The sequence below is a fragment of the Streptomyces viridifaciens genome, from assembly GCF_001888885.2.
GTDB classification, from domain to species: Bacteria; Actinomycetota; Actinomycetes; order Streptomycetales; family Streptomycetaceae; genus Kitasatospora; species Kitasatospora aureofaciens.
In genome coordinates, this window is the sequence record NZ_CP090841.1 from 6381910 (window position 1) to 6439062 (window position 57153).

Here is a 57153-nt window from a genome sequence, read left to right on the forward strand (position 1 = left end):
GTCAACGCGTATGTATACGGCTACCCGCTGGTCCTGATGCGGGCCACCGAGCAGGCGTCCACCAACGTCGTCAAGCCCGATCCGGCGACCATGCGAGCACCGGTGAACCAGTTCGCCAAGGCGGACACCACTCCAAGCCCGCAGTTCCACACCGTGGTGGCCCCCAACGTCGACACCCTGTACACCTCGGCGTGGCTGGACCTGAAGGCCGGGCCCATCGTGCTCCATGTACCGGACACCCACGGCCGGTATTTCCTGATGCCCATGCTCGACGACTGGACCGACGTCTTCGCCTCCCCGGGCACCCGCACCACCGGCAGCGCGGCCGGCGACTTCGCCATCACCGGTCCCGGCTGGCACGGCCGGCTGCCCGCCGGAGTCAAGCAGATCAAGGCCCCCACCCAGACCGCGTGGATCATCGGCCGAACCCAGTACAACGGCCCCTCCGACCTGCCCGCCGTCGAGGCCCTGGTGAGCCACTACACCCTCGAACCGCTGAGCGCCTACGGCCACCCCTACACCCCGCCCGCAGGCCACGTCGACCCGACCGTCCCCGCCACAGCGCCGGCCACCCGCGTCGCCGAAATGAACGCGCAGAGCTTCTTTGTTCAGCTGGCCTCGGCCATGGCCACCAACCCGCCCGCGAAGAAGGACGCCCCCATGGCGGCCACCCTGGCCCGCCTGGGCATCGTCCCCGGCCGGCCGTTCGGCATCAACGCCAAGGGCCCCGCCACAGCACGAGCCCTGCGCCAGGCCGTACCCGCGGCCCAGCAGCAGATCCAGGCCGCACTCGCCACGTCCGGAAACAATGCGAACGGCTGGCGCGTCATGCGCAACCTGGGCGACTACGGCACCGATTACATGCTGCGCGCGGTCACGGCCTGGTACGGACTCGGCGCCAACCTCCCCCAGGACGCCGTCTATCCGCTGACCCGCACCGACAGCCAGGGCAAGCCGCTGACCGGAGCCGACCGGTACGTCATCCACTTCGCCCCCGGCCACACCCCGCCGGTGAACGCCTTCTGGTCCCTCACGATGTACGACGCATCCGGCTTCCTGGTCCCCAACCCGATCAACCGCTACGAGGTCGGGCACACCGTCAAGCCGACTCTCAACCCTGACGGTTCCATGGACATCTACATCCAGCACGACGCCCCGGCGGGCAAGCAGTCCAACTGGCTACCCGCACCCAGCGGCCAGTTCTCCCTGATGCTGCGTATGTACTGGCCCAAGCCCAGTGTCCTCGACGGCACCTGGACCCCGCCCCCGGTCACCATGACCAGCTGACGCAAGCCTCGAGGCAGCAATCCTGCAACCAGATCGTGAGATTGCCCCGCCTCGCTGCTTGTGGACGCGAACGCATCCTCCGAGGACACCACGGATCGGTGGCGGCTGAACAACGGTTCACCCGCCACCGAGGGGCGTATACGTCCGGGGCGGTTCCCGGCGCGACCCGGGGCGCGTATCGGATGGCGATCACCGTGGTCGGGGAGATGGATCGGACCGGCTGCCAGCCCGGGCCGCCCTCGACGGCCGGCCGCAGCAGGCCGACCCGCTAGACCCAGATAGGCCAGTCGCAGCAGCACGTTGATCACCATGCCGGGCCAATCGCCAGTCTCGCCAGAGCGCCGACTCGGCAACGCGGTCGACATCTGGTGGATCACCGCTCACCGGCCCTCACCAGGGCGGATGAGGTTATCGGCAAGGGCAGCGTCCGAAGGCGGGCTCCAAGACCCTCTGGGGAAGATGCTTTTGGGCCTCTCGCGAAGATGCGGTCAGGCTCCGGCCGCGGTCGCCATGTCGGTGAGGGGGGCGGACTCCTGGCTGCCAGGACCGGTGTCCGACCGGTTGCGCATCGGCCCTAGGGCGCGGATCGAGCGGAGGGTGGGTGGGCGTCCGCGCCGCTTCGGCGCACAGGTTGCGGTGTGGCGCCGTTTGGGCAGGTTGCGGTCCCGGCGGAGAATCGTGTCCGGGCGCACCAGGGTCAGGAGTTGGCACAGTCTGTCCCTCGGGAGGCGGTGGAGCGGGCCGGTGAGCGTCGCGCGGTCGGTGTCAGTGAACGATGGCGTGCCCACCTGGAGTTGCAGGACCAGTAACTGGTGCCGCAACGCGAGGAATGCGATGCCCTTCTCCTGATCGCTCATGTGGCCCCGGAACGATCTCGGGGCCCCGAGCCTGGTCAAGCGGGTCACCCACGACCGCCGGTGACGGCGGCTTGGGCACCGCGCAGTTCACCGGAACGTCAGCGCGCCACGTACGGATCCACGGGCTGCAGCGCGGTACCAACTGGGGCTATTCGCTGTACGAGGCCGGCGTCTACGGCAGCTGACGCCACCGATGGCTGACCCGACGGCCGGGGCCGGCGGCGTGCCCCGCATCGCTCGAAGCGCGGGTGATCGGTTGTCGTCCGGTCAGGCGAACTCCGGCGTCATAGCAGCAGCGACCTTCAGGTGCGGAGCGGCCTGCTCGTGCAAGCTCAGGCGCTGAAAGGTGCGACCGAGCATGAGCCGGAGGTAGGAGTCGTCCGGCAGGTCGGTGACCAGCTGTTCCAGAGCTTGCCGGGCGCGGCCGAGCTGGGCGGAGGTGAAGTACGCGCGGGCGGCGAGGCGACGTACGTTGAGGTCGTCGCCGTGATCGTCGAGCAGCGGTTGGAGCAAGGTGAGCGCTCCGAGCGGGTCGCGCGTTCCAGGAGGGACTCGGCGTAGCGCAGGCGCCCGACCTCTTCGGGTACGTCGCGTTCGGGGCCTGCGGTGGCGAGGAAGTCGGCGATGACGTCGGGTGGTTGGGCGCCGGCCAGGGCCCGGGCCCCGACGACGATCGTCGGGGAGGTCTTGATACCCCGCGCCTTGCCGACCAGGCGAAGCTCCCGGACGGTGCGGTCGGCCGCGTCGGTGTCGAGCAGCGCGGCGGCTTCGGCGAATCCGGCGGTGGCCGCAATGGTCCGGAGCGTCTCACGCGCGCTGATGTCATGGCCCTCGACGAAGTGCGCCCGCATCAGGTGCTCGGCCACGGTGTCCTGCAGTGTGCTGCCGCCGTGCTCGTGGGCGAGGGCGAGGAGGCGCTGGGCGTCGTGGCTGCTGGATCGCCAGGCCGGGCCCCAGTTCGGTCCGAGTCCTTCCGTGGCTGCGATTCGGGAGATGGGCACCCGGTCGTCTGCCGTCCCCGAGCTCCCTGTGGTCGGCGGGTCCACCACGCACCGGGCTGCGGCGTCGTCGACCATCGGGTCGCGCTGGGCCGGTTCCGTCGGGGCGGCCTGGGGCGGGGCGGTCGGGTCGATCCGGTAGGGGCGCCAGACGACCTCGATGTCGCGGGCGGACAGCGCCGGGTCGGCGATGGCTGCCTCCAGTCGGCGTTTGCCGATGTAGGCCCAGGGGCAGACCACGTCCGCCCAGATCTCGATACGCATCCTTGCCCTCATGTCCTCTCTGGGGCTCTTGCTCGCCGTGCGGGTGTGCAGGCCGGTGTGGGCGCCGGGCGCCCACACCGGCCCGCGGAGTGGGTTGACGACCGGGGCCGGTGCGGCCCCACGTGCGGGGCGGTCAGCCGATGAAGTCGACGAGGTTCCGCTTGAGCTCGTCCTTCGGCAGGGCGCCGACGATGGTCTTGACGGCCTTGCCGCCGGCGAAGACCGACCTGAACGGCGGCCACGCCGAGAAGACCTCCAAGCTGCCGGACTACAACGGCCTGCTCTCCTGACGCTTCTCACCGGAGTGGACTCACGCTCGCCCGGAGCCCGACCAGTGTGCCGGGCCCGGGCGGGCTCTTGTGGATACGGGTGACCTCGAGGTGCTGCTTGGCGATGGCGGAGGCATACGAGGCTCTGCCGCCGTCGTTCACACGCAGGTCCGCGAAGCGGGGGACGACGGTGTCACCGGTCGGGTTCAGGTCGCCGGGCTCGACGTCCTCGCTCGTGCTGTCCGTCGCGAAGTGGTTCCTGCGGTGGCGGACGGCGTCTCCACGCTGCCGACCACCTGGTGATCACTCCGGCCGGTCAGCGGGATTTGCCGCCGATCCGGCCTCGAAGGACCGCAGAGCGGTACGTGTCGACTACGGCTGTGTGGATCCGGGGTCAGGTCGGGGCTTGGGCGCGCAGACGGGGGAGGGGCTGCTCGGCCCAGATGGTCTTGCCGGTGCCGGTGTGCCGCGTGCCCCAGCGCTCGGTGAGCTGGGCGACCATCATCAGGCCGCGTCCGCCCTCGTCGAAGATGCGGGCGCGGCGCGCATGCGGTGCGGTGCTGCTGGCGTCGGAAACCTCGCAGATCAGCGTCCGGTCCTTGATGAGCCGCAGCTGGATGGGCGGGGCGGCGTACCGGATCGCGTTGGTCACCAGCTCACTGACCGCGAGTTCGGTGACGAAGGCCAGCTCGTCCAGCTTCCACGCGTGGAGCTGTGCGGTCGTCCGCGTGCGGGCCTCGGCGACGACGGCCGGATCGGCGGGCAGGTCCCAGCAGGCGACGTGCCCGGCGTCCAGGGCGCGGGTGCGGGCGATCAGCAGTGCGACATCGTCGGCGGGCCGCTCGTCGAGCATCGTCTTCAGGACGGCGTCACAGAGGGTTTCGAGGTCGCAGGCCGTGTCCGGCGAGGGGACAGGGCCGGCGAGGGCCGCGCGCAGCGCGTGCAGGCCGGTGTCGACGTCGCGGTGGCGGGCCTCGATCAGGCCGTCGGTGAACAGCGCGACGATACTGCCTTCGGGGAGCTCGGTTTCGACGGTCTCGAACGGCAGCCCGCCCAGGCCCAGTGGCGGGCCGGTGGGCAGTTCGATGAAGTCCACGGTGCCGTCAGGGGTCACCAGAGCGGGCCATGGATGGCCGGCGCTGGCGAGCGAGCACCTGCGGGAGATGGGGTCGTAGACCGCGTACAGGCAGGTGGCTCCGAGTTCTCCGGGCGGCGCGTCAGCGCACTCCTTCCCCGTGCCGAGCTGGATGACGAGGTCGTCCAGATGTGCGAGCAGCTCGTCCGGGGCCAGATCGACGTCGGCGAGGGTGCGTACGGCGGTGCGCAGGCGGCCCATGGCGGCGGAGGCGTGGATGCCGTGGCCGACGACATCGCCGACGACGAGGGCGACCCGGGCGCCGGAGAGCGGGATCACGTCGTACCAGTCACCGCCGATGCCGGCCTTCGAGTCCGCGGGCAGGTAGCGGCCCGCGATGTCGACGGCGGCCTGCTCGGGAGTCCCCTGTGGCAGGAGGCTGTGCTGGAGTGTGAGGGCGGTGGTGTGCTCGCGCGTGTAGCGGCGGGCGTTGTCGATGCAGACCGCGGCGCGCGCCGCCAGTTCCTCGGCGATCGGCAGGTCATCCCGCCCGTACGGCGGCGCGGACGGGTCCAGACGGGTGAAGAGGACGACGCCGAGGTTCGTACCGCGGGCACGCAGCGGTACCGCGAGCAGCGAGTGCGCACGGTGCCGGCGTATCCAGGCGGCCCGGTCCGGGTCCTCGGCCAGCCAACGGACGATCTCGGGATCGGTAATCCGGTGCGCCGTGCCCCGGCCGGTGGCCAGGCAGAGGGTATGCGGTGAGAACTCCGGATAGCGGGCCGGATCGCCGACCGCGACGACACCCGGCACATCGGAGCAGACGGCCACGCGCCGCAGAACCAGGGGGCGGTCGGTGGGGATCGGTGCGGGCTCATCCCCGTGCAGCACGGCATCGAGCAGGTCGACCGAAACGAAGTCCGCGCAGGCGGGCACGGCCACGTCGGCCAACTCCTGGGCAGTGCGGGCCACATCCAGGGTGCTGCCGATCCGCCTGCCGGCCTCGTCGAGCAGCGCCAGACGTTCGCGGGCCGCGTGCTGCTCGGAGAAGTCGAGTGCGGTCATCTGCACGCCGTGCACCAGCCCCGCCGGGTCCTTGAGCGGCGTGAAGTGGACGATCCAGGCGTGCGGGAAGGCCTCTCCCGGCACCCGCAGGTAGTTCTCGAGGTGCTCCGGCCGACCGGTCGCCGCCACTCGCTCGACACTCCGCTGGGGGACGCCGAACAGCGGATCCGGCATGTGCTCGGTGATCCGGCGCCCGCGAAGCTCCCCCTCCGGGGCTCCGAGCTGCTGCACCATGGCCTCGTTGACGTACACGAACCGGCCCTCGGTGTCGTAGATCGCCAGAGAGAGCGGGGACTGGTCGAATGACCAGTGGAGCAGCGGATCGTTCTCGCGGTCGTTATCCTGCCCCAGTGGGGCGGCCTCGAGCAGCCAGCCCGCCTGGCCGTCACCGGCGGGCAGCGGACGGGCACACAGTCGGCATTCCGCGGGGTGGCCGTCGCGGTGGCGCAGGACCACAGGTCCGACCCAGCCCTCCTGCCCGGCCAGCCGCTCGCGAGCGGATGTAGGGAGGGGCGACGCGAGCAGATCCGCTGCGGGCCGGCCCACGGCCTCGGAGTCGGAGTATCCGAGCAGCCGTTGTGCGCCGGTACTCCAGCCCGTCAGTGCTCCGTCCGGAGCCGCGGTGGCCACGGCCGCACCCGTGGCGAAGGAGCCACCGGGATGGCCCTCACCCGTCGCTGGTGTGTCCATGCTGATCATCTCGCTTCACGCGTCCGTTGACTCAAGGATTCCTCGGGAACGGCACCAGTTCACATCGGGCCGCGGAAGCCGGGCCTGGGGCACGAGAACCGCCCCGCGAAACCCGGCACTTGCACCATGGGCGACCTGCTCCGGCAGCACAGGAACGCCCGCCACCCCCGACGTGCCGACCGTCCAGCGCCGCGAGCTCTCCCGCGTCCGCAGCGAGAAGGGAATCGGCTGGGGCGGGCGACTGGCCACGTTGCCGGCAGCTCTGGGACGGCCCTGGGCCGGGGGGGGCTGGTCTGACTACTCTGAGTAATATCGGGCCGATCTCGGGGGCGGACGTTGATCGTCTGGAGGCTGCCGTCCGATTGCCGTCAGGTTGGGTGCTGTCGCTCTGAGTTGCCAAAGAGGCTGGATGGCTGACGCGCTGCCCGTCACACTCTTGATTGCTGACGCGGTTGTGCCGAGCCGTCGGGGTGGGCTCGGAGCTGCTTGTCACGGGGTGGAGTCGACCCTGGCGCGGCGGTTGGTCCGGGTATGAGCGCCGTCGGCTGCCGGGTGGATGCGGTGTCAGACGAGTCGGTCGCGGTTGTCTGCGGCGATGGCGCGGACTAGTGCGGCGAACTGGGCGCGGCTGTGGTGCTGGTGCCGTTCGGCTGTCTCGTCGTCCGATTCTTCCTCGTCGTCGTCCCGATCCTCGTCCTCAGCGTATTCCTGGTGGAGGAGCCAGCAGCCGTTGATGCCGGTGAGGAGGTCTTCGAGGAGGTCGTGGGCGGGGCGTCGTGGGTCCAGCGGGGTGAGGCGGATACCGGTGAGCACGTCGTCCGCCTCCTCGGAATCGTCGTCGTACTCGATGATCATCTCCTCGTCCTCGTCGAGTTGCTCGCGGACAGCGGCCGGGTCGGGCAGTACGCCGTCGGCGACCCGCATGGCATGGCGCACCAGCCCGGTGACGGCGTCGTAGGGGGAGACACCGTTGTCGAGGAGTTCCAGGACGAGGGTGGGTGTCGCGTGGGGGAGTGCCTCGATGTTGTCCGCTTCCCGGATCACCTCGGTGGGTGCGTACCCGGATGCCTCCGAGACGGCTTCGGCGGCGGCGTAGAGCCAGTGGGCGGCTGCCACGGCTGCGGCGGTGGGGTCGATGTCGGAGTAGAGCGCGGCCGGGCCGAACGGGTCCTCCTGCAGGAGCCGGTCGGCGGCGGAGACCTGGGCGGGGGAGGCGCCTTCGCGGCTGAGGAGCACGGCCTGCTGGGCCCGTCCGGTGAGGTCGCCGAGCTCGGCGCTCTCGACGGCGGCCAGCTCCACCGTGGTCTCGGCGCGGATCGCCTCGGTCAAATCCGGGATGTCCAGGGCGATGAGGGCGCGGCCGACGCGGTGCGCGTTCTCCAGCACCGGGCTGTACTCGACGATCATCGAGCCGCCCTGGGGGAGGTTCGGCGTGGTCACGGCTGCGGTGACCTCGTCGAACGCCTTGCGTTCCTCTTCCCGACGCCAGCCCTCGCTGTTGACCTCCAATGAGTCGGCGGCGCTGGCCGGGTGGGTGTAGGTGCGCCAGGCCGCTGTCGACAGCTGGGTGAGTGCACCGGCTAGGCGGGACAGCGCGGCGAGGTCCGTGCCGGTCGGGACGGTGGCGATGCGGGTGGCAAGGTCGCCCTCGCCGGTTCCCCAGGTGGCGATGAGTTCGTGTCGAACAGGGTCGACGCAGTACCGGGTCATGACGGACCACCTCCAGCTCGACTCCGTCATATCACCGATCAACCTGCTGTCGTGGTATGACTCACTTCGCTTGGGGCAGTGACGGGTTCGAGCGCCATCGTGGCACCCGTTGGGGACCTCCCGGGGCGGCGTGTTGGTGTCGATGCCTGTGCCGACCGGAATCTTGTCGCCGCTGGTCAGGCCGCGTATCGGTACTCGTTGATGACGCCGCCGAGCACGCGGGTGCGGAGGAGCCGGTGAGCGGCCAGGTCGGCTCTTGGCACGGGGCGCCTGAGCGAGGGGCGGGAGCTGTGCTCGAGCCTGGTGTGGGCGATGGCGGTTGTAGTGCCGGGCGTAGGTGTCGAGGACCTGCCGGGCGTGGATCTCGTTCCATATCAGTAGGTGGTCGAGGGCCTCTCGACGCAGGGTTCCGATGACTCGTTCGCAGTGGGCGTTCGCTCGCGGAGCACGAGGTGGCGTCTTGATGACCTCCACTTCCTCAGCCTTCAAGGAGGGATCCCTCCGGCGCGAAGCCCGGCTGTCGGTCCCGCCGGCGATGACCCTTCCGGACTGGGCAGCGCACGACCTCCTCGACGTGCTCCGCCCGGACTCCGACGAGGATGAGACCCCTGCTGCCGACGCGACGCTCGGGCGTCTCTGACCGGAAGCCCGGCCAAAGACGCCCCACCCGAATCCAATCCGCAGCACCGAAGCCGTTCGACGTGTGGCTACGCCGCCCGCCGGAGGACCTCGCCAGGCCCGGGGACCGGACTCTGCCCGGCGGCGGCCCGGTCGAGCGCCTGGGCCAACGCGAGCACGGCCTGGTCGGCGGAGTCCTTGAGGAGGTGGCCGTAGAGGTTGATCGTGGTGGCGATGGTGGAGTGCCGCAGGGTCTTGGAGATGACGGCGATGGGGATGTTCTCGGCGATCATGATGCTGGCCGCAGTGTGGCGCTTCTGGATCGCGGCCTGGCGATGGAGGGCGGCCATGACCCTGGGGGAGAGGCTGATCCAGGCCCGGCCCGCCTCGGTCTTCGGCTCCCGGAGATGAATCTTCCCGTTGTCGATCGCGGCCAGGGTCCAGCGGACGAACAGCTTGCGGTCCATGAGGTGGACGTCCGACCAGTGCAGGGTGAGAACCTCACCGCGGCGCATGCCGGTGCCGAGCATGACCTCGAACAGATCGGTCAGCTGGTCCGCGTACTGCTCCACACCCTGCTGCAGGAACGCCGCGGCCTGCTCGGGAGGCCAGCAGATGCGCTCGGCGGCGCGGGGCCTGGGCGGGACGGAGTGCTTGGCCGGATTGTAGCGCAGTCCCCAGGCGCGGACGGCGGCGTTGAGGGCGTTGCGCAGGGTGGAGACGATTCTGTAGACGGTGACCTTGCCGCGCTTGGCCTTGCGCTGGGCGGCGATCCAGCGCTCGATGTGCTGGGGGCGCAGGTCCGGGAGGCGGTAGTGGCCGAAGGCGGGGATGAGGTCTCGTTCGACGCGCGCCTCGTAGCCGGCGTAGGTGTTCGGGGCGAGCTCCTCCTTCTTCGTGGCCAGCCACTGGCGCAGGAAGCTCGCCACCGTGGTGCGGCGGTCCTCGTAGACGCCCCGCAACTCACCGTCCAGCACCGCCTTCATCTCCCGCGCCGCCTCGGCCCGGGTGGCGAACCCGCCGCGCCGGCGGGTGCGGCGCTCGCCCTCTTCCGGGGCCAGGTCGACGCAGTATGTCCACGACCCGCGACCCGCCTCCTCGAGCAGCCGCACGCACCACAGACCCAGCTGCTTGCCGTTCCCGTCCGTACAACCACACCGCCGGTAGACCCGACCCCGCTGCGCACGCTGTCCCATGAGCTTCCCCTTCTCTCGGACTGGATGGTGACTCTGGGCAAGAGTGGCTGCCACGTCGGGTGTGGCGGCAGAGCGCGCTGGGCGGTGCGCGAGGCACGTCAGAACCATCTGGCGAAGACACGCTCAAGACGACACACCGCGCGGAAGATCACCATCCGTAGCCAGGGGGTAAGCGACCATGATCCGCCCGCAGACGCCGGCCCCGTGGGTCGGCTGACGACATCGGCGCAAGGACAGTCGGGCAGGCGTGACGCTGCTTGCTGAAAGCACGACAGATATCGATCACAGGCAGTACCTGCGGTGGGGTAGTCGGTCTGGGGACCATTTTGGGACCGCACCTGATGAGCGCCTATGGGCGCTGGTGATCCGAAACGGACACTTGCGTGCAAAGTAAACAGTGAGCCACCGTCAGCAGCCTGCGGCATCGCTTTCGCAGAGAAGTCCCAATTCACTTTCACTTCATGGTGGTCGAGCAACAGGAAGGCCGAGACCTCAGGGTCTCGACTGTTGACAATAAGTGAACCCCTTGACTGGGGGTCAAGGGGTCGCAGGTTCAAATCCTGTAGTCCCGACTTGCAACGCTGCAGGTCAGAGGCCGTTTCCGCCGGATGACGGAGACGGCCTTCATGGTTGGTGGTCGCAGTGTGGTCGTGAATGCCCGTTCACGTCCTGCCGATGAGTGTCGCGGCTGATCGCGGAGCAGCTCGACGCAGCACAGTGCGGCTTTTGTCCGTTCGGTCGAACAGCTGAGCGCAGTGTGATGGGCTGCCGGACGCCGCTCCGGTACCGGAACGAGCGCGGTTTCCCGGGGAATGGGCATGCTCGTGGAACCCGCGGCGTGGACTGTTCCAGCGGGCGGCGGGCCTGAGTGGGTGTCAGCTACCTCCTGCGGTCCCCACTCCTTGATCAACTCGGGGAGGCTACAGATTTCGCGTCCGAATGACTGGCTGCGACCACCATGCGATCACCAAAGCGGAATTGGGCCATTGACCTGCGGCTCGCGGTGAGAGCCCGGGCACCGGACGGAGGCGGATGGGCTCACGGCGTGCGTCGCAGGGCTGCGTCCACCGCCTTCGACAGCTGGTCGCGCAGAGGCGCGCTCGTGATGAGGGTGATGGCGTCGGCAAGGGCCGGTAGATCAGAGGCGCTGTGGCGGGCGCCCATGCGATTCGGAGGGGACGCTCGGCCAGCTCGGCGTCGCGCGTACCCTCCGCCTCAGAGAACCGCGTCGGTCTCGGGTCAGAGCTTGTACATGGTGGCGTAGGGCTGGGTGATGCTTTCGCGCCGAGATCCGAAGTCGACGAGGACCGCGATATCGCTGTCTCCTTCGACCTCGATGGCCCGGCCGAGGCCGTACGTGTCGTGGGTGACGCGGTCTCCGACGGTGAAGTGCTTGCGTGGCGTTTCGATCCGGGCCTTGAAGGGGCTGGTGGGCAGGATGCGGCGGACTGCTACAGATCGTGTCATTCCTTGCAGTATGCGCTGAAAATCGCGGGAGCTGGTCTTCTGGTGCGCTTAATTTCTGAGCCACGGCAGGAATTTCGCGTACGCCGTCCGCAATGATCACGGATGGCGCCGGTGGGCGCGCTGCGTGGCCGGCGCGGCGGGGCAGGTCCGTCCTTGGCGCCCGTGGGGCTCGCCCATCCGAGGAGGGTGGGGCGCGGGCGTCGAGAGGGCAGAGCTTCCAGGCCAACTAGGCTGTTTCTCATGTGTGTTGACGGTCATGTTGCCTCGCGACCTGCGGTCCCGGGGGAAGGGCCCTGCAGAACCGGGGGTGGAATTTCCGCCCGTCGCGGGCCTGGACCTGCTAGAGTAGTTTTAGTTGCAGTAGTGGTTCCCATGAACTTTGTGTGCGCCTGCTGATGTTTCGCAGGCGCCTTTTTGTTTCCCGGCTCTTCCCCGGGTGGGTGCTCATCGCGGCGACTCGAAGTCCGCGCTGTGCGGGTTTCGGACAGCCCCTTGAAGGAGATTCTTTTATGGCTAATGGCACTGTGAAGTGGTTCAACGCGGAAAAGGGCTTCGGCTTCATCGAGCAGGAGGGTGGCGGCGCTGACGTGTTCGCCCACTACTCGAACATCAACGCCAACGGCTTCCGTGAGCTGCTCGAGGGCCAGAAGGTCGAGTTCGACGTCACGCAGGGCCAGAAGGGCCCGCAGGCCGAGAACATTCGTCCGCTGTAGTTTTTTGCCACGGCACCCGCCTGGTAGCGAGGGGCCCGCACCGCGTACATGATGCCCGGTGCGGGCCCCTCGGCATTGCGCCACGATGCACATCCCCGGCCGTTCAGGCCCCCTGGCTCCGCCACCGGCGGCCATCCCCACGCGAGACGTCCCGCGCCGCGTCCGGATCGGCGCCCTGCCGTGACACCCACGGTTCGAGGATCTTCGCTCCTTGCCTTCGCGGTGAGCGCGGACCTGAGGTGACGTGCCGCACGGTTTCACCGTCCACGCCCCGCCCTCTCCATACTTTCGGCCCGTTCCTCGCGATCTCCTGCCGGCGCCCCGCGCTGCGGAGCCGCCTCGTGACGCGCCGCCCCAGGAAGGTTTCCCATGAACCGCTCCAGTCGCTCCCCGTACCGCAACACCAACTCCCGCTCCTCGGGCTCCGCCCGCTCCGGAAATTCCTACGGATCCCGCTCCGGCGGCAGCTCCTTCTACGGCGACCGGCCCGCCGTCGGCCGCAACTCCCGTCAGGGCTCCCCCCTGCAGGGCGAGTTCGCGATGCCGGTGAGCACCACCCCGGCGCTGCCGGCCGTCGAAGCGTTCGACGAGCTGGACATGCCGGAGGCGCTGCTGTCGGTGCTGACCCGGCAGGGCGTCACCGCGCCGTTCCCGATCCAGGCCGCCACGCTGCCGAACTCGCTGGCCGGACGTGACGTCCTCGGACGAGGCCGCACTGGCTCCGGCAAGACCATCGCGTTCGGCCTCGCTGTGCTGGCCCGCACCGCCGGCCGGCGCGCGGAGCCGCGCCGCCCGCTGGCCCTCGTGCTGGTTCCCACCCGCGAGCTCGCACAGCAGGTCACCGACGCCCTCACCCCGTTCGCCCACGCACTGCGGCTGCGCATGGCGGCCGTGGTCGGCGGGATGTCGATCGGACGCCAGACCCACGCCCTGAACCATGGGGCCGAGGTCGTGGTCGCCACCCCCGGTCGCCTCAAGGACCTGATCCAGCGCGGTGACTGCCAGCTGGACGAGGTCGGCATCACGGTCCTCGACGAGGCCGACCAGATGGCCGACATGGGCTTCCTGCCGCAGGTCACCGAGCTCCTCGACCAGGTCGCCGAGGGCGGCCAGACGATGCTGTTCTCCGCCACCCTGGACCGCAACGTCGACCGCCTGGTCCGGCGGTTCCTGAAGGACCCGGTCACCCACTCGGTGGACCCGTCCGCAGGCGCGGTCAGCACGATGGAGCACCACGTGCTGCACGTGCAGAACTCCGACAAGGCCGCCACGATCGCACACATCGCCTCCCGCGAGGGTGGCGTGATCATGTTCACCGACACCAAGCACGGCGCCGACCGCCTGGTGGAGGACCTGCTCGCCAACGGGGTGAAGGCAGCCGCCCTGCACGGCGGCAAGTCCCAGCCGCAGCGCACCCGCACCCTGGAGCAGTTCCGCACCGGTCAGGTCACCGCGTTGATCGCGACCAACGTCGCTGCCCGGGGCATCCACGTCGACGGCCTCGACCTGGTCGTCAACCTCGACCCGCCGAGCGACCACAAGGACTACCTGCACCGCGGTGGGCGCACGGCCCGCGCCGGTGAGTCCGGCACCGTCGTCACCCTGGTGCTGCCCAACCAGCGCCGCGCGATGGCCCGCATGATGGCCACGGCCGCCATCACCCCCGTCACCACCCGCGTGAGCGCCGGTGACGATGACCTGGCGCGCATCACCGGCGCTCGGGTGCCCACGGGCATCCCGACCGTGATCGCCGTCCCCGTCGTCGAACGCCCCCGCCGCAGCGCGTCCACGAGCCGCGGGCGCCGCGGCCGCCCGGCCCACGCGGGAGTCGACACCCGCGCTACCGCCACGGGCCGCGACAGCAAGGGCTCCTCCGGCCGCCGCCGGGCACCGCGCCGTGTCGCCCTCGCCGCTTAGCGCGTACGTGGGGGCCGGGACTGCCGCCGTGGTCCCGGCTCCACCGCTCACCAAGCGAACAGCATTCTCGGCCCGCTCCGGCGCACTTGCCGGCCGTCCCACCGTCAGCGTTCTGCCTACCGTCGGTCCCGGCGGTGGATACGCGAAGGAGTCTGCCCATGACCATTACCCTCGAACGTACCGAGACCGCCGCCACGGTCGGCGACCTCATGACATGCCCTGAGCTGCAGGTCAGTGACGACGTCATGGTCGACATGGCGATGGACATCCTGCAGAGCTCCGGCGTCGACCACCTCCTGGTTCGCGACGACGACGGCCGCTGTGCGGGGCTGCTGACGCGCCTGCACCTCGCGCCGTTCCAGGCCCGCTCCTGGTACACCGAGCGGACCCCGGTGCGCGACATCGTCCTCGACCGCGCCCCGTTCGCCACCGCCGACATGCCCGCAGACGCGGCGGCCGCCGCCATGCGCGCCCGAGGCCTGGACGTCTGGCCGGTGGTGGACCATGACGGCCACGCAATCGGCCTACTCAGCTTCTAGGACCGTCCCGCCGGCGCCGACGCGCCGGCCATCGGCCTGTCCGCTCGCAGTATCCCTCACCGCTGCTTTCGGCCCCGTGTCCCGCCAGGGGAGGCCCTCCGGGCAGTGGACGCGCAGGTCGGTGCGGCCTCACACGACCCCCGGAATCCCGCGGCCCGGAAGCGGCTTCCGCAGGGGTGGAACTCACACAGCGCCTGGTCGGCGCCGGGGCGGTGCAGCAGGGCCGCGACCGGTGCGGCAGGTGCCGCGCGGCCGGAACGGTGCGCGACGGTCGTCCGGTGCACCAGAGCGGGGACTCGTCTCCGGGGCGGCCGGCGGTGCGCGGCTGTCGCCCACCGCGGGCCGGTCTCGTCGCCCTGGCGGGTGGGCGGGTCAGGTGTCGGCGGCGGGTTCCTGGCCGTGCTGGGAGGAGCGCAGTTGCTCGTTGATGCGCAGCGCTTCTTCGAGTTGGTCTTCGAGGATGATGATGCGGCAGGCGGCGTCGATGGCGGTGCCCTGGTCGACGAGGTCGCGGGCGCGCATCGCGATCCGTAGCTGGTAGCGGGAGTAGCGGCGGTGTCCGCCCTCCGAGCGCAGCGGTGTGATGAGGCCATGCTCGCCGAGGGAGCGCAGGAAGCCGGGGGTGGTGCCGGTCATCTCGGCGGCGCGGCCCATGGTGTAGGCGGGGTAGTCGTCGTCGTCGAGGGAGTCGGGGGTGTGCGGTCGGCTGGTTGCTGTGGTCACTGCACCTCTTCTTGTTGTGTCGGTGGACGCGCTGAGGGGCCCCGGGGCCGTTTCGGCTCCCGGGGCCCCGAAGGGTTTTACACCATCTGTCGGCCCTGTGGCCGGCTTCCTTGTGTCCGCCTCGCCCCGGGGGTGGGGGCGTGCGGGGATCGCGTATGCGTGACCGGAAACCACCGTCCTTGCCTTGGGGGTCTTCGGAATCCGCCCGGTTGATGCTTCACGGGCCGGGCGATCCTGATGGCGCTCTGTCCCCTCCGTTCATCCTCTGTACTGACCGAATTACTGCGAACTGCGGGTACTTCCAACTTCCGGGTACTGCGACCTGCTGAACTGCTGGTACTGCGAACTGCGTGGTAGTGCCAACTATCCGGTACTGCTGTGGCGGTCCTTGCGGTCCTTGCGGTCCGCCGGTTCCGGCAGCCAGCCCCGTGGCCCGTCCTGCTCAACCACTCGGCCTGGAGCCCCGCTGCCGGACTCCCAGTACGCGCGCCGGCAGCCTGGCGCCTTCACTGGGATACCGCGTACTGCGACTGCCGGTATTGCCTGACTCGACGTCACCTGCTGGTAATGCACTTGCCGAACTCGGTACCGCTCGGTAGCGGCCCCTGATGCCTGCGGGCCACCTGGCCCGGTCGCCAGTCCCGTCGCCGTCCTGCACCTGCTGTGGCTCCGTGACTCCGTGACCGGGCCGCCTTTTGCGTCACCTTCTTCACGCCCACCTGCCCGGCGTGTCCTGCTGAACTGCGGTACCGCTCGGTGGCGATCCCTGATGTCTGCGGGCCGCCAGGCCCGGCTGCCGACCCTGTCGCCTTGATGGACCATCCCTGGCTTCAGGACCCTGCAACCGTTCCTATCTGCGAACTTCTGTCCTGCTGCCCGCCAGTTCATGTCTGGGCGGGTACCACTTGACCTCGTCTACGAGAGAAACACTAACTACGGTGCGCGGCAATGTCTACTCTGGCTGGCATAGATTTTTCGATGCCGGTCGGGGAGGTATTCTGCGCCCCGCACAGGGCGGGGCGGTCGGCCGCCGCAGTCGCGCCAGGGCGGAGGACGCCGCACAAGGCGGCCAGGAGGACGAGTGAGAAGGAGGCGAGCGCTGGAAGCGCGGCAAACCGCGCGGCAGGTGCGCACCCCCGACCCGCATACACAGGCGTCGCTTGTGGCGGCCATCGCCGAAGCCGTCCGCGACCGGGACGAGCGGGTCCTCCGCCGGCTGCTGGCCCGCTTCGCCGAGCAGGCCGCCATCGCGGACCTGCCCGCCCTGCGCGATGCCATCGACACCACCGGGCAGCACGAGGCCGCCCGCCGGAGACCCGATAGGCCGAGCCGGGTCGCCGCACTCCCGCGCAGCGGCCGAGATCATGGACACGGGTGCAGGCGGCCCGGATGAGGCGCTCAGGGACCACCACTGAGCGCCGGCAGCGGGCCGACCCGCGGGCGGGGTGCGTCCTCTCACCGGGCCCGGGAGTGTGTCACCGGTGTCCCGTGGGTCGGCCCGGCGGGCGGGGTGCGCAGCGCGAGGACGGCGATGTCGTCGCGGCCGTCGCCGAGGTGGGCGTCGGCCAGGGTCCGGCACAGGTCTTCGAGGGGCAGAGCGGCCTGGGCGGTGGCGACCTGGGCAAGGGCGGTGAGGCCGGCGTCCAGGGGGACGGCGGGGGCGCTCGACCGGACCCTCCAGATCATGCGTACGGACCCCGACCGGGCCTGGCGCGCGGCTGAGATCGCCAAGCAGCTGGGCCTCTCCAGCCACCGCGGCGTCAGCGCCGCACTCGGCCGCTCGGTCAAGGAGGGCATGCTCCTCAAGCCAGCCCCCGTGACCTACATCCTTGCACCCGACTGGGCCCCGCCCGACCAGCAAGAACCGCTACACGAAGCGGACTTGCAACCTGCGGATTCACGTTAACCACGCGGCATTGGAGTACTTGCGTGGTGCTGGCACTGCTGTGGCTCTCCTTACGCCTGGACCGTAACCCAGGCTTCAAGGACTCCACGAAGATCAGTGCAGCTCAGCGGCCCCACCAGGGAGCAGGTGTGCTCCGCCTCGGCCGCTGCTGTGGGCCTGCTCCCAGGGCATCACCAGTCAGGTCAGGCATCCCGTGGCGGCGGTTCGCTTGCCCGCCGGCTCACGCGACACCTCGAAGCGGGCGCACGGCCAGGACAACCGCCGGACCGTGTTGCCCGATCCGCGCCCGGTCGGGGAGAAGGGCCACTGTCAGGGCCGCGTCGGTGTCCTTCCGGGGTGCGGTCTACTCAGAGGGCGGCGCGGTCATCGGCGGCGGCGGCCGCCGCCGATGTGGCGGTCGTTGGCCAGTGCGGTCAGCGGGCCGTACTCACAGGCGAGCTGATTCCACGTCAGAACCTCGCCACAGCGGGCCGGGAACGTCTTCGGGTCGAACTCGGGCATGGTCCAGGTGCCGGTGCCCCGGTCCCGCAGCCACAGGTCCCCGTCACCGTCGACCACAGTCGGCGGGGCCGGTACGGGATCGGCCTGATCGATGGGATCCCAGGTGACCCGGCCGGGGTGGGAGACGCGGCGCAGCTCGGTGGTGGCCAGCCGTGCGGCCAAGTCGCGGGTGGACTCTTCGGTGTCCTTGACCGACGCGAGCCGGTATGCGTCGTCGAGGACGGGCAGGGCTGGATTCTGGCTGCGCTTGGAACTCATACGCTGGCTACCTCCGTAGGGGGCGCCACATCCGTTATGGCACCCCGTGTAGGAACACGGTATCCGAGGCTGGAGCCGTGCCGGTCTCTACCACCGCTCAGGTGGAGGAGACCGGGGCGGTGGGGCCTGGTGGTGAGCCGGTCCCGGACATGGCGCAGCCGCGGTGGTTCGGGGTGATGGCGATCCCTGAAAACGGCCACCCGGATACAGGTGTTGCCGGACCTGCTCACCTTGATTCCCCGCCGGTGCCGTGTGGAAGGGTTGGCGTCCGCCCTCCCACAGGCGGGATCGGTCGCTACGCCCGTGGGACCGCGGTGTTGCTCCGGCGGACGCGGGTGGTGGTGCGGCCGTAGAGGCGGGTGCCGAGGGTGCGCCACAGAACCCGGGCGGGGCGGGCATCTGCGACAGGAACAGCTGGCGTTCCTGTGCGGTCGCGTCCTCGAGGATCGCGCCGAGGAAGATCACGAGCTTGGTCTTGGGGACGCTGCGGCGTCCGCGTTCGCCGACCTCGGTCCATTCGCGCGGTGCGATGTGGTCGGCCATCAGGGGAAGGCAGTTCGGCTGTTTTCCCGGCTGGTGCCGGGGCAGCAGTCGACAAAGGGGAATTTCGGGGTCATTCCGTCCGGCGGCCTATTATCGGTTCCTGGGCCTGTGGACCTGATCCCCGGCTCACCAGGTACGGAGAGGCGTCACCCGGCCTGCTGCCGATGCGTACCCGAGGAAACACGTGAGCACTGTACAGTCCGTCCCCGTCCCGCAGGTCCTTCGTGAGGCCGGCCGCCGACGGACCTTCGCCGTGATCAGCCATCCGGACGCGGGCAAGTCCACGCTCACCGAGGCGCTGGCGCTGCACGCGCGGGCGATCACATCTGCCGGCGCGGTGCACGCCAAGGGTGACCGACGCGGCGTGACCAGCGACTGGATGGAGTTGGAACGCGAGCGCGGTATCTCGGTGACCTCGGCCGCATTGCAGTTCGGCTATCGCGACCACGTGATGAACCTGGTCGACACCCCCGGCCACGCCGACTTCTCCGAGGATACCTACCGGGTGCTGGCCGCCGTCGACTGCGCGATCATGCTGGTCGACGCGGCCAAGGGCCTGGAGGAGCAGACCCGCAAGCTTTTCGCGGTCTGCCGCCATCGCGGCGTCCCCGTGATCACCTTCATCAACAAGTGGGACCGGCGCGGCCGGGATGCACTCACCCTGCTCGAGGACATCGAGACGCACCTCGGGATCACCCCCGTCCCGGTCGTCTGGCCGGTCGGCAACGCCGGCAACCTGCGCGGCCTGGTCGAAGCGGGGAACACCGAGCAGATGCTGCGCTACACCAAGGTGCCGGCCGGCACGCACGCCGCCCTCGAGGAGCAGCTCACCTCCGAGAAGGCCGCCGAGCAGGAGGGCGAAGCCTGGACGACCGCGCTGGAGGAACTGGAGCTGGTGCTCTCCTCCGGCCCCGGCTACGACCAGGAAGCCTTCGAGGCCGGCAAGATCAGCCCGGTCTTCTTCGGTGCCGCGCTGACCAACATCGGTGTGAAGCCCCTGCTGGACGCCGTGGTCGACCTCGCTCCGGCTCCCGGGCCCCGCCCGCTGGCCAAGGGCGGCAGCCGCGAGGTCGGCGAGGAGTTCTCCGGCCTGGTGTTCAAGATCCAGGCGAACATGGACCCGGCACATCGCGACCGGATCGCCTTCGTTCGAGTCTGCTCCGGCGTCTTCGAGCGCGGCATGCACGTCACCCGCGCGGCCAGCGGCCGCTCCTTCGCAACCAAGTACGCGCACACCGTCTTCGGAGCCGAGCGCACCGTGGTCGACACCGCGTACCCCGGCGACGTGGTCGGCCTGATCAACGCGAGCGCGCTGCGGGTCGGCGACACCCTCTACACCGGCAAGAAGACCGAGTTTCCCCCGCTGCCCGCCTTCGCCCCCGAGTACTTCGCGGTGGCACGGCCCAAGGACATCAGCCGTTCCAAGCAGTTCCGCAAGGGCGTTGCCCAACTCGATGAGGAAGGCGTGATCCAGGTGCTGGTCTCCGACCGGCGTGGCGACCAGGCGCCGGTCATGGCTGCGGTCGGCCCGATGCAGTTCGACGTGATCCTGCACCGGATGGAGCACGAGTTCTCTTCCCCGATCGCCCTCGACCAGCTCTCCTACCGCTTGGCCCGGATCACCGACGCCGACGGCGCCGCAGCCCTGGCCAAAGCCCGCCTGACCAACGGCGAGGTGCTCACCCGCCGCTCGGACGACGTGCTGCTGGCCTTGTTCGCCGACAAGTGGCACCTGAACGCCTTCCAGCGCGCCCAGCCCGACGTCCTGCTCCAGCCGCTGATCGCCACGGCGGACTGATCACCGACCTCTCGGCACGGCGGCGCCGCTTGGCACGGCGGACGGCGCATAATGCGGCCCCTGCCGGGGGTCTTCCGGCGCGCGCCGCCCCTGTGGCTGCCGATGAGTTAGAAGTCATCTCATTTGGGGATTCTCCGCAGGCAGATGACTGCTGCGGCGATGCTGGCGAACGCGGCGAAGTGCTCGCCCTTGCGTTCGTAGCGGCGGTGGAGGCGGCGGAAACCGTTGAGCCAGGCGGGTTGGGTCGGCCGCGCGGCGAGGTGCCTGCCCGTGGCAGGTCCTTTTCCGCGCGGCCTCCCGCCGAACCGGACATGACGGTTTCCCTGTCATCCGGCTCTCCAGTGATCACGGCGTGTGTGATCCGGCTGTTCGTGCCTCGTGGATGCGGTCGTGGCAGGCAGCGCAGGCCACGAGGGTCTTGCGCCGCCGGTCGAGCATGACGCGCGCCCAGTCGGACGGCGGCCATCCAGCACGTGCGAGATCGGCGAGGGCCCGGACGTGATGCACTTGGACATCACCGGTGGCCCCGCAGACCTCGCACGTGTCCGCCAGGAGCCTGGTGATCAGCTCCTTGTGCGGATAGTCCACCCAGACAGGCCGACGGTCGACGACCTTCGCCGACCGCTGCTGTTGAAGAGGGATTCCACCGAACCGCGCCACCAGCGGCTTCCTGTTCTCCCGCTCGATGCAGGCCTCGAAGCAGACTCGGGGCCCGTTTGGTGTGTCGATCCTGGCCTTGTGCTTGGCGGCCATCTTCGTCACGGTCGAACGGTGCTTGCCCGCAAGGGTCTTGAGCATCGAGGTCTCCATGACCCATCGCAGGCGGTGCAGCCGGAAGACGTCTCCGGCAAGCAGGTAGTACTGGACGATGCCCCGGTAGACGGCCCCGAACGTGGCGACGATCGCGTGATCGCTGCCGTTGGTCAGTTCCGTTCGCTTCGCGGGCTTGCCGCGAACGAGGTAGGGCTCGCATTTGGCCTTGATCACGTCCCTGGGGACACGAAGGGCGATCTGGCCGTTCACCCTGCGGTAGCGGCCGGTCTTCTTCGTGTCGTTGTGCTGGGTCGTGATCTCGTAGCCGAGGAACCTCGCCGCCCGGGTGCGGGCGTGGGTGATCAGCGTCTTCTCCCGGGAGAGTTCCAGCTTGAGTTCGTCGCGCAGGAATTCCGCCAGGCGGTGCTTGATCTGCTCAGCCTCGGCTTTCGGTCCGGTGAATCCGAGGAGGTGGTCGTCTGCGTAGCGGACATAGCGAAGCCTGCGATATGACGGATCGTTGGGATCCGCGCTCGGCAGGCTCACCATCCGCTGACGCAGTGCCCGGGCCTGGGCCCGGTCGCCGCGCCGGCGGGCTTTCGCCAGCAGATTCTGCAACTCCAGATATGCCGGGTTGCGAACCCGGCGCTCTCCACGGGTGTACTCCGGGATCAGAACTTTCTCGACGAACTCGTCCAGCCGGTGCAGATATATGTTGGACAGGATCGGGGAAGCCACTCCGCCTTGCGGCGCTCCGGAGAGCGTGGCTCCCCATTTCCAGTCCTCCAGGTATCCGGCTGTGAGCATGTTGCGCACCAGCCGCAGGAACCGCTGGTCATGGATCTTCTCGCCGAGGATCGACAGCAGGACCTGGTGGTCCAGGCTGCCGAAGCAGTCGGCGATGTCCCCTTCGACGAACCAGGACGTCCCGGTCCAGGTGTGGGCCACCTCCCGCAAGGCGGTGTGACAGCCCCTTCGGGGACGGAATCCATGCGATCGGTCGGAGAACGTCGGCTCGTAGTACGCCTCCAAGATCAGGCGGACCACCTCGCCGACGAGCTTGTCCGACCAGGTCGGCAGCCCCAGCGGTCGCGTGCTCCCGTTCTTCTTCGGGATGTGCACGCGCCGGACCGGCCGGAAGCGGTAGCGCTCGTGGCGCATCGCTTCGATGATCCGGTCGATCTTCCGCTGGGACATGCCGTCCACGGTTTCCGGCGTGACCCCGGGCGTCATCGCGCCGTGGTTGGCGTAGATGCGACCGTAGGCCATCAGATACAACTGCGGGTTGAACAACTGTCGATACAGTTCATTGCACGGCAGACGGCGCCTGCCGCGCTCACGCAGGACACCCAGCACCGTTGCGGCGCTCTGCATTTCGCATACCTCCCCATATCCGGGTGTCCGAATCACCTGGCCCCCTTCGCCCTGCGGACGGCTTTCCCGTCCTCCCTGACCGGGCGTGACTCCGGCGACTACTACGGGACCTCCGTCGCCATAGGACTCGCGTCCCGTAGGCGATCCCACGTTCGTCCCTGTCTGTACGTTCTAGCGCGACACAGGCGTCCCACTCATCTCCTTGAATGTCCTCGCTGGACATCGCTCCGGGCCCCGGAAGTTGCACCAGTTGACACAATCGAAACCGGTGCAGGGTCGGCGTCGGTTTCAGCTGTCTTTCCGACGGATGGGAACTTGCATCTTCTGGAGATTGGGCTTCAAACAATCCAGTCTTCGCCATATCGCGCGGGCCGCCCGGCACACCGTCCCAGACAACTGGACCCGGTCACCGGTTTCCTGACATGCTCTTGTCCCCTTCACCTTTCGGATCCAGGTGAGTCATTCGGCCCAGGAACCTCCTTCCGAGTTCCTCCCGGCTGAGCCGGGGATACAAACAGAGCGCCTCGTGGCGCACACGGTGCGCTCGATCACCCATCGGTGTCGGCCCAGGCGCTGGGAGGAGTCGACGCCCCGGCGGGCGATGCGGGCCGGGATCTGGCGTCGTCGCAGGTAGGCGCGGATGAATCGGTGGTCGTAGGCCTTGTCGCCGTGGAGTTTGCCTGGCCTGCGTCGCCTGGGGCCGCGGCGCGAGCGGATGGGCGGGATGGCATCGGTCAGCGGGATCAGGGCCTGGCTGTCGTGGACGTTGGCGCCGGATATCGCGAGCGACAGGGGTAAACCGGTGCGTTCGGTGAGCAGGTGGATCTTCGACCCGTACTTGCCCCGATCGACAGGATTCGGACCTGTCAGGTCCCCCTTTTCAGGGCTCGCATGTTCACGGAGTCAACCGCGCAGCGCGACCAGTCCAGCTCGCCCCGTGCGCCGAGTTCGTCCAGGACGACCCGGTGGAGCTTGGCCCACACCCGTGCCTTGCTCCACTCGGCGAACCGCCGATGGGCAGTCGGCCCGGACGGGCCGAAGCAGGGCGGCAGTTGGGCCCACGTGCACCCGGAGGTTGCCACGAAGACGATCGCCGCCAACACCTCGCGATCCCCGTAGCGGCGCCGGCCACCGCCCTGTGGCCGGGTCGGCGCCGCCGGCACCACCAACTGGAACAGCTCCCACAACTCGTCCGGCACCAGACGCTCCACGATCAGCACGCCCAGAGTCTAGCCATCCAAATGAGATGACTTCTTAGTCCGTGCAGGTCATGCGGCATGTCGGTACTCGTGGAGGGTGCCGCCGAGACGGTCGCGTCCGCGGACGTCCAGCCGGGGGATCCGCCCGGGATCGGCGATCGGGACGGGCCGTGGCGTCAGTGACGTGTCCTGGTGGAGTGCGTGATGTGGGGGCGGTGGGCGATGTAGTGGTCCTCGAACTCCCGCAGTACGTGCAGGAGATGGCGCTGGTTCCAGATCAGCGTCCGGTCGAGGAGTTCGCGTCGGCATGCCCGGCGTTCCATTAACGGGGAAATTACGGGCAAAGCGCCAGGATGATCACGGCCCGCTCACCGCTGACGAATCGAGGTCGACACCGCCATCGATTGTTGACCGAACCAACACGAAGGCCGGGCCCGTCGCACTGTGTGCGACGGGCCCGGCCTTGTTGCGTAGTAGCGGGGACAGGATTTGAACCTGCGACCTCTGGGTTATGAGCCCAGCGAGCTACCGAGCTGCTCCACCCCGCGTCGGTGACACCGACTCTACGGCACATCCCGCACAGCGCGAAATCTCATTTTCGCCGCCGCCGAGAAAATGCCTGCGGCAGGTGGAGGCGGCCCAGGAATCCATCATGAGCGTCACCTGCCGGATGGCTGGTCACCAGCGGACAGCTCGTACGCAATCGCCGTCTCGGAGACGAATTGGCTGCGGGCGACCGTCGCCCTGACCGTGTACTGCATGCACGGCGACGACACTCAGGTCGGGCGGTTCGGCTCCCGACAGGGGCTGCATGCTGCCATTGCGTGCCACCCCGTGTACCCGGATTCTCCCCTGGCCTGGCCTGGCCTGGCCTGGCCTGTCGGGGCGGCCCGATACCTTTCACCCCATGACGCTGCTGCCCGTTCGACCGATCGCCACGACCAAGCCGTTGACGCCGGAAACGGCATCGTCCCCAGCGGTTGCCTCGGTGGTTCCGTCCGGGCCCGGCCCGGTGTCGTGGGCGTTGGACGGGACTCTGTTCGCGGTGGACTTCTCGGCTGCCGGCGACGAGCCCGTCGCGCCCTGTGCGGTGTTCCGACTGGGCGATCGCCCACGTGACGCGTGGGGCGCCGCTCTCGCGCCCGACGCTGGCTGCGTCGTCGTTGCCACCCAGCACGAGGCCATGTGCCTGGACGCCGACGGCGCGGTGCGCTGGCGGATCCCTTTCACGCCGCCGGCGCACTCTTCGATCGGGCTCGCCAACTGCGCCTTCTCGCTGGACGGTTCGCAGGTGTGGATCTTTCGGCCGGACGCCATGCTGGGCCGGGGTGACGGCGGAGACCGCTGGCTGGTCGTGGACGCCGCCGACGGGCGGGTGATCGCCGAATACGCCCTGCCCACGGTCGGGCAGGGCGCCCACCAGGTGGCCCACCCCGACGGCATTCACATGCTCCTGGACGTCGGTGAAGGCCAGGACGGCGTCTTCCTCTTCCACGGCCGTCTGGACGGAGACGCGATCAGCGTCCACTCCTACCCGTGGGATGACCGTTGCCTGATCGATGTCTCCCCCGACGGGCGGGAGTTCATGACCGTCGGACACGGTGAGGACGACGCCGTCTTCCACGCTTTCCCCGACGGCACCGAGCTGTGCCGCTTCGCCGTCGAGCGCTTCCTGACTCCCGCGGCAGCCGACGAGGACGGGAGCACCGATGACAACGACGAGGTCGAAGAGCCCCACATCGCGTGGAGCGGCGGCTACCTTGATGCCGCCACTGCGGTGATCACCGTCGCCGGCGAGACCGAGGACGACGAGTGGAACATTCCGTACGTCGTCGACCTCGCCAGCGGAGCGATCCGGGGCCGTCTCGCCGCCGAGCCCCGGCTGCGCGGCGACGGCTCCTGGACCACCGTCGACGACCACGGCGGGCTGACGCTCTGGAAGCTCGGCTGATCTGCCCCCGGTGCACGCGCCCGGCGCCACTCGAAGCCGCTGGGGCAATCGGACGCGGAATGTGGTTCTTCCCGGCCGGCTTCCGGAAGCCGAACAACTGGGGGTGTCAATCCAAGCGGACGTCGACAGAGGATCTGACCGGCTGGGTGGCGAGGACCTTGGAGATGGGCGGCGGTCTACGAATGCCGCGATCAACTCGGCGACAGGTGAATGTCGTATCGCCGCCACCAAAGTTTGCGACCGTGTCGTTCTCCGGCCGTCCTCGGGCGGGCGGAAACAGCCGGAAGCGAGTCGTACGCAGTTGTGAGGCACGTCACTCTCGGGGCTCCAGTCGTCTGCCACCTCTCACGCGCCTCTCACGGACTGGGTGTCATGAGGTGGCACCAGGCGTCATGCGGCCTGGATGTGGCAGGCCCTGACCTGCGGGTTCTGGACTGAGCGGACGAGCCGTCACCCCCTTTCGACCGCTGGGGGTCAAGGGGCGTGGGTCAGTGAAGTGCCTGGTTCGGTGTGGGCCTGTCCCAGGTGATTGCGGACAGGCCCGTGGCGGAATATGGCCGGGGTCAGGCGGCTCGGGTGGCGGTGATGAGGTGGTAGTCGAGGAGGCCGTGGCGCCAGGCGGGGAGGAAGTTGCGGGTCCAGTGGTCGGTGGGGACGGTGTCGGCGAGGTAGCGGTCGAGGCCCGGCCAGACGTCGGGGCCGATGGTTTCGGTGGTGACGTCGGTGAAGCTGGCGTTGGTGAGGTCGGTGGTGAAGCCGTTGAGGGTGTGGGGGACGTCGAGGCCGTCGGCGAAGCTGGCGAGCAGGAGCTTGAGGCGTTCGGTGATCTCGTCTCCGGGGGTGGCGAAGAAGGTGGTGACGACCAGGCGGCCGCCGGGGCGCAGGACGCGCGCGGCCTCGCGGGCGAAGCCGGAGAGTCGGCGGAAGTGCTGGGCGGCCTCGACCGAGTAGACGCCGTCCAGCGAGGCGTCGTGGAAGGGGAGTTCGTCGGCTGAGCCGATGGTGTAGGCGAGCCGGTCCGGATACGTGGCCTGGGCGCGGGCGTTGACGGCGCGGGCGCGCTCGACCTGGTCCGGATGGATGTCCACGCCCGTCACCGAGGCGAAGCGGAACTCCCGCAGCGCCAGGGCCGCACCCAGCCCGCGCCCGCAGCCCACCTCCGCCAGCCGCAGCCGCTCACGCGGCTCCGGGAAGGCACGCAGCACCCGCCGGTACAACTGCTCCTGGCTGCGCACCCGATCCTCGGGGGTGAGGGCGGTGAGGTCGATGCCTTGCCAGTCACCGAAGTTGATAAATCCGCCGCCGAAGCTGGCCGCCTTGGAGAGATCTTCGGCGCCGTAAGTCCGGCGCACGGTCGGGGGGATGGGGTCCTGGTTCATGGCCTTCGATTCCTCGGGGTGGCGTGTGGTTGGGGGCTTTGTGGAGCAGGGTGGGACGAGTCTCGTGATGCCGGTTCTGGGATGAGAGCAGGTCAGCTAGGGTGCAAGGGTGTCCCGCCGCCCAACGAGGGGGCGGTACTGAGATCGTCGGCGCCGTACGTCCGGCGTACCGTCGGGGGGATGTGGTTGTGGTCCATGGGCCGTCGGGTCTCCTGCTCGGTGGGCGCCCGGCGGTCGGGCGCGCCGAGGTACGTACCCAAACCGGTGGCGGTCCGAACACGGTACGTGACGGTGGGGGTTCGGGGTCGGCCGTAGCGGTGTGGGACGACGGGTCGGGTGTCGATCAAGGGGCTGCCGGGGCTCGGAAACGCGGTGTCGGGACGGGCCCGTCGTTCGCTACAGTCCGCCGGGAACCGCCGACCACGAGGAGCACCCCCCATGAGCACCGACAACCGACCCGTACCGTCGCTGACCGGCGGCGAGCGCGAGATGCTGCGCGGATTCCTGGACTTCCACCGGGCGACCCTCGCCATGAAGTGTGAGGGCCTGACCGACCAACAGCTGCGGGAACGCTCAAGCCCGCCGTCCACGCTGAGCCTGCTCGGGCTGGTCCGGCACATGGCCGAGGTCGAGCGCACCTGGTTCCGCCGGGTGATCGACGGGGAGGACGTCCCGCTGGTCTGGTCCGAGGACGGCGACTACCAGGTGGCCTACGACGCGACCGGGGCCACCCGTGCCGAGGCCTTCGCCGCCTGGCGGGCCGAGGTCGAGCACTCCCGACGCATCGAACTCGCCGCCCCCTCGCTCGACGTCACCGGCTACCAGCCCCGCTGGGAGGCCGAGGTGTCGCTGCGCCTGGTGATGCTCCACCTCATCCACGAGTACGCCCGGCACAACGGACACGCCGACTTCCTGCGCGAGGCCATCGACGGCGTGGTCGGGGCGTAGGGGGTGGCGTAGGGCCTGTCCGCCCGCGCCCGGTCACCAGCCGAGGAGGTGGGTGCGGGTGGTGAGGGCGGTGAGGACGGACTTGGTGGTGGTGTCGGGGGTGAGGGGGGTGGTGTCGAGTTCGTGCGGGGTGGTGGGGGCCGCGGTGGTGAGGACGACGTAGTGGAGGGCGGAGCCGGTGGTGCGGCTCTCGCGGCGGAAGGTGTCGAGGGAGGCCGGGGCCTCGGCGCACTCGACGACGACCTGGTAGCCGCCGGTGGCGTAGGCGAAGGCGGCCTGGGCGGCGGCGGCCAGGGCGGTGGCGTTCTGGCGGGCGGCCTCGGGCAGGTGCGGCGGCAGCTGGCCGTTGCGGATGACCTGGAGGAAGTCCTCCGTCCGCAGGTGGACGCTCGGGTGCAGCTCCTGGGCGAGCAGCCCCGCGACCGGGCTGTTCCCGGCCCCGGAGGGGTCGACGAGGAGGAGGACGCCCCCGGCGCCCCGGCCGCCCCCGAGCTCCGGCCCACCTACGGTCGTACGGTTCACAGCTGCTGATCCCTTCGCGGGCCGGGGACGGACGGGGTCGGTCGGTTCGGTCGGGCAGCCGGGGCGAGACGGTGGGAGTGCGAAGGAGCCGGTCGGCCCGGATGCGGACAGCCGACCGCCTCGTCCCTACGACTGATGCGTTTCGGGGATCAACCTAGTCCAAACGGGTGCTCCGAGTCGTCCCCCCTCCCCGTCCCGGGCAGGTCCGCGGCAGGTCCCTGGCAGGTCCCCGGCCGGGGCGGGGCTGGGCGGGAGTGGGCCGGGGGCGGCCCTCAGCGGTCCTCGGTGCGCAGGACGATCGGGTTGGTGAGGGCGGCCATCGGGCCCCAGGGGAGCTCCCCGCCCATCGAGTTGCCCTTGCCGGGCGTGCCGTCGGCCCTCGGGTGGCGCACCTCGGCGCGGACGTACGCGGCGAGTGAGGCGGTGGTGCGCCACACCACGGTGCCGGAGCCGCCGGCGGGCAGCGACTCCTGGTGCATCTGCCCCTCGTCGGTGATCAGGCGGACGGTGCCGCCGGGCACGCCGGAGACGGTGAGCCGGACGTCCACCGGGGCGTCAGCAGGGACGGACAGCTCCTCGCCGATGCCGGCCTGACGGCCGTTCCCGGTGGCGGTGAGGTCGAGCTCGACGGTGGCGGACTCGGCCAGCCAGCTGCGCCCGGCGCGCAGCCCGTCGAGGATCGCGTCCCGGGTGAGGTCCTCGGCGAGGACGACGTTGTGCGGCAGGCCGATGACCTGCGGGTCGCTGTGGGCGTCGCTGTTGCCCATGGCGGGCAGCCAGGAGCGGCCGCTGTTGCCGTTGCCGCCGCGCAGGGCGACGGCGAGCCCGGAGTCCCAGGTGTCGACGGCCGACTCGTCGTCGTACGTCCAGGGCCCGTTCCAGACCTCGACGGCGTCGGCCTGCTCGTAGCCGAACTTCCACTGGCAGGCGACGTACGGGCAGTACGGGTGCGCGGGCACCACCAGGCCGCCGGAGCGGTGGACCTGGCGGACGAAGCGCGGGTACTCCTCGTCGCGGGAGCGGTGGCGCCAGTCGACGAACCGGCCGGGCTCCAGGCCCAGGGCCAGCCAGTGGCCGTTGCGGGTGGTGACCTCCTCGCCGGTGACGATCAGCAGGTCGGGGCCGGCCAGCGGGCCCCAGACGGCGTGCGAGGAGCTGGTGTTGTGGTCGGTCGAGACGATGAAGTCCAGGCCGGCCGCCCGGGCACCGGCGGCCACCTCCTCGGGCAGGCGACGCCCGTCGGAGTGCACGGTGTGCAGGTGGCAGTCGCCCCGGTACCAGGCCCGGCCGCGGCCGCGGGCCCGCTCCGGCGGGTAGTGCGGGGTGAACTCCGACCCCGGTTCGCCGAACCGGAGGGTCACCTGGGCGTGGTAGTCCAGGCCCTGCGGGGCGACCTGGTACGGGCCCAGGGCGACGTGCCAGGTGCCGGGGTTGATCGGGCCTGGGAGGTAGCCGGGGGTGGCAGCGCCCCGGGAGAGGGCGAACTCGGTGCGGAAGCCGCCGGACCAGCCGCGGAAGCCGTCCCCGCCGAGGTCGGTGCCGCGCTCGTCGAAGATGCCGATGTCGCAGGAGTTGCCGGGGGTGCCGGCGGGGACCTGCGGCTTGTCGTAGCGGTAGGAGACGGCGATCTCGCGGACGCCCTCGGGGACTTCGACCGGGAGGAGGACGAAGTCGGGGGCGCCGGTGGGGAGGCGGCCGGTGAGGGTGAGGGTGCGGTCGCCGTCGGGTGGGGCCTGGGCGGGCGTTGCTGGGGCGGGGCCGGCGGTCGCGGTGGTGACGGCGAGGCCGAGGGTGGTGGCGGCGCTGGTGGCGAGGCCGGTGCGGAGCAGGTCGCGGCGGGGCAGGTCGCGGCGGGGCAGGTCGTGGGGGAGCAGGTCGCGGCGGGGCAGGTCGTGGGGGAGCAGGTCGTGGCGGGCGGGGTGCGTCGGGCCGGTTGAGCGTGGCGGGTCCGTGGCGCGGGCCGGGTCGACTGGGTCGGTGGGCATCGGTGCCTCCGGGCTGGGGCGGGCGGGTTCGCCGGCTCGTCTACCCCGGGGGGTGAACCGGGGGTGAGGCGGGGCTCACCGGGGTGGGGCGGGTCGGTGAAGGGCGTCCGGGCAGCGGCGGGGCGAGTTGCGGAGAGTGACGGATGGTCGGTTCATAGTCACGTGGTCGGTTCGGATGACAGGTGGCGATGGGTCGGTCGGGAGGCTGGTGTGGCACTGAGTCGGCGGACGCTGCTGGCGGCCCTGGCGGCCGGGGGCCCGCTGGCGGGGTGCCGGGCGATGCGGGGCGCGGAGGGCGGAGGGGCGGTCTCGCCGACAGCGTCCGCTTCGGGGGCGGTGTCCGCCGAGTCCGCGACGGGGGCGGGTGCGTCTGGGGGGGCGTCTGCGGGTGCGTCAGCCACTCCGTCGGCCGCTTCGTCGGCCACGGCCTCCGCTGCCGCGCCGACGGCGGCGGCGCGGGAGCCGAGCCGGGCCGGGATGGTCCAGCGCTACGGGGCCCTGGCGCCGACCGAGTGGGGGCTGCGGGTCTCCGGGGTGATCACCGAGCTGCCGGAGGGCGAGCGCGCGACGGCGCTGACCTTCGACGCCTGCGGCGGCCCAGGTGGGAACGGCTACGACGCCGACCTGATCGACTTCCTGCGCGAGAGGAAGGTCCCGGCCACGCTGTTCCTGAACGCCCGTTGGATCGACGCCAACCCGGACGTCTTCGAGCATCTCGCCTCCGACGGGCTGTTCGAGATCGGCAACCACGGCACCGTCCACCGCCCGCTCTCGGTGACCGGCCGTTCGGCGTACGGGATCGCCGGCACCGGCGGGGTCGGCGAGGTGTACGACGAGGTCGTGGGCAACGCCCACAAGCTGACCGGGCTGCTCGGTCACCCGCCGAGGTTCTTCCGCTCCGGTACCGCGCACTACGACGACGTCGCCGCCCGGGTCGTCGCCGACCTGGGCGAACGCGTGGTGGGGTTCAGCGTGAACGGGGACGGCGGGGCGACGCTCCCGGCCTCGGAGGTGCGGCAGGAGGTGGCGTCGGCACCGCCCGGGGCGGTCGTCATCGGGCACATGAACCGCCCGGGCGGCGGCACCGCCCCCGGGGTGGCGGCGGCGGTGCCGGGGTTGCTGGCGGCGGGTCGGCGGTTCGTCCGGCTGTCGGACGTGATGTAGCCGCCGGGGGTAAGGCCGGGCGGAGGCCGCCGGGGCGTGAGGCCGGACGGAGGCCGCCGGGGAGCGTCAGGCCAGGCGGAGGCCGCCCGGGTGGCGCTCCTCGATGATGTCGACCAGCCAGTCGAAGACCGTCGGCCCCTTGCCGGCCCGGGCGGCGGCCAGTTCGGCCGCGACCTGCTCGCGGTTGGTGGGGTGGACCCTGGCGAGCCGCAGCTCCAGCTGCCGGACGGTCTCCGGGTAGCCGAGCCGGCGGCGGGACAGCTCGTGGTGGCGCCACTCGATGACGTAGTCGCCGTCGTCCGGCGTGCCGTAGCCGCCGCCCAGGCAGTCGGCGAAGGCGTCCAGGTTGTGGCCGAAGTAGCCGTCGACGCCGATCGCCTGCCCGACCACGTCCCAGAAGTCCTCCAGGGTGTCGATCTCGAAGCCGTCGATCACATAAGTCACCGTCACGCGGTCGAGGATATGCCCGGGCGACTCGGCTGCGGCCGCGGTCCCACGATGAACGGCGGCGGCTGCGGCTACGGCGCGACGGCGATCGCGGTGGCGAGCAGCCCGTCGCGGACCGCCCAACGGCCGTCGAAGCCGTCCAGGCGTCGGCCACCGACCACCGGGCCGGGGACCAGCAGGCGGGCGGAGAAGGTGCCGTCGGGGGAGAGGTCGAGTTCGGCCTCGTGGAAGTCCAGCCACAGCTCGGTCAGCGGGAACCAGGCCTTGTAGACCGACTCCTTGGCGCTGAACAGGATGCGGTCCCACGTTGTGCCCGGGCGCTCGGTGGCGAGCGCGGCCAGCCGCTCCTGCTCGACGGGCAGGGCGATGCTCTCCAGGACGCCCTCCGGCAGCGGCAGCGCGGGCTCGGCGTCGATGCCGACCGAGGCCAGGGTGCCGGCGCGGGCGACGGCGGCCGCGCGGAAGCCGTCGCAGTGGGTGAGGCTGCCGACAACGCCGTCCGGCCAGCTCGGCGCGCCGCGCAGGCCGGGGACGAGCGGGCGGTACGGGATGCCGAGGCGGGCCAGGGCGGTGCGGGCGCAGTGGCGCACGGTGGTGAACTCGCGGCGGCGCTTGTCCACGGCCCGGGCGATCACCTCCTCCTCGGCCGGCTCCAGCCGGGCCTCGGACGGGTCGTGGTAGGCGACCTCGGTCACCACGACGTCCGGCAGCAGGTCCCCGATCACGCGTTCCCCCTCGGTCGACAGCGCGGCGGCGCGCCGCGCGGGTCGAGCGTAACCCGAGTGGGTGGTGCCGGTTCGTGATCTTCCCGAATCGGGGGCCGTTCGGCCTGGGTGCGGCCCCCTACTGGCCGAGCAGGCGGGCGAAGTCCAGGCCGAGGCTGCCGAGGACGGGGAGCGCGCCGAGATCGGTGATGCCGCCGACCGGGATGCTGTAGCCCTGGTTCACCGCGCGCGGCACCGTCGTCTGTGCCGCTGCCGCCGGGGAGACGGCGAGGATCGGCGTCAGGGCGGAGCCGGGGAGCAGGGCGGCGGCGAGTGTGGTGCGCATGGGACGGCCTCCGGAGCGAGCGGGATGACGCCCCGTCAACGCCATGGGTGGTGGCGCGGTCACGTATCTTCGCTCCTTCGGCGGCATTGGTAAAGATCCTTGCCTTGTGTTCATGACAACACCGGGGAGGTCTGGACCATGCCGAGGTGGAACGCATACGTTCCCTTCACCGGGCGGGCATCGGCGATTCGGATCGTCCAACTGCGGTGCAACTTTGGCTACTTCGACCTGTCATGCCCATGATTAGCCCGGTTCGTCGAACCGGAGGGAACGAACCATGCGCGCCATCGGCACGAACCTCAGGATCCTCGCAGGCGCCCCGCTCGCGGCCGCCGCCCTCATCGCCCTGACCGCCGGCTCCGCCAGCGCCGCGATACCGGTCAACAAGCCCATGAGCGGGAAGGCCACCTACTACAACGACGCCGGCTACGGCGCCTGCGGCACCCAGATCAACGCCTCCGACCAGATGCTGGTCGCCGTCTCCCACACCTGGTGGACCTCCGCCAACCCCAACAACGACCCTCTCTGCAAGGGCATTTCGGTCAAGGTCACGTACCAGGGCAAGACCGTCACCGTCCCGGTGAAGGACCAGTGTCCGTCCTGTGACTCCACCCACATCGACCTCAGCCAGCCCGCATTCGCCAAGCTGGCCCCGCTGAGCAAGGGCGTGATCAACGGCCTCACCTGGCAGTTCGTCAGGTCCGGGGCGAACGGCAAGACCCTCTCGCTGTCCGAACCGGTCACCGGATCGACCATCGGCTGACGTTCCCGCCAGCCGCCGTGCCCGCCCCCGGTCGTAGCTGGGGGCGGGCTCCGGGCCGTGCGCGACTGCGGAACGGCGCGGGCACACTGGATGGCGGGTGGTGCTGTTCCGGTGGGTTGAGGGGAGTCGGGGAGATGGCCGTGGCGGGGAAGCCGGTGCTGTACGTCGTGGTGTGTGCGGCCGGGGTTGCCGGTGGGGTGGGTGAGTTGGTCTCGGCGGCGCAGGAGCGGGGGTGGGAGGTGGGGGTGGTGGCGACGCCACTCGCCATGGGGTTCATCGACGTCGCGGCGATCGAGGGGCAGACGGGGTACCCGATCCGCTCGGCCTGGCGGAAGCCCGGGGAGCCTCGACCGTTGCCGGATCCGGATGCGCTCGTGGTGGCTCCGGCGACCTTCAACACGATCAACAAGTGGGCCGCCGGGATCTCGGACACCCTCGCGCTCGGGATCCTCTGCGAGTCGTACGGGTGGGGGATTCCGGTGGCGGTCCAGCCGTGCCTCAGCGCGGCCCAGGCCGCGCATCCGGCGTACGGGGAGAGTCTGACCAGGCTGCGGGGGATGGGGGTGCGGATCGCGGAGTTCGCTCCGGGGGCGTACAGCTGGACGCGGGTGCTGGAGCTCCTGGAGGACTGACGGGGCGGCTGCCCACGCCAGGGCGCCGTTCGGCCGAGCCGGGCTGCGGGGCGGCCGGGAAGCCGACAGCGTGGGGATGTGCTGAGGAGAACGCTGTCCGCGCTGGGCCTGGCCCTGCTGCTCTGCGCGCCCGCGGGCCGGGCGGAGGCCGGGTCGTCGAGGTGGCGGGTCGTGGTCGCGGACCAGGGCTCCCGCCGGGTGTTCGTGCTGCTGGGCGGTCGGGAGCTGATGGCCTACCAGGGGCCCGACCGGCTGCCGGTGGTGTGGTCCTGGTCCGCGGACCGGGCGGCGGACGTCGCCGATCTCTCGCCGGCCCGCAGCTGGTCGAATCCGGACGAGGCGAAGAGCCGGACCCTGCGGGGCCGGCGTTACCTGCTCACCACCGCGGGCGGCGGGCTCGCCGCCGTGGTCGACACCGCCACCGGCCGCACCCGCTGGGCGGCGGACCTGGGCCCGAGGGCCAACCCGCACAGCATCGAGCTGCTCCCGGACGGCAATGTGGCGGTGGTGGCGAGCAGCGGCTGGGTGCGGCTGTACGCGGCCTCGCAGGGGCCGCGTGCCACGGCGTACACCGAGTTCGGGCTGCCCGGTGCGCACGGGGTGGCTCTCGACGGGCGGTCCGGCCTGCTCTGGGCGCTCGGGGGCGGGGCGCTGGTCGCGCTGCGGGTGGGCGGCACCCCGGCCGCACCCACGCTGACCGCCGTCCGCACCGTCCCGCTGCCGGACGTGGGCGGCCACGACCTCGCGCCGGTGCGGGCCGCGCCCGGCCGGTTCTGGCTGAGCACGCTGCGCGGCCTGTGGCAGTACGACCCGGCCGCCGACCGCTTCACGCCCGTCCGTCTGGCCGATCCCGCGGCGGAGCGGGACGTCAAGAGCATCGGCGACGAGCCCGGCACCGGCCGGCTGCTCACCGTGGCGCCCGACCACAAGGCGCCGTGCGACTGGTGCACCTCGGTGATCCGGCTGCACCGGCCGGAGGGAGTGCGGATCCTGCGCGGCACCCTCCTGTACAAGGCGCGGTGGTGGGGAGCCCGGTAGCAGATTTGTGACGGGCAGTAGTCGATCTTGCTCGGCGGGTCGGCGATACCACCCGTTCTGCTTACCGCGTTCGGCTGACGGGGCATATTGTGTACTCCCGCAAACTACTCCGATGGAAGTCAGTTTCCCGTCACCGTCCGAAAACCTTCTGCGGACCCGCGTCGACTGGGATAGCGTCGATGGCGTCGGGGGGCCGGCACCGATCGCGGTGTATTCGAACGTCAGTTACCGGGCCGTAACGGCCCGAATTGGTCCTGGAGAAAAGAATGCGGAACTCACCGGAGGAGATCCGGTCGGACGTCGTCGACGACCTGCAGCTCGCAGTCGAATCGTTGGCGGCCTTTCCGGCCCGAAACGCGGCCGGTGCGGCCGATGTCACCGAACGTCTGGCCGCGGTCGCCGAACTCTGCCGGTCGGTCGACGTGGCGCTCGACAGCCTGGTCGTCCAGGCGGCCGCCGAAGCCGCCGAGGAGGGTTGGACGGCCGCCCGGATGGCGGCCGAACACTCCGGCTACTACGCCAGGTTGCAGCGGGCACTGCTCCCCGCCGGGGCCGGCGCCGGGCTGACGCAGCAGTGAGCGCGCTGTACCCGGGCGTGCACGTGCTGTCGTGCCCCACCCGGTGGAGCGACGTCGACGAGAACGGGCACATCAACAACGCCCGGCTGGTCGGCTACATCCAGGAGGGGATTTACGACCTGTTCTGCCACCACGCGACCGCCGTGCGGGAATCCCTGTTCCCCTCCGGGTTCATTATCGCCCGGCACGAGATCGATTATCTGGAACAGCTGCACCACCGCCCCGAGCCATTGTCGGTACGGTTGACCGTGGAACGCATCGGGCGGAGTTCCGCCCATGTCGAGGTGAATGTCTGTCGCGAGCCGCTCACCTTTATGCGGGCGCGGACCGTGGTGGTCGCGCGGGACCGGGAATCCGGTCGCTCGCGCAAACTCAGCCAGAGCGAGCGGCGCTTTCTGTCGGCGTTTATGTCGGACCCGGCCGTCGGCCGGGTGCCGGACCCGACGCGTCGCGACACCGTGGTCGCCGTCGCGCAGGCGATGGCGCCGGCCCAGCGGACGGCGGCTCGTTCCGGTGCGGGGGTGGGTGCGTCGCGCGGCTCGCGCAGAAGAGTGCGCGCCTCGGTGGGCTGACCTGGGGGTTCCCGCGCAGGTGACGGTGCGGGCCGGCGGCGTGGTCGACAACGGCGTCGATCCGTCCGACCGGTCCCGGTCCACGCCCGGGCAGTGGTCCCGGCCCGGCCGGACCGCAGTACGCTGAGCAGCACGGGAACCGGTACGTCCCCCGGCGGTCACGGGCTGCGACGCGGCAGGCCCCACCGACCATCGACCGCCGCTGCCCGGTCCGGTTCCGCCGACCGGAAGGAGAACACGATGACCATCTCCTGGGAGGACTTCCTCGCCCGCGTCGTGGAGCGCGGTGAGTACCGGGGCGAGGCGGAGGCGGACCACGCCGCCCGGGTCGTGCTCGGCCTGCTGGGCGAGCACCTGGTGGGCGCGGAGCGGCTGGCCCTCGCCGACGCGCTGCCCGGGACGTACGCCTCGCTGCTCCGGGACGCCCAGCCGGCCGCCGAGCCACTGACCGCCGAGCGCTTCGTGGAGGCGGTGGTCGGCTGGATCGACGGGGCGACGCCGGCGACGGCGCAGTGGGACATCGGGGCGGTGCTCAGCACCGTGGCCGACCTCGTCCCGGGGGAGCTGATCGACCAGGTGATCGAGCAACTGCCCGACGGCTACGACCTGCTGTTCGGGCACCCGCTGCCGGCCTGAGCCGGGCGGACGCCGCTGCCGGACCCGGCCGCCCTCGCGAGGCACGGTCAACCCGGTGCAGGAGCCTGCCGATCGGTCCGCCTCCGGGCCGACGGCCGGCAGCTGCCGTGCGGCGCCGCGGCGGCCCGCCAAGTCGCCCCGCGGCCCGTACGGCCCGGGACCGGCAGGGCTCAGCGGCAGAGCGCGGCCGCGCCGATCAGCCCGGCGTCGGTGCCGAGTTCGGCGCGGCGCACGTCCAGCCCGCGGACGTACGAGAGGGCGGCGTAGCAGCCCAGATGGCGGGCGAGCGGGGCGAACAGCACCTCCCCGGCGGCGGCGACGCCGCCGCCGACCACCACCCGGTGGAGGTCGACCAGGGCGGCCGTCGCGGCGATCCCGGCGGCCAGCGCCTGGGCGGCCCGGTCGAAGGAGGCCAGCGCGACCGGGTCGCCCCCGGCGGCCGCCACGGCCACCGCGCGGGCGGTGCGGTCCTCGCCCGGCGGCCGCCAGCCGTCGGCGAGTGCCCGGCGGGCGATCGCGGTGCCGCTGGCCAGGCCCTCCAGGCAGCCGCGGGAGCCGCACGGGCAGGGCTCGCCGTCCAGGTCGACGGTGATGTGGCCGAGGTGCCCGGCGTTGCCGCTCGGGCCGGGCCGGACGGCCCCGTCCAGCACCAGCCCGGCGCCGACGCCGGTGGACACCACCAGGCAGAGCGCGTTGTCGGCGCCCCGGGCCGCACCCTGCCAGTGCTCGGCGGCGGCCATCGCCACGCCGTCCCCGGCGAGCCGGACGGGCAGGTAGCGGGCGGCCACCGCCGGGTGCGCGGTGACCTCGGCGACCAGCGGGAAGCCGCGCCAGCCGGGGATGTTGACCGGACTGACGGTGCCGTCGGCCAGGTCGACCGGGCCGGCGCTGCCGATGCCGACGGCCGTTACGGCGGACCAGTCGGGCGTACCGGCGAGCTGGTCCAGAACCTTGTGCACGACGGCGAGCACGGCCGCGCCGGGTTCGGTTGCCGGTGTGGGCAGTTGGAGCCGGTGCCGCAGCCGTCCGTCGCCGTCGACCAGTGCCCCGGCGATCTTGGTGCCGCCGATGTCGACCGCGGCGAACAGAGGGGTGAGCGGCATGGCGGGCTCCAGGAGGGTCGCAGGGGCGGCGCCCCGGCCGCGCGGGGCCGGGGCGCCTTTACCGTACGTCGGTCGGCGGGCCGGCCGACCGACGGGTCGGGTACGCCGGTCGACGGGCCGGGTCCGTCGGTCAGCGGGCCGCGCTCAGCCGCAGGGTGACCAGCTCGAACGGGCGCAGGGCCAGCCGCACCGCGCCGTCCTCGACCGACACCTCGCCGCGGGTGCCGTCCCAGGGCCGCTCCAGCAGGTCGCAGGGGACGGCACCCGCCAGTGGGAAGGAGGTGGTGAGCCGGCCGCGGGCTCGGCCGCCGCCCGCCTCGTAGACCCGGACGACCAGGTCGCCGCTGCGGTCGTCGGCGAGCTTGACCGCGCTGACCACCAGGGCGTCGTTGTCCAGTTCGACCAGCGGCGCGACGCGCTCGGCGGTCCCGGTGACCCGCCGCTCGGGCAGCCCGATCCGGTAGCCCTCGCGGACGGCGTCGCCGATTGCCGCGCCGGGCACCAGCGCGTGCCGGAAGCGGTGCGCGCCCTGGTCGGTCCTCGGGTCGGGGAAGCGCGGGGCGCGCAGCAGCGAGAAGCGGACCGTGGTGGTGGTCCCGCCGTCGGCCGGGCGCACGGTGCGGGTGACGTCGTGGCCGTAGGTGGAGGCGGTCACCAGCGCCACGCCCCAGCCGGGCTCCTCCAGGTGGACGAAGCGGTGGTTGCAGGCCTCGAACTTGGCGGCGTCCCAGCTGGTGTTGGTGTGGGTGGGCCGGTGGAGGTGGCCGAACTGGGTCTCGGCGGCGTAGCGCTCGGTGTGGATGTCCAGTGGGAACGCGGCCTTGAGGAACTTCTCGGTCTCGTGCCAGTCGACCTCGGTGTCGATGTCGAGGCGCTGCTCGCCGGCCCGCAGGGTGAGGGTCTGGACGACGGTGGAGGAGCCGAAGGAGCGGGCGACGCGGACAGCTGCGCTGCCGGCGGAGGCGGCGGCGGTGAGGGAGTCCACGCCGGTCAGGTCGGTGACGGTGTTGCGGTAGAACCGGTCGACGTCCCAGGCGTCCCACATGTTGGGGAAGTCGGGGTGCAGCTGCAGCAGGTTGGCGCGGCTGCCGGGGGCGACGGCCTCCCGGCCGCTGGACAGTTCGACCACCGAGCTGATCAGGCCGTCCGCGCCGACGGTGACCTCCAGCAGGCCGTTGCCCAGGGTGAAGCCGCCCTCGGGCCGCTCGGCCACCGTGCACTCCGCCGCCGCGGGGGCCACCACGGCCGCCCCGCCCGCCGGGACGGCCGAGCGGGTGTGCGGCGCCGCGTTGAACACCAGCTCGCGCCCGCCCCCGGACGCCCCGGCCAGCGCCTGCTGGGCGGCGCCGATCAGCCCCTCCAGCTCCTCCGCCAGGGCCGCGTACGTGGCCTCCGCCTCGCGGTGCACCCAGGCGATCGAGGAGCCGGGCAGGATGTCGTGGAACTGGTGCAGCAGCACGGTCTTCCAGATCCGGTCCAGCTGCTCGTAGGGATACGTCGCGCCGGTGCGCAACGCGGCGGTGGAGCACCAGAGTTCGGCCTCGCGCAGCAGGTTCTCGCTGCGCCGGTTGCCCTGCTTGGTCCTCGCCTGGCTGGTCAGGGTGGCCCGGTGGAGTTCGAGGTAGAGCTCGCCGACCCAGACCGGCGGGTCCGGGTACTCGGCCTCGGCCTTTGCGAAGAACTCGGCGGGCTTCTCCCAGCGGACGGTGGCCGAACCCTCCAGGTCGCGCAGCCGGGCGGCCTTGGCGACCATCTCACGGGTCGTCCCGCCGCCGCCGTCACCCCAGCCGGTCGGCGCGAGAGAGTGCCGGGCCATCCCCTTGTCCTTGAAGTTCTTTGCGGCGTGGGCGATTTCGCTGCCCTTCATGGAGCAGTTGTAGGTGTCCACGGGCGGGAAGTGGGTGAAGATGCGGGTCCCGTCGATGCCCTCCCAGAGGAAGGTGTGGTGCGGGAACCTGTTCACCTGGCTCCACGAGATCTTCTGGGTCAGCAGCCACTTGGAGCCCGCGTTGCGGATGATCTGCGGCAGGCCGCCGGTGAAGCCGAAGGTGTCCGGCAGCCAGGCCTCGTGGTTCTCGATCCCGAACTCCTCCAGGAAGAACCGCTTGCCGTGCACGAACTGGCGGGCCATCGCCTCCGAACCCGGCATGTTGGTGTCGGACTCGACCCACATTCCGCCGGCCGGTACGAACCGGCCCTCGGCCACCGCCTTGCGGACCCGCGCGTACACCTCGGGGCGGTGCTCCTTGATCCAGGCGTACTGCTGCGCCTGGGACATGGTGTAGAGGAAGTCCGGCTCGTCCTCCAGCAGCGCGGTCATGTTGGCGGTGGTGCGGGCCACCTTGCGCACCGTCTCGCGCAGCGGCCACAGCCAGGCCGAGTCGATGTGGGCGTGGCCGATCGCGCTGATCCGGTGCGCGGACGGCACGGCGGGCGCGGCGAGCACTGCCGTGAGCTCGGAACGGGCGGCCGCTGCCGTGCCGTTGACGTCCTGGAGGTCGATCGCGTCCAGGGCCCGTTCCACCGCGCGCAGCACCTCCCAGCGGCGGGCGCCGTCCACCGGCAGTTCGGCCATCAGCTCGCCGAGCACCTCCAGGTCGAGCGCCAGCTGCCAGACCGTGTCGTCGAAGACCGCGAGGTCCATCCGGGCCAGGCTGTACCGGGGCCGGCTCCCGGCCGTCTCCCGGTCGCCCAACTCGGTGGGCAGGAAGGGGTGGTAGTCCAGGATGACCGGGTTGGCGGCGGCCTCGACGTGCAGCAGCACCTGCTCGCCGCCTGCCGCCGGGGCGGCGATCCGCACCCACTGGTTGCGCGGATTGAGCCCCTTCACCGGGCTCCCGTCCGGGCGGTAGACCAGGCCCTCGCACTGGAAGCCGGGCATGTTGGCGTCGAAGCCGAGGTCGATCAGCGCCTCGACCGTCCGGCCCGCCCATGCCTCGGGCACGGTGCCGGAGACGGTCAGCCAGCTGGTGCCCCAGGGCGCTCCCCAGGCGTCACCCACCGCGATCGGGGTCCGCGGGGCGGCCAGGCCCTCGGCGACCGGGACGGGCTCGCCGGGGGCGGTCCAGATGCCGACCTCCAGCGGGACGGACTCGGGGTAGACCGCCGGGAGGATGCGCTCCTCCAGGACGCGCTTGAGGCGGGACTCGACGAGGGTGCGGTCATCGTGCATGTCGGCAGGCTCCGTTGCGTGGCGAGGGACAGCGCTGACTAGAGAGAACGTACGTCGGAGGGGCGGACCACCTCGGTGATGCCGCGCGCGGCCAGGTGCGCCCGGTCCCCGGCGCGTTCGGCGAGCACGGTGGTCGGCCGGGCGCCGGCCTCGGCGAGGTGCATGAAGGCCTCGTACACCGGGCCGCCGGGGCCGCAGACCGCCCGGCGGGGCGAGGTGACCTCGTCCCCGGTGGCGACCACCACGGCGGTGCTGCGCGGCTGGGGCGGCTGCCAGTCGCGGCGGGCCTCGGCGACGGCTCCGGCGAGCCGGGCGCCGGCCGGCTTGACCGCCCGCTCGGTGGTCAACAGGCCGAGGCTGTACTCCAGTTCGGGGAAGTCGGCGAGCGAGCGGTCCACGTCGTGGGAGCACCACCAGGTGACGCCCCAGAGGTCCGGGCAGTCCAGTACGGCGTCGACGGTGGCGCCGGTGAACCGGGCCGCGTCCTCGGCGGTGATGTGCGGCGCGGGCGCGCCGACCTCCTGCAGCCAGACCGGGCGGCCCGGGTCGTCGGCCCAGGCCTTGGACAGCTCGACCAGGTACGCGGCGTGCTGGGCGGTGGCGGTGGAGTGGGGGCCGTAGCGCTGGGCGGTGCCGTTGAACACCCAGGAGTGCACGGCGGTGGCGGCGCCCAGGCGGGCCGAGTGCCAGGGCGTGAACGGGTGCCCGTCCAGGTACCAGGCCGCGTCGTACGAGGCGTGCAGGTGCAGCCGTCCGGGCGCGCCCCGCTCGCAGGCGGCGAGCATCCGGCGCAGCCAGGCCTCGGCCTCGGCGGGGGTGACCTCGTCCGGGTCGGGGTGCGGGCCGCCGGAGAACTGGTTGATCTCGTTGCCGAGCGTCATCCCGAGGAAGTTCGGCCGCTCGCGCAGCGCCCCGGCGAGGGTGCGCAGGTAGGCGGCCTGGCCGTCGAGGACCTCGGGGTCGGTGAAGATGTTGCGGCGGTGCCAGGTCCGCGTCCAGGACGGCAGGAAGTCGAAGCTGGACAGGTGGCCCTGGAGGCCGTCCACCGCGACGTCCAGGCCGCGTTCGCCGGCCGCGTCCACCAGGGCCGTCAGCTGTCCGACGGCGCGCGGGCGGATCAGCGTGCGGTTGGGCTGGAACAGCGGCCAGAGCGGGAAGACCCGGACGTGGTCCAGGCCGAGGGCGGCGATGGAGTCGAAGTCGGCGCGCACGGCGTCGAGGTCGAAGTCGAGCCAGTGGTGGAACCAGCCGGCGCTGGGGGTGTAGTTGACGCCGAAACGCGGAGCCTGCGGAGTGGTGGTCACGGGGGCTTCCTCAACTGGGCGGTGGCGTAGGGGAGGTGGGCTCATCCCTTGACGGCTCCCTCCTCGACGCCCTTGAAGAAGAAGCGCTGGCAGAGGGCGAACACCACGACGATCGGCAGGAAGGCGATCATGGTGCCGGCCGCGATCAGCCGGGGGTTGGCGGAGAAGGTGCCGTCGAGGTACTGGAGCCCGACGGTGAGGGTGTACTTCTGCGGGTCGTTGAGCACGATCAGCGGCCAGAGGAAGTCGTCCCAGGCGCCGATGAAGGTGAAGATGACGATCACGCTGAGCATGCCGCGCACGTTCGGCAGGCCGATGTGCCACAGCCGCTGCCAGACGCCGGCGCCGTCGACCAGCGCGGCCTGGTCCAACTCGGCGGGCACGGCGGCGAAGGCGGTGCGCATCAGCAGCACGTTGAGCATGGCGATCGCCCCGGGCAGGGAGACACCGAGCAGGTTGTCGGCCAGGCCGAGGCCGCGCACCAGCACGTACTGGGAGACGATGGTGACCTCGCCGGGCAGCACCAGGGTGGCCAGGAACAGGCCGAGGACCAGCTTGGCGCCGCGGAAGCGCAGCCGGGCCAGGGCGAAGCCGGCCAGGGTGCAGCCGACCACGTTGCCGGTGATGCAGACGGCGGCGACGATCACCGAGTTGAGGGCGTAGGTCCACACCGGGATGGCGTCGGCGACCTGGCCGTAGTTGCCGATGGTGGGATGGTCGGGCAGGAAGCTCGGGGTGCGGGAGTAGACGTCCTCGGTGGCGCCCTTGAGGGAGGTGGACAGCTGCCACAGGAAGGGGCCGGTCACCAGGAGCAGGACGAGGACGAGCAGCAGGTAGCGGGCCGCGGTCCGGGCGGGGGAGGGGGTGTTGAAGCCGCGTGCCGGCTTCGTGCGAGCGGGCTTGGTGCGAGCGCGCTCGGTACCGGCGGTGGCTCCGGGTTCGCGGGCGGTGGTCACGGGTCAGGCCGCCTTCCGGTTCAGCCGCAGCAGGAACAGCATCGGGCCGAGGGTGACGACGAACAGCAGCAGGCTGAGCGCGGACGCGTAGCCCAGGTGGCCGTTGAAGCCGCGGCTGTACATCTGGATCAGCATCACCACCGACATGTCGCGACCGCCGGGGCCGCCCAGGCCGTTGGAGAGCACGTAGAGCTCGGAGAAGACGCGCAGCGAACTCACCGAGATGAGGGCGGAGATCAGCACCATGGTCGGGCGCACCCCCGGGAGGGTGACGTGCCGGAAGCGGCTCAGCGGGCCCGCGCCGTCCACGGCCGCCGCCTCGTGCAGTTCGCGCGGGACGTTGGCGAGGGCGGACAGGTAGATGACCATGTAGTAGCCCAGGCCCTTCCAGACGGTCAGGGCGATCGCGCTGAACAGCAGCAGCCAGCGGTCGGTGAGGAAGGGGACCGGGGAGCGGCTGAGGCCGCTCTGCCCGAGCAGGCCGTTGACCAGCCCCCGGTCGTCCAGCACCCAGCCCCAGATCAGCGCCACCACGACGGCGGAGGCGATCACCGGGGTGTAGAAGGCGGTGCGGAAGAAGGTGATGCCGGGGATGCGGCGCTGGACGAGCAGGGCGAGCAGCAGGGGGAGGACGGTGAGGAGGGGGAGGCAGACCAGCATGAAGACGATGCTGTTGAGCAGGGCGTCGGCGAGCTGGGCGTCGTCGAGCAGGCGGCCGTAGTTCTCCAGGCCGGTGAACCGGCCGCCGCCGATGGGCTTGGCGTTGGTGAAGGAGAGGATCACCGTGTTGACGGCCGGCCAGAGGTTGAAGACGGCCAGCCAGAGTATCGCGGGCCCGGCGAGCAGCCAGGGGGTGAACCATCGCCGGTGGGTCATGCTGTCGCCTTCCTGGGGCGGGGCCGTCCGGTGGCCGGGGAGGTGCGGACCGCGTGGGGGCCTCGGGCGGTACGGGCCGGGAGCGGTACGGGCCCGGGACCCGGGGTCGGGTCGTTCCCCGGGAGCGGCGGGTGCGGGGAGGCCCGCCGCTTCGCCGGTAGGGGCTCCGGGAGTGGTGGGGTCAGCCCTTGAGGAGCTTGTCGCACTGCGCGACGGCCGTGTCCAGGGCCTGCTTGGAACTGCTCCGGCCGCTGATGGCGAGGGCGAACTGCTGCTTGACGACGGTGCCCATGGCGTCGTCCACCTCGACCGGCTGGATCAGCTTGGCCTTGGCGAGCGAGTCGAAGGCGATCACCTTGGCGTCGCCCGCGTTGGTGCCGTCGCTCCTGCTGAAGAACGGGTCGTTCGCGGAAGCCTTGGTGGACGGGAAGACGCTGGTCAGGTGGGCGAAGGCGGCCTGGTTCTCGGGGCTGGTGACCCAGCGGGCGAGGGCGACCGCGGCGGCCGGGTTCTTGGTGCTCTTGGGGATGGACAGGCCCTGGACGTACAGCGGCGGGGTGCCCATCGCGGGGGAGGCGACGACCTTCGGCGCGAGGGTGGGATTGTCGGTGGCGAGGCTGGTGATGTAGTTGCCCCCGCCGGTGGTCCAGGCCACGGTGCCGGCGCTGAAGAGCTTGGAGTTGCCGGCGTAGGTGTCGGTGAGCACCCCGTTCGGCATCAGGCCCTCCTTGAAGGCGTCGCGGTACCTGTCGAGCAAGGCGGCGGCTTCCGGGGTGTTGAAGGTGAAGGACTTGCCGTCGTCGGCCGTGATCTTCACGCCGATGTCGTACAGGTCGCCGAGGCCGGGTTTGCGGCTCATCAGGTAGTCCTGGCCGCCGGACTTCTCCTTCATCACCCGGGCCTGGGCGATGAGTTCGTCGAGGCTGGTCGGGGGCTTCTTCGGGTCCAGGCCGTCCTTCCCGAGGAGGTCGGAATTCCAGTAGTCCACATCGGTGTTGAGGTACCAGGGGTAGCCGAAGGTGCCCTGGTAGCCGTTGTAGCGGTAGGCCTCCACGCCGCCGGCCACGTACTCGTCGGGGAGCTTGGGGTCGGCCTTGGCGACGTCCAGCAGGACGTCCTTCTTGGCGAGCGGAAAGGCGAAGTCCGGCGGGAGGTTGACCACGTCGGGCAGGGTGCCGGAGGCGGCCTGGCTGAGCACCTTGTCGGAGTAGCCCTCGCCGGGCTGGTCCAGCCAGTCGACCTCGACTCCGGGGTACTTCTTCTTGAAGCCGTCGATCACGCCCTGCATGTAGTCGGTGAACTTCGGTTTGAGCGCCCAGGTCTGGATCGAGACCTTGCCCTTGACCTCGCCGGTGGCGGCCGCACTCGCCACGCTGTCGCTGTTCTTGCTGTCTCCGGCGCCGAGTCCGCAGCCGGTGAGGGCCGCGGCGGTGAGGGCCGTCGTCGTCAGTGCCGCCCAGATTCTTCGCATGAGGGTCTCCCGGTCCTGCGGGTGGGTGGGGATCGCGCCGAGCTCGGGGGTGGGTGGGTGGGTTCTTCGGTCGGGTCGTGTTTCGGAGACGACTACTAAACCGGTCTAGCTCTGGCAGGGACTATGCTCCGGCCTAAACTTGGCTGTCAAGAGAAGGAGTCGGATTCCGTGGGCAGACCGACGATCGCCGACATCGCGCGCCGGGCCGGGGTCTCCAAGGGCGCGGTCTCCTTCGCGCTCAACGGCCGACCGGGCGTCAGCGAGGAGACCAGGGAGCGGATCCTGCGGGTCGCCGAGGAGATGAACTGGCGGCCCCACCACGCCGCTCGCGCCCTCGGCGGAGCCCGGTCCGACGCCGTCGGCCTGGTGATCGCCCGCCCCGCCCGCACCATCGGCGTCGAGCCGTTCTTCAGCCACCTGCTCTCCGGGCTGCAGGCGGTGCTCTCGGCCAGCTCGGTGGCGCTGCACCTGATGGTCGTCGAGGACACCGCCGCCGAGATCGAGGTCTACCGGCGCTGGGCCTCCGAGCACCGGGTCGACGGCTTCGTCGTGGTGGACCTGCAGGTCAGGGACCCGCGACTGCCGGTGCTGGACGAACTCGGGCTGCCCGCCGTCGTCCTCGGCGGCCCCGGCAAGGGCGGCAACCAGCTGCGGATCTGGGCCGACGACCGGGAGGCGATGCTCTCCATCGTCGACTACCTGGCCGCCATCGGGCACCGCCGGATCGCCCACCTCGCCGGGCTGCCGCACTTCCAGCACACCCAGCGGCGGATCCGTGCGCTGCGCGACGCCTCGCGCCGGCTCGGGCTGGAGGCGGTGTCGGTGCCCACCGACTTCAGCGACGCCGAGGGCGCGGCGGCCACCCGTACGCTGCTCTCCAGGGCCGGGCGGCCCACCGCGATCGTCTACGACAGCGACGTGATGGCCGTCGCCGGGCTCGGCGTGGCGGGGGAGATGGGCGTCGCGGTGCCCGGGGAGCTGTCCATCGTCTCCTTCGACGACTCGGTGCTCGCCCGGATCGTCCACCCGCCGCTGACCGCGCTCAGCCGGGACACCTTCGCGCTCGGGGAGCAGGTCGCGCGCAGCCTGCTGGAGGCGGTGGAAGGAGCCGGGCCCGGGCGGGACCTGCAGATGCCCACGCCCCGGCTGACCGTACGGGAGTCCACCTCGCCGCCGTCACCGGTGGGTGTGGTTGCTGCGCGATTCGTTGACACGGGTTCTGAACCGGTTTAGCCTCGCTGCGCCGAGGGGGGTCCGGCCCGCGCACCGCTCGCTGTCATGTTCGCTGCACTCTGCTGCACTCCTGCTGCATTCCCCTCGATGAGCACCGCCACGCCCACATGCACCCGGGCCTGCCGCTGCCGGTGGGTCCGGCCCCACCCACTCCGCTCGATCGGAGCCACCGCATGTCCAGACGCCTCCCCCTGCTGCTCAGCGCCGCGCTCGCGACGGCCGCGCTGGGCGTCGTACCGGCTGCCCATGCCGCTCCTGCCGCTCCGGTTGCGGCCCCGCCGGCTGCCGCCGCCCCCGGGAACCAGCCCTACGCCTCGTACTGGTACCCCGGCACCATCCTCAACTGGGACCCGGCCACCGACCCGGACGCCCGGTTCAACCGCTCCCGCGTCCCGCTCCGGCCGCGCACCAGCGACCCGGCCCTGGCGGCCAACCCCAACGCCCGGCCGGGCGAAGGGAAGATCGCCTCGCTGGTGTCCTTCGCCCCCACCTCCAACAACCCCTCCCAGGGCTCCGCCGACCCCAACTACTACGCCTTCGGCTACTGGCAGTACGTCGACAAGCTGGTGTTCTGGGGAGGCTCCGCCGGTGAGGGCCTGATCCTCGCGCCGAATCCGACCGTGATCGACGCCGCCCACCGCAACGGCGTCAAGGTCTACGGCACCGTCTTCTTCCCGCCCGCCGCGTACGGCGGCCGACTCCAGTGGGTGCGCGACTTCGTCCAGAAGACCGGCGACCACTACCCCGTCGCCGACAAGCTGGTGCAGGCCGCCCAGTACTACGGCTTCGACGGCTGGTTCGTCAACCAGGAGACCGGCGGCGGCGATTCGGGCCTCGCGACCGAGGTGCGCAACCTGATGCAGTACACCAGGGCGAAGAGCGGCACGGAGTTCATGTGGTACGACGCGATGACCACCTCGGGCGCCGTCGACTGGCAGGACGCCCTCACCTCCGCCAACTCGCCCTTCCTCCAGGACGGTCCGAAGCGCACCTCGGACTCGATGTTCCTCAACTTCGGCTGGACGGCCCCCGGTCTGGACTCCTCCCGCGTCCTGGCCCGTCAACTCGGCCGCAGCGAGTACGACCTGTACTCCGGCATCGACACCGAGGCGAACGGCTACAACACCTCCGTCGACTGGAACACCCTCTTCCCGGCCGGTCGGCCGCACACCACCTCGCTCGGCCTCTACCGCCCGGAGTGGACCTGGAAGTCCGCCACCGACCGCGCCGACTTCTACGCCAAGGACGCGCGCTACTGGGTCGGCGCCAACAACGACCCGTCCGACACCGACCTCTCCAGCAGCTGGCCGGGCCTGGCGGGCTACGTCGCCGAGTCCTCGCCGATCACCGCCAAGCCCTTCGTCACCAACTTCGACACCGGCCAGGGTGACTTCTACAACGCGGCCGGCACCCGGGTCGCCACCGGCGGCTGGAACAACCTCTCGCTGCAGGACGTCCCGCCGACCTACCGATGGGTGGTCGACTCCACCGGCAGCAAGCTCAGTCCGTCGATCGACTTCACCGACTCCTACCAGGGAGGCTCCTCACTGCGGCTGAGCGGCACCCTGGACTCCACCAACACCGTGCGGCTCTACCAGACCAGCCTGCCGGTCGCCGCGAACACCAGGCTCGACCTGGTGGTCAAGACCCCGGCCGCCGGCCCGACCAGGCTGAAGGCGGCGGTTTCCTTCACCGACACCCCGGGCAGCTTCACCACCGTGGACGTCGGGGACAACGCCGGGACGGGCTGGGAGCGGCACACCCTCGACCTCTCCCGGTACGCGGGCCGGACCATCTCCCAGCTCGCGCTGCAGGTGGACGGCACCTCGGACCCGGACCCGGCCTACGACCTGCGCCTCGGCCAAGTCGCACTCCACGACGGCGCGGTGGAGAAACCGGCGGCACCGGGCGGGCTGACCGTCCTCGGCGCGAGCGACGTGACCGCGGGCGCCAGCCAGTCGCTGCGGCTCTCCTGGACGGCCGCGCCCGGCGGCAACGTCCACCACTACGAGGTGTACCGGCGCAACGCGGACGGCAGCCGCACCTTCCTTGGGGCCACGCCCAACGACGCCTACTTCGTCGGACGGCTCGACCGGGCGGGCGGGGAGACCAGTACGACGCTGGACGTCGAGGCGGTGTCCACCACCTACGGCCACTCCAACGTCGCTTCCACGGTCGTGGGTTGGGGCGGTACGTCACCTGCTTCCACCAATCTGGCGCTGAACCGCCCCGCCACCGCCTCCGGCCAGTGCAACGCCGACGAAGGCCCGGCCAAGGCCGTCAACGGCAGCGTCAGCGGCGGAACCAGCGACAAGTGGTGCACCCTCACCTCCGCCAAGTGGCTGGAGGTGGACCTCGGTTCGGCGAAGAAGCTGGACAGGTTCGTGGTCAAGCACGCCCAGGCGGGTGGCGAGAGCGCCTCCTACAACACCCGTGACTTCTCCATCCAGGTCCGCTCCAGGTCCACCGACCCCTGGACGACGGCCGCCAGCGTGACCGGCAACACCGCGGCCACCACCACCCATCCGGTGAGCACCACCGCCCGCTACGTCCGGCTGGTCGTCACCCGGCCCACCCAGGCGAGCGATCCGGCCGCCCGTATCTACGAGTTCGAGGCCTGGGGCCAGTAGGCCTCGGCCCCGGCCCCGGCGGCACTCCGAGGAAAGGACCAACCCCCGTGCCGGTCACCACCATCACCGCCGTCGAGAGCACCGACCTCTTCGTCGGCCCCGAGGACGCCCCGCGCCAGGTGCTGCGGGTGACCCTCGAGGGCCCGGCCGCCCGGATCACCGTCAGCGGAACGGGCGTCCGAGGCGAGGCGACCGGCACGGGGCCGGTCGACGTTCCCCTGGAGATCACCGCCGCCTCGCCGGGGGACCGAGTTCCCTTGACCGTACGGGCATCGACCAGTGAGGAGCCGGCCGTCCTCGAGGTCGCGGAGCCCGGCTGGACGATGCACCTGGTCTCCCACTTCCACTACGACCCGGTGTGGTGGAACACCCAGGCCGCCTACACCTCCCCCTGGGAACTGCTCTCCGCCGACGCCACCACCCGGCCGCTCTGGGAGCGCAACGGCTTCGCCCTCGTGGACGCCCACCTGGACCTCGCACTGCGGGACCCGGTGTACAAGTTCGTGCTCGCCGAAGTCGACTACCTGAAGCCGTACTTCGACCAGCACCCGGAGCGCCGCGAAACGCTCCGCCTGCTGCTGGAGCGCGGGCAGGTGGAGCTCGTCGGCGGCACCTACAACGAGCCCAACACCAACCTCACGGGTGCCGAGACGACCATCCGCAACATCGTCTACGGCATCGGCTACCAGCGTGACATCCTCGGCGGTGACCCGCAGACCGCCTGGCAGCTCGACGTGTTCGGGCACGACCCGCAGTTCCCCGGCCACCTCGCCGCGGCCGGCCTCACCGGCAGCGCCTGGGCCCGCGGCCCGTTCCACCAGTGGGGACCGATCCAGAAGAACTTCCGCGAGGCCAAGGACGACGCCCGGGTGATGCAGTTCCCGAGCGAGTTCGAGTGGATCGCGCCCGGCGGGGCGGGCGTGCTCACCCACTACATGCCCCACCACTACTCGGCCGGCTGGTGGATGGACTCCTCCCCGGACCTCGCCACCGCCGAGCAGGCCGTGTACGAGCTGTACCGCAAGCTCAAGCCGGTCGGGGCGACGAAGAACCTGCTGCTGCCGGTGGGGACGGACTACACCCCGCCGAACAAGTGGGTCACCGAGATCCACCGCTCCTGGGCCGCCAAGTACCTGTGGCCGCGCTTCGTGTGTGCCACCCCGCGCGACTTCCTGGACGCCGTCCGGGCCGAACTCGACGCCACCGGCGGCCGACCGAGCCCGCAGACCCGCGACATGAACCCGGTGTACACCGGCAAGGACGTCTCGTACATCGACACCAAGCAGGCCCAACGCGCGGGCGAGGTCGCGGCGGTGGACGCGGAGAAGCTCGCGGCGCTCGCCGCCGTGAACGGACTCGGGCGCTACCCCGGGGCCGCGCTCGACAAGGTGTGGCGCCAACTCGCCTACGGCGCGCACCATGACGCGATCACCGGCTCGGAGTCGGACCAGGTCTACCTGGACCTGCTGGGCGGCTGGCGGGAGGCGTACGACCTGGCGTCGGCCGTCCGGGAGTCGGCGCTGGACGCGCTGACGGCACGGATCTCGACGGTGGGTGTCGGGTCGGCGGTGGGTAGCTCTGCGGCGGGCCTCGGGTCGGCGGTGGTGGTGACCAACACGCTCTCCTTCGACCGGACGGACCTGGTGGCCGTCGAACTCCCCCACGGGTTGCGGTCGGCGCGGGTGCTGGACAAGACGGGCACGCCCGTGCCGAGCGCCGTCGACCGGGGGACGCTGCGCTTCCTCGCCGAGGACGTCCCCGCGCTCGGCTGGCGTACCTGGTGGCTGGTGGACGGCTCTGCCGACCCGGCGTGGACGGCCGCCGAGGGTGCGGTGATCACCAACGGGCGGTACCGGGTGACGGCCGAACCGGCGCGCGGCGGCGGCCTCAGCTCGGTGTACGACCGGCTGCACGAAAGGGAGTTGATCCAGGAAGGCCGCCTCGGCAACGAACTGCGGGTGTACGAGGAGTACCCGCAGCACCCGGACTTCGGCGAGGGCCCCTGGCACCTGGTGCCGAGCGGCCCGGTGCTCGGCTCGGGCGCCGTGGCCGGGGAGGTCCGGAGGGAGACCGGACCGCTCGGTGAGCGGCTGGTGATCGGGGGGACGGTCGACGGCGTCCGCTACGAGCAGACGGTCACGCTGTGGCGCGGCCTGGACCGGGTGGACTGCCGGACCAGGCTCGTCGACTACTCCGGCGCCGACCGGCTCCTGCGGCTGCGCTTCCCGGTCGACGTGCCGGGCGGGCTGCCGGTCAGTGAGGTCGCCGGAGCGGTCATCGGGCGCGGCTTCGCGATGCCGGACGTCGACTCGGCGCAGGCGCCCTGGACCCTGGACAATCCGGCCAACACCTGGTTCGGCCTGGGCGCCACCGCCCGGGCCGTGCTCACCGACGCGGCGGGGAAGGTGACCGGCGCCCGGGCACTCGGGGTCGCCGAGGTCGTCGTGCCCTCCCTGGACGACTCGGCCGACGCCCGCCCGCTGGTGGTCGCGCTCGCTCGGGTCGGGGTCACCGCCACCACCTCGGGGGCGGACTGGGCCCGGTACGGCTGGCTCGACGTCGACTCCAACCTGCCGGACTTCCGGATCGTCGTGGGTGGACCGGAGGACAACGAGGCCGCACAGGAGTTGATCGATCGGGCGGGAGAGGAGTACGGGGCGGTCCTGAAGGCGCACGGCGCGGTGTGGGTGCCGGCCCTGACGCCGCTCGCCGAGGTGTGGCGGCCGGACGCCGACCTGCGGGACCTGCGCGCCCTGCCGGCGCTGGTCGTCTCCGACGTACCGGCCCTGGTGGACGACCTCGCGGACGCGCGGATCACCGCCGTCTGCCCTTCTCCGGTCCCGGACCGACTCGCCGACCACACCGTGGCGTTGCTCAGCTTCGGCCTGCCCGGCTTCGCGGTGGACACCACCGGTGCGCTGCACCTTTCGCTGATGCGCTCCTGCACCGGCTGGCCGTCCGGCGTCTGGATCGACCCGCCCCGGCGTACCCTGCCGGACGGTGCTTCCTTCCAACTGCAGCACTGGACCCATGAGTTCAGCTACGCGCTGGTCGGCGGCGACGGCGACTGGCGGGCGCAGACCCTGCCCGCCCGGGGGCAGGAGTTCAACCACCCGCTCTACGCGAGGGTCGTGGAGACCCAGGAGGGGCCGCTGCCGGCCACCCTGTCCTGGCTGCGGGTCGAGCCCCAGCGCGAGGTGCTGCTGGGCGCGCTCAAGCCGGCCGGGAACCCGATCGCCCACGGCTCGGCCGCGCCCGATCTCAGCGACCGCGCGGCCGGCGGCGACCTCACCGTCCGGCTGGTCGAGTCCACCGGTCTCGGGCGGACGGCCCGCCTCGGCGGCGCGCTCGGGCTGGACGGAGTGCGGCCGGCCGACCTGCTGGAACGCCCGCTCGGGGAGGCGGCCGAGATCCTGGACCTCGCCGGTTCCCAGATCGCCACGCTGCTGGCGACTCCTGCGGTCCCCGCGCTGGCCGCCCCGGCCGACGGGCCCGTGCTCGGCCCGGTCGCCGAACCCGCCCAGCCCGTCCACGCCCGCTACTGGCTGCACAACCGGGGCCCGGCCCCGTTCGGCTACCTGCCGGTGTCGGTCGGTGCCTCGCCGGGGCTGTTGCGGACGGCGGGGGAGGCGGTGACCTTCTCGGTCGCCCTCTCCTCGCAGCTCCGCGACGCCGCCGTCGAGGGCACGGCCGTCGTCCTCCCGCCCGAGGGCTGGACGACCGGCCTCGGCAGCCGCCCGTACCGCCTGGAGCCCGGCGGCCACCTGCGCTTCGCGGTCACCCTCACCCCGCCGGCGGACGCCGAGAGCGGGCTGCACTTCGCCGCCGTCCGGATCGAGCACGACGGCCAGCAGATCGAGGACGTGGTCACGATCGCGGTCGGCGACCTGCCCGAGCTGCTGCCCGTCCCCGGGGACACCCCCGAGGACTGGACCGCCGCCCAGGGCACCAAGGCCGTGACCGCGCGGGACACCGGCCTGTCCGTGGACGTCACCGCCGAGTCCCTGCACCTGGCCCCCGGCGGCCGCACCAGCCTCGGCCTCACCCTCACCAACCGGACGCGCGGCGAGATCCGGGGCGAGCTCCAGCTGGTCTCCCCCTGGGGCACCTGGGAGGCGGTCGCCGACCCGGTCCGCGGCTTCACCGTCCCGGCCGAGGCCTCCGTGACCGTCGACTTCGCCGTCGCCGCCCCCGAGTCCATGGACCCCGGCGCGTACTGGGCGCTGGCCAAGGTCATGTGGTTCGGCCGCTGCCAGTACGCCCCGACCGTCGCCCTGGTGGTGGAAGCATGATCCTCGGCCTGCTCGACGGGCGCCCCCTGCCCCGCACCGCCCTCGACGAGCGCCTCGCCGCCCTCCGGAACGGTCCACGCTCCACCGCCCTGCCCCGGCCGGGAAGTTCGGAGGACCGCCAGCTCATCAGGTGGGTCGCCCAGGTGCTGCTGACCGAGGCCCTCTGCGAGGCGGTCGCCGCGGAACGCGAGCTGCCCGTCACCGCGTCCGTCGCCGCGTCCGGCACCGCATCTGTCGCCGCGTCCGCTACCGCACCCGGCCCTGCGTCCGTTACCGCACCCGGCCCCGCCCGGCTCGACCAGCAGGCCGCCGTCGAACTCGGCTCCATCACCGCGGCCGCCTACGAGGGCAGCGCAGCCGTCCGCGCCGTCTACGACTCCGTGACCGCCGAGGTCGAGCCCTCACCGGCCGACGTCGCCCACTACCGCGCGCTGACCGGCCGCCCACCGGTCACCCGCTGGCACCTCGTCCTCCCCGACGGCACCTTCGAGGCCGACCCCGACACCCTCCCGACGGCCCTCGCCGAAGCCCTCCGCACCGCCCCACCCGGCGAGTGGGTCACCGTCGGCCCCTGGACGGCCCTGCTCCTCGCCACCCTCGCCATCCCCCAGGACCCCGACCCGGCGCCGGCACTCCGGGACGCTGCCCGCCGCGTCGCCTTCGTCCGCTGGCTCGACCGCGAACGTGCCCAACGCCTCACCCTGGTCGAAGGGTTGGAACACCCGGGAGACCCTGCCCAGCCCGACAACCACCACCGCCACTGAGCGGAGGGTGCCGCCGCTCGCATTCGCCGCCGCTCGCCTCCGCTCGCCCCCGCGAATTCCGTTCCACCGCGAACCTCGCGGGTGGGAAGCTGCAGCCTGCTCGACCGATGGACGGCAACGCGGCGCCGAGTACCGCGCCACGGCATCAGGGAGGCCCGCATGGCTGACTACTTCCCGTACCGCATCGTGACCGGGAAAGGGGACTTGACGCTGATCTGGCGGCCAGGAGAGGGCGACGCCCCCGATGTGCTCCTCGTCGACGAACGCGGAAAGCTCCTTGCGTTCGAGGAGCTCGCGCCGCTGCAGGAGTACTGCGATCGCAAGGGCTGGGAACTCACCTGGGAGGGCGAGGGCACCCTCGAACTGCGCCGCGTGCGGCGGTGGGTCGAACATCCGGAGCTCGGCCCGGCCGCGGAGGGCCAGCTGCTGGACGCGTGGAACTTCTTCGAAGACCTCTCCCGCAGCGTGAAGGCCGGACCGACCCTTCCCGGCCAGGGACCGATCCACGACAGCGCCTACGAAAAGCTCTTCGGCGGCGCAGCCCTCGACCCGACCGCGGGGGAGGACGCCTGGACGGAGGAGGAGACCGCAGCCGTCCGCGAACTCCTCCGGGCGGGACTGGACCTCTGGGAACACGCCGCGCACGGGCCCGGATCCGGCACGAGCACGGTGGTGCTGATGTGCGGCCCGCCGGGGTCGGGCAAGACCACCTACGCGCTGGACCTGGTGCGCCGCCTCGCGGTGCGGAACGGCGAGGACGGCGCGAACGCCGTCACCGTGGACCGGCCGCTGTTCGACCGCTACCTGGCCGACTTCCAGACACCGGAGGGAGAGGGTGAACAGGTCGTCGTGCAGGCCTGATCCTGCGGCCCTTCGCTCCGTGGGGCGGAGGGCCGCAGGGGCGGCTCGTGGGGACATAAATGGGTGGAAGAGCCGGAGATCCAGCTGATAGCTTCTCAATCGACCGTGACACAACCCGAGGAGGTGAGACCCGTGAACGCTGTACCGATACGGGTGCTCCCCCTTGCCGTCACGACTGGCGATTGATGTAGATCTCGCCGGGAGCGCCCCTTCGACAAGACACTCTCGAAGGGCAACTGCCATGAACGCTTTCCTTCTCACCGCCGAGTCCACCACCGACGGAATCGTCGAACGCGATTTCACCGTCAACGGCGTCCCCGGCGTCCTCTGGTCCCCCGAGTCCGGTGCGGACCGCGCGCCCCTCGTCCTTCAGGCCCATGGGGGCGGCAACCACAAGAAGCACCCCGCGATGTCCGGCCGGGCCGCGCACCTGGTGCGCGACTGCGGGTACCACGTGGCCGTCCTCGACGCGCCCGGTCACGGTGACCGCCCGCGCACCGAGCACGACGAGCGGGAGACAGCCGCCCTGTTCGCGGCCCGGGCGGCCGGTGAGCCGGAGGGGCCGATCGTGGTCCGCTACAACGACCACCTGGCCAAGCTCGCCGTGCCCGAGTACCGGGCGCTGCTGGACGCCCTCCAGCAGCTGCCGGAGATCGGAACGGACGGCCCGGTCGGCTTCTGGGGCATCAACATGGGCACCGCGATCGGCGTTCCGTTCGTGGCCGCCGAGCCCCGGATCACGGCCGCGGTGTTCGGCCAGCACTGGCCCCACGTGCTGGCCGAGTACGCGAAGCGGATCACCGTTCCCGTCGAGTTCGACCTCCAGTGGGACGACGAGCACATATCCCGAGAGGAGGGTCTGGCGCTCTTCGAGGCCTTCGCCTCGGCGGAGAAGTCCCTGCACGTGAACTCGGGCAAGCACAAGGAGCTGCCGCGCTTCGAGGTCGACAGTGCGGTCCGGTTCTTCGCCCGGCACCTCGGCCGGGCGGTGAACGCGTCGGCCTGACGCGCGGTCCGCAGGTCCGGTGGGCAGCACGCGCCAGTATCGTGGCCCGATGTCAACGATCAGGAAGTTCCAGGTCACCTTCGACTGTGCGGAACCCGAG

General features: G+C 71.2%; 48 protein-coding genes, 1 tRNA gene and 3 pseudogenes (2 of these 52 cut by a window edge). 24 read left to right on the forward strand and 28 right to left on the reverse strand.

Annotated elements, in window-relative coordinates; translation table 11 throughout:
• On the forward strand, window positions 1–1287 hold the 3' portion of the coding sequence (locus BOQ63_RS36015) for a DUF1254 domain-containing protein (RefSeq protein ID WP_072655658.1). It extends 153 nt beyond the left edge of the window; 1287 of the gene's 1440 nt are visible here — the last part of the coding sequence; its start codon lies off the left edge, out of view; its stop codon occupies window positions 1285–1287.
• A 488-nt stretch (window positions 1288–1775) separates the two neighbouring features.
• Here BOQ63_RS36015 and BOQ63_RS36020 read toward each other — a convergent pair whose 3' ends face one another.
• From BOQ63_RS36020 to BOQ63_RS36050, 7 genes and pseudogenes are all read right to left on the reverse strand, one after another.
• Entirely contained in the window at window positions 1776–2144 is a 369-nt protein-coding gene (locus BOQ63_RS36020) for a hypothetical protein (RefSeq protein WP_051835668.1), read from the reverse strand.
• A 267-nt stretch (window positions 2145–2411) separates the two neighbouring features.
• On the reverse strand, window positions 2412–2657 hold the full coding sequence (locus tag BOQ63_RS36025) for a tetratricopeptide repeat protein (protein WP_318299390.1): 246 nt from the start codon (window positions 2655–2657) through the stop codon (window positions 2412–2414).
• Between the two features lie 158 nt (window positions 2658–2815).
• A pseudogene (locus tag BOQ63_RS36030) lies at window positions 2816–3418 on the reverse strand (DsbA family oxidoreductase); the annotation flags it as partial.
• A gap of 121 nt (window positions 3419–3539) precedes the next feature.
• Entirely contained in the window at window positions 3540–3665 is a 126-nt protein-coding gene (locus tag BOQ63_RS36035) for a hypothetical protein (RefSeq protein ID WP_267885598.1), read from the reverse strand.
• A 404-nt stretch (window positions 3666–4069) separates the two neighbouring features.
• Window positions 4070–6505, reverse strand: coding sequence for a SpoIIE family protein phosphatase (locus BOQ63_RS36040; RefSeq protein ID WP_079184140.1), 2436 nt, complete (start codon window positions 6503–6505; stop codon window positions 4070–4072).
• A 564-nt stretch (window positions 6506–7069) separates the two neighbouring features.
• Window positions 7070–8215, reverse strand: coding sequence for a hypothetical protein (locus BOQ63_RS36045; RefSeq protein WP_030290338.1), 1146 nt, complete (start codon window positions 8213–8215; stop codon window positions 7070–7072).
• Window positions 8216–8554: 339 nt separating this feature from the next.
• Window positions 8555–8689 (reverse strand): annotated as a pseudogene (locus BOQ63_RS36050) (integrase core domain-containing protein); the annotation flags it as partial.
• On the opposite strand from BOQ63_RS36050, the gene BOQ63_RS36055 reads away from it, so the two are divergent.
• Window positions 8679–8855: a hypothetical protein gene (locus BOQ63_RS36055; RefSeq protein ID WP_167344895.1), complete on the forward strand. Its 177-nt coding sequence runs from the start codon at window positions 8679–8681 to the stop codon at window positions 8853–8855. The pseudogene BOQ63_RS36050 and the gene BOQ63_RS36055 sit on opposite strands and share 11 nt — an antisense overlap.
• 67 nt (window positions 8856–8922) lie before the next feature.
• On the opposite strand, the gene BOQ63_RS36060 is transcribed toward BOQ63_RS36055, so the two are convergent.
• Together BOQ63_RS36060 and BOQ63_RS36065 are read right to left on the reverse strand one after the other, a co-directional pair.
• Window positions 8923–10029, reverse strand: a complete 1107-nt coding sequence (locus tag BOQ63_RS36060; RefSeq protein ID WP_143174830.1) for a tyrosine-type recombinase/integrase — start codon at window positions 10027–10029, stop codon at window positions 8923–8925.
• A 1239-nt stretch (window positions 10030–11268) separates the two neighbouring features.
• Window positions 11269–11496 carry a hypothetical protein gene (locus BOQ63_RS36065; RefSeq protein ID WP_030290331.1) on the reverse strand — a complete coding sequence of 76 codons (228 nt, stop codon included), beginning with the start codon at window positions 11494–11496 and terminating at the stop codon, window positions 11269–11271.
• A 509-nt stretch (window positions 11497–12005) separates the two neighbouring features.
• Here BOQ63_RS36065 and BOQ63_RS36070 point away from each other — a divergent pair.
• From BOQ63_RS36070 to BOQ63_RS36080, 3 genes are all read left to right on the forward strand, one after another.
• On the forward strand, window positions 12006–12209 hold the full coding sequence (locus BOQ63_RS36070; RefSeq protein ID WP_035850027.1) for a cold-shock protein: 204 nt from the start codon (window positions 12006–12008) through the stop codon (window positions 12207–12209).
• A 369-nt stretch (window positions 12210–12578) separates the two neighbouring features.
• Complete coding sequence (locus BOQ63_RS36075) at window positions 12579–14126, forward strand: DEAD/DEAH box helicase (protein WP_072655659.1); 1548 nt, start codon at window positions 12579–12581, stop codon at window positions 14124–14126.
• A 158-nt stretch (window positions 14127–14284) separates the two neighbouring features.
• Window positions 14285–14665: a CBS domain-containing protein gene (locus BOQ63_RS36080; RefSeq protein WP_050366934.1), complete on the forward strand. Its 381-nt coding sequence runs from the start codon at window positions 14285–14287 to the stop codon at window positions 14663–14665.
• Between the two features lie 372 nt (window positions 14666–15037).
• Here the strand turns inward: BOQ63_RS36080 and BOQ63_RS36085 are convergent, their stop codons facing one another.
• The gene (locus BOQ63_RS36085; RefSeq protein WP_079184141.1) at window positions 15038–15319 is read right to left on the reverse strand and encodes a helix-turn-helix domain-containing protein; all 282 of its coding nucleotides are present in this window, start codon (window positions 15317–15319) and stop codon (window positions 15038–15040) included.
• A gap of 1231 nt (window positions 15320–16550) precedes the next feature.
• Between BOQ63_RS36085 and BOQ63_RS36090 the strand changes: the two genes are divergently transcribed.
• Entirely contained in the window at window positions 16551–16781 is a 231-nt protein-coding gene (locus BOQ63_RS36090) for a hypothetical protein (protein ID WP_143174831.1), read from the forward strand.
• 62 nt (window positions 16782–16843) lie between these two features.
• Here the strand turns inward: BOQ63_RS36090 and BOQ63_RS36095 are convergent, their stop codons facing one another.
• Window positions 16844–17074 (reverse strand): PP2C family serine/threonine-protein phosphatase, encoded by a 231-nt coding sequence (locus BOQ63_RS36095; RefSeq protein WP_143174832.1) that lies wholly within the window; start codon window positions 17072–17074, stop codon window positions 16844–16846.
• Between BOQ63_RS36095 and BOQ63_RS36100 the strand changes: the two genes are divergently transcribed.
• Window positions 17073–17294 carry a hypothetical protein gene (locus BOQ63_RS36100; protein WP_157846518.1) on the forward strand — a complete coding sequence of 74 codons (222 nt, stop codon included), beginning with the start codon at window positions 17073–17075 and terminating at the stop codon, window positions 17292–17294. The genes BOQ63_RS36095 and BOQ63_RS36100 overlap by 2 nt on opposite strands.
• Before the next feature lie 363 nt (window positions 17295–17657).
• Here the strand turns inward: BOQ63_RS36100 and BOQ63_RS36105 are convergent, their stop codons facing one another.
• On the reverse strand, window positions 17658–18053 hold the full coding sequence (locus tag BOQ63_RS36105) for a hypothetical protein (protein ID WP_030290324.1): 396 nt from the start codon (window positions 18051–18053) through the stop codon (window positions 17658–17660).
• Window positions 18054–18780: 727 nt separating this feature from the next.
• Between BOQ63_RS36105 and BOQ63_RS36110 the strand changes: the two genes are divergently transcribed.
• Window positions 18781–20394, forward strand: a complete 1614-nt coding sequence (locus BOQ63_RS36110) for a peptide chain release factor 3 (protein WP_072655663.1) — start codon at window positions 18781–18783, stop codon at window positions 20392–20394.
• A 345-nt stretch (window positions 20395–20739) separates the two neighbouring features.
• Here the strand turns inward: BOQ63_RS36110 and BOQ63_RS36115 are convergent, their stop codons facing one another.
• The 4 genes and pseudogenes from BOQ63_RS36115 to BOQ63_RS36130 all read right to left on the reverse strand — a co-directional run bounded on the left by BOQ63_RS36115 (window position 20740) and on the right by BOQ63_RS36130 (window position 24268).
• Complete coding sequence (locus BOQ63_RS36115; protein WP_191093617.1) at window positions 20740–22521, reverse strand: reverse transcriptase/maturase family protein; 1782 nt, start codon at window positions 22519–22521, stop codon at window positions 20740–20742.
• Window positions 22522–23055: 534 nt separating this feature from the next.
• Window positions 23056–23747 (reverse strand): annotated as a pseudogene (locus BOQ63_RS36120) (IS5 family transposase); the annotation flags it as partial.
• A gap of 149 nt (window positions 23748–23896) precedes the next feature.
• Complete coding sequence (locus BOQ63_RS36125) at window positions 23897–24043, reverse strand: hypothetical protein (RefSeq protein ID WP_223886135.1); 147 nt, start codon at window positions 24041–24043, stop codon at window positions 23897–23899.
• A 151-nt stretch (window positions 24044–24194) separates the two neighbouring features.
• Window positions 24195–24268 (reverse strand) — tRNA-Met (locus tag BOQ63_RS36130).
• 476 nt (window positions 24269–24744) lie between these two features.
• Here BOQ63_RS36130 and BOQ63_RS36135 point away from each other — a divergent pair.
• Window positions 24745–25671: a hypothetical protein gene (locus BOQ63_RS36135; RefSeq protein ID WP_072655664.1), complete on the forward strand. Its 927-nt coding sequence runs from the start codon at window positions 24745–24747 to the stop codon at window positions 25669–25671.
• 563 nt (window positions 25672–26234) lie between these two features.
• On the opposite strand, the gene BOQ63_RS36140 is transcribed toward BOQ63_RS36135, so the two are convergent.
• Window positions 26235–27050 carry a class I SAM-dependent methyltransferase gene (locus tag BOQ63_RS36140; RefSeq protein ID WP_030283446.1) on the reverse strand — a complete coding sequence of 272 codons (816 nt, stop codon included), beginning with the start codon at window positions 27048–27050 and terminating at the stop codon, window positions 26235–26237.
• Between the two features lie 438 nt (window positions 27051–27488).
• Here BOQ63_RS36140 and BOQ63_RS36145 point away from each other — a divergent pair, with 438 nt between their 5' ends.
• Entirely contained in the window at window positions 27489–27998 is a 510-nt protein-coding gene (locus tag BOQ63_RS36145) for a DinB family protein (RefSeq protein ID WP_030550943.1), read from the forward strand.
• Between the two features lie 33 nt (window positions 27999–28031).
• Here BOQ63_RS36145 and BOQ63_RS36150 read toward each other — a convergent pair whose 3' ends face one another.
• Both BOQ63_RS36150 and BOQ63_RS36155 read right to left on the reverse strand, forming a co-directional pair.
• Window positions 28032–28520, reverse strand: a complete 489-nt coding sequence (locus BOQ63_RS36150) for a hypothetical protein (protein WP_050366936.1) — start codon at window positions 28518–28520, stop codon at window positions 28032–28034.
• A gap of 272 nt (window positions 28521–28792) precedes the next feature.
• Window positions 28793–30364 carry a CehA/McbA family metallohydrolase gene (locus tag BOQ63_RS36155; protein ID WP_499504939.1) on the reverse strand — a complete coding sequence of 524 codons (1572 nt, stop codon included), beginning with the start codon at window positions 30362–30364 and terminating at the stop codon, window positions 28793–28795.
• A 618-nt stretch (window positions 30365–30982) separates the two neighbouring features.
• On the opposite strand from BOQ63_RS36155, the gene BOQ63_RS36160 reads away from it, so the two are divergent.
• Entirely contained in the window at window positions 30983–31669 is a 687-nt protein-coding gene (locus tag BOQ63_RS36160) for a polysaccharide deacetylase family protein (protein ID WP_107083571.1), read from the forward strand.
• Between the two features lie 66 nt (window positions 31670–31735).
• Here the strand turns inward: BOQ63_RS36160 and BOQ63_RS36165 are convergent, their stop codons facing one another.
• The 3 genes from BOQ63_RS36165 to BOQ63_RS36175 all read right to left on the reverse strand — a co-directional run bounded on the left by BOQ63_RS36165 (window position 31736) and on the right by BOQ63_RS36175 (window position 33166).
• Entirely contained in the window at window positions 31736–32119 is a 384-nt protein-coding gene (locus BOQ63_RS36165; protein WP_030283458.1) for a barstar family protein, read from the reverse strand.
• A gap of 68 nt (window positions 32120–32187) precedes the next feature.
• A complete protein-coding gene (locus BOQ63_RS36170; RefSeq protein ID WP_030283461.1) occupies window positions 32188–32841 on the reverse strand; it encodes a 4'-phosphopantetheinyl transferase family protein in 654 nt (217 codons plus the stop codon).
• A 118-nt stretch (window positions 32842–32959) separates the two neighbouring features.
• Entirely contained in the window at window positions 32960–33166 is a 207-nt protein-coding gene (locus BOQ63_RS36175; RefSeq protein WP_030283463.1) for a hypothetical protein, read from the reverse strand.
• Window positions 33167–33443: 277 nt separating this feature from the next.
• Here BOQ63_RS36175 and BOQ63_RS36180 point away from each other — a divergent pair, with 277 nt between their 5' ends.
• From BOQ63_RS36180 to BOQ63_RS36205, 6 genes are all read left to right on the forward strand, one after another.
• A complete protein-coding gene (locus BOQ63_RS36180) occupies window positions 33444–33929 on the forward strand; it encodes a cysteine/serine endopeptidase inhibitor (RefSeq protein WP_046387311.1) in 486 nt (161 codons plus the stop codon).
• A gap of 134 nt (window positions 33930–34063) precedes the next feature.
• Window positions 34064–34561 carry a flavoprotein gene (locus tag BOQ63_RS36185; protein ID WP_050366937.1) on the forward strand — a complete coding sequence of 166 codons (498 nt, stop codon included), beginning with the start codon at window positions 34064–34066 and terminating at the stop codon, window positions 34559–34561.
• A 78-nt stretch (window positions 34562–34639) separates the two neighbouring features.
• Entirely contained in the window at window positions 34640–35599 is a 960-nt protein-coding gene (locus tag BOQ63_RS36190) for a DUF6528 family protein (protein ID WP_030283470.1), read from the forward strand.
• 266 nt (window positions 35600–35865) lie between these two features.
• The gene (locus tag BOQ63_RS36195; RefSeq protein WP_030283473.1) at window positions 35866–36177 is read left to right on the forward strand and encodes a hypothetical protein; all 312 of its coding nucleotides are present in this window, start codon (window positions 35866–35868) and stop codon (window positions 36175–36177) included.
• Window positions 36174–36749: an acyl-CoA thioesterase gene (locus BOQ63_RS36200; protein WP_072655666.1), complete on the forward strand. Its 576-nt coding sequence runs from the start codon at window positions 36174–36176 to the stop codon at window positions 36747–36749. The genes BOQ63_RS36195 and BOQ63_RS36200 overlap by 4 nt, the downstream gene beginning before the upstream one ends.
• Before the next feature lie 240 nt (window positions 36750–36989).
• On the forward strand, window positions 36990–37385 hold the full coding sequence (locus tag BOQ63_RS36205; protein WP_030283477.1) for a DUF2267 domain-containing protein: 396 nt from the start codon (window positions 36990–36992) through the stop codon (window positions 37383–37385).
• A gap of 170 nt (window positions 37386–37555) precedes the next feature.
• On the opposite strand, the gene BOQ63_RS36210 is transcribed toward BOQ63_RS36205, so the two are convergent.
• The 6 genes from BOQ63_RS36210 to BOQ63_RS36235 form a co-directional block, all read right to left on the reverse strand.
• Window positions 37556–38488 carry an ROK family protein gene (locus tag BOQ63_RS36210; protein WP_150476242.1) on the reverse strand — a complete coding sequence of 311 codons (933 nt, stop codon included), beginning with the start codon at window positions 38486–38488 and terminating at the stop codon, window positions 37556–37558.
• A 130-nt stretch (window positions 38489–38618) separates the two neighbouring features.
• Window positions 38619–41660, reverse strand: a complete 3042-nt coding sequence (locus BOQ63_RS36215; protein WP_072655668.1) for an alpha-mannosidase — start codon at window positions 41658–41660, stop codon at window positions 38619–38621.
• Window positions 41661–41698: 38 nt separating this feature from the next.
• Window positions 41699–42964: a glycoside hydrolase 5 family protein gene (locus tag BOQ63_RS36220; RefSeq protein ID WP_150476243.1), complete on the reverse strand. Its 1266-nt coding sequence runs from the start codon at window positions 42962–42964 to the stop codon at window positions 41699–41701.
• Window positions 42965–43005: 41 nt separating this feature from the next.
• A complete protein-coding gene (locus BOQ63_RS36225) occupies window positions 43006–43920 on the reverse strand; it encodes a carbohydrate ABC transporter permease (protein ID WP_079183898.1) in 915 nt (304 codons plus the stop codon).
• A gap of 3 nt (window positions 43921–43923) precedes the next feature.
• Complete coding sequence (locus BOQ63_RS36230; protein ID WP_030283487.1) at window positions 43924–44796, reverse strand: carbohydrate ABC transporter permease; 873 nt, start codon at window positions 44794–44796, stop codon at window positions 43924–43926.
• Window positions 44797–44977: 181 nt separating this feature from the next.
• A complete protein-coding gene (locus BOQ63_RS36235) occupies window positions 44978–46267 on the reverse strand; it encodes an ABC transporter substrate-binding protein (RefSeq protein WP_072655670.1) in 1290 nt (429 codons plus the stop codon).
• Window positions 46268–46435: 168 nt separating this feature from the next.
• On the opposite strand from BOQ63_RS36235, the gene BOQ63_RS36240 reads away from it, so the two are divergent.
• The 7 genes from BOQ63_RS36240 to BOQ63_RS36270 all read left to right on the forward strand — a co-directional run.
• Window positions 46436–47500, forward strand: a complete 1065-nt coding sequence (locus BOQ63_RS36240; protein WP_046386844.1) for a LacI family DNA-binding transcriptional regulator — start codon at window positions 46436–46438, stop codon at window positions 47498–47500.
• Window positions 47501–47673: 173 nt separating this feature from the next.
• Complete coding sequence (locus tag BOQ63_RS36245) at window positions 47674–50130, forward strand: endo-beta-N-acetylglucosaminidase (protein ID WP_072655671.1); 2457 nt, start codon at window positions 47674–47676, stop codon at window positions 50128–50130.
• 47 nt (window positions 50131–50177) lie between these two features.
• A complete protein-coding gene (locus tag BOQ63_RS36250; RefSeq protein WP_072655672.1) occupies window positions 50178–54422 on the forward strand; it encodes a glycoside hydrolase family 38 N-terminal domain-containing protein in 4245 nt (1414 codons plus the stop codon).
• Entirely contained in the window at window positions 54419–55186 is a 768-nt protein-coding gene (locus tag BOQ63_RS36255) for a DUF7158 domain-containing protein (protein WP_030283498.1), read from the forward strand. Before BOQ63_RS36250 ends, BOQ63_RS36255 begins: the two co-directional genes overlap by 4 nt.
• A 159-nt stretch (window positions 55187–55345) precedes the next feature.
• Window positions 55346–56047 carry an ATP-binding protein gene (locus BOQ63_RS36260; protein ID WP_223886136.1) on the forward strand — a complete coding sequence of 234 codons (702 nt, stop codon included), beginning with the start codon at window positions 55346–55348 and terminating at the stop codon, window positions 56045–56047.
• A gap of 241 nt (window positions 56048–56288) precedes the next feature.
• On the forward strand, window positions 56289–57053 hold the full coding sequence (locus tag BOQ63_RS36265; RefSeq protein ID WP_030283503.1) for an alpha/beta hydrolase family protein: 765 nt from the start codon (window positions 56289–56291) through the stop codon (window positions 57051–57053).
• A gap of 49 nt (window positions 57054–57102) precedes the next feature.
• Window positions 57103–57153 carry the 5' portion of a VOC family protein gene (locus BOQ63_RS36270; protein ID WP_030283505.1) on the forward strand. The gene runs 378 nt beyond the window's last position, so only the first 51 of its 429 coding nucleotides appear in the window; its start codon is at window positions 57103–57105; its stop codon lies beyond the right edge, outside the window.

Bases quoted from the DNA above. Each gene is read 5' to 3' on its own strand.
- BOQ63_RS36020 (WP_051835668.1), bottom strand. From the start codon at position 2,144: ATGAGCGATCAGGAGAAGGGCATCGCATTCCTCGCGTTGCGGCACCAG.
- BOQ63_RS36040 (WP_079184140.1), bottom strand. From the start codon at position 6,505: ATGGACACACCAGCGACGGGTGAGGGCCATCCCGGTGGCTCCTTCGCC.
- BOQ63_RS36045 (WP_030290338.1), bottom strand. From the start codon at position 8,215: ATGACCCGGTACTGCGTCGACCCTGTTCGACACGAACTCATCGCCACC.
- BOQ63_RS36055 (WP_167344895.1), top strand. From the start codon at position 8,679: ATGACCTCCACTTCCTCAGCCTTCAAGGAGGGATCCCTCCGGCGCGAA.
- BOQ63_RS36060 (WP_143174830.1), bottom strand. From the start codon at position 10,029: ATGGGACAGCGTGCGCAGCGGGGTCGGGTCTACCGGCGGTGTGGTTGT.
- BOQ63_RS36065 (WP_030290331.1), bottom strand. From the start codon at position 11,496: ATGACACGATCTGTAGCAGTCCGCCGCATCCTGCCCACCAGCCCCTTC.
- BOQ63_RS36070 (WP_035850027.1), top strand. From the start codon at position 12,006: ATGGCTAATGGCACTGTGAAGTGGTTCAACGCGGAAAAGGGCTTCGGC.
- BOQ63_RS36075 (WP_072655659.1), top strand. From the start codon at position 12,579: ATGAACCGCTCCAGTCGCTCCCCGTACCGCAACACCAACTCCCGCTCC.
- BOQ63_RS36080 (WP_050366934.1), top strand. From the start codon at position 14,285: ATGACCATTACCCTCGAACGTACCGAGACCGCCGCCACGGTCGGCGAC.
- BOQ63_RS36085 (WP_079184141.1), bottom strand. From the start codon at position 15,319: ATGGGCCGCGCCGCCGAGATGACCGGCACCACCCCCGGCTTCCTGCGC.
- BOQ63_RS36100 (WP_157846518.1), top strand. From the start codon at position 17,073: ATGCGTACGGACCCCGACCGGGCCTGGCGCGCGGCTGAGATCGCCAAG.
- BOQ63_RS36095 (WP_143174832.1), bottom strand. From the start codon at position 17,074: ATGATCTGGAGGGTCCGGTCGAGCGCCCCCGCCGTCCCCCTGGACGCC.
- BOQ63_RS36105 (WP_030290324.1), bottom strand. From the start codon at position 18,053: ATGAGTTCCAAGCGCAGCCAGAATCCAGCCCTGCCCGTCCTCGACGAC.
- BOQ63_RS36115 (WP_191093617.1), bottom strand. From the start codon at position 22,521: ATGCAGAGCGCCGCAACGGTGCTGGGTGTCCTGCGTGAGCGCGGCAGG.
- BOQ63_RS36125 (WP_223886135.1), bottom strand. From the start codon at position 24,043: ATGGAACGCCGGGCATGCCGACGCGAACTCCTCGACCGGACGCTGATC.
- BOQ63_RS36140 (WP_030283446.1), bottom strand. From the start codon at position 27,050: ATGAACCAGGACCCCATCCCCCCGACCGTGCGCCGGACTTACGGCGCC.
- BOQ63_RS36145 (WP_030550943.1), top strand. From the start codon at position 27,489: ATGAGCACCGACAACCGACCCGTACCGTCGCTGACCGGCGGCGAGCGC.
- BOQ63_RS36160 (WP_107083571.1), top strand. From the start codon at position 30,983: ATGGTCCAGCGCTACGGGGCCCTGGCGCCGACCGAGTGGGGGCTGCGG.
- BOQ63_RS36175 (WP_030283463.1), bottom strand. From the start codon at position 33,166: ATGCGCACCACACTCGCCGCCGCCCTGCTCCCCGGCTCCGCCCTGACG.
- BOQ63_RS36180 (WP_046387311.1), top strand. From the start codon at position 33,444: ATGCGCGCCATCGGCACGAACCTCAGGATCCTCGCAGGCGCCCCGCTC.
- BOQ63_RS36185 (WP_050366937.1), top strand. From the start codon at position 34,064: ATGGCCGTGGCGGGGAAGCCGGTGCTGTACGTCGTGGTGTGTGCGGCC.
- BOQ63_RS36195 (WP_030283473.1), top strand. From the start codon at position 35,866: ATGCGGAACTCACCGGAGGAGATCCGGTCGGACGTCGTCGACGACCTG.
- BOQ63_RS36205 (WP_030283477.1), top strand. From the start codon at position 36,990: ATGACCATCTCCTGGGAGGACTTCCTCGCCCGCGTCGTGGAGCGCGGT.
- BOQ63_RS36210 (WP_150476242.1), bottom strand. From the start codon at position 38,488: ATGCCGCTCACCCCTCTGTTCGCCGCGGTCGACATCGGCGGCACCAAG.
- BOQ63_RS36215 (WP_072655668.1), bottom strand. From the start codon at position 41,660: ATGCACGATGACCGCACCCTCGTCGAGTCCCGCCTCAAGCGCGTCCTG.
- BOQ63_RS36230 (WP_030283487.1), bottom strand. From the start codon at position 44,796: ATGACCCACCGGCGATGGTTCACCCCCTGGCTGCTCGCCGGGCCCGCG.
- BOQ63_RS36235 (WP_072655670.1), bottom strand. From the start codon at position 46,267: ATGCGAAGAATCTGGGCGGCACTGACGACGACGGCCCTCACCGCCGCG.
- BOQ63_RS36245 (WP_072655671.1), top strand. From the start codon at position 47,674: ATGTCCAGACGCCTCCCCCTGCTGCTCAGCGCCGCGCTCGCGACGGCC.
- BOQ63_RS36255 (WP_030283498.1), top strand. From the start codon at position 54,419: ATGATCCTCGGCCTGCTCGACGGGCGCCCCCTGCCCCGCACCGCCCTC.
- BOQ63_RS36260 (WP_223886136.1), top strand. From the start codon at position 55,346: ATGGCTGACTACTTCCCGTACCGCATCGTGACCGGGAAAGGGGACTTG.
- BOQ63_RS36265 (WP_030283503.1), top strand. From the start codon at position 56,289: ATGAACGCTTTCCTTCTCACCGCCGAGTCCACCACCGACGGAATCGTC.